Source organism: Leptonema illini DSM 21528 (genome assembly GCF_000243335.1).
In the GTDB taxonomy this organism is placed as follows: domain Bacteria; phylum Spirochaetota; class Leptospiria; order Leptospirales; family Leptonemataceae; genus Leptonema; species Leptonema illini.
On sequence record NZ_JH597773.1, the window covers coordinates 2,589,027 to 2,645,911 of the forward strand.

Consider the following 56,885-nt stretch of genomic DNA (forward strand, 5'->3'; position numbering starts at 1 on the left):
TTGCAAACTCATCTATGCCGATCATTCATATCAGAGACTGGCATGATGCAGACGACGAGCAGCAGCGAGAGCATCTTTCTCAGTTCGGTCCTCACTGTCTCAAGAATACCCCCGGAGCGTCCTTTCTCTATGCCGCCGATATGGCTGCCGATCAACGGCATCTCATCGTTGACGCCTCTGGCCTGAACGACTTTTACAAGACCGATCTGGAATCGATGCTTGCTCCATACCGCGGCTCTGCGCTTCACATCGGCTTGATCGGAGTCTGGACGGATGCAAAGATTCTCTTTCTCGCTTATGAGCTGACGACGCGATACCCCGAGTTTGAGATCGCCGTATGCGAGGCTTTGACGGCCAGCTCCTCACGCTCCATGCATTTTATCGCTCTCGAACAGATGCGAAGCACACTCGGCGTCTCGATCATCTCATCGATCGGCGACTTCTCTTCTTACCTCACCGGCGAAACCGTCGACCTTCCCATTCCACGAAGCGCCCTTGTGAACACAGAGAAACTCAAATTCGAAGACGATTATACGCCGGCCGATGAAGATCGCGATATGCTTCTTTTTCTATTTCGAGATACACCCGAGGTGCATCTGAAGAAGCTGGCCGGAGGTTTTTCGGGCAATATGGTTCTTCGGGCACGCGTGCGCGATATCTACGGGCATCGGCTACCGCCCTTTGTGGTTAAACTCGGTGAGCGATCGTTGATCGCAAAAGAGAAGGCCGCCTTCGAACGCATTCAGGAGGCCCTGGGTAACGCAGCGCCCTCTATCATCGATACGGTCGAATTAAAGGATCGAGGCGCAGTCAAATACCGCTACGCGGCCATGCAGGGCGAGCAGACGACGACGTTTAAGAAATTCTACGCATCGACGGATAACACCGACCGGATCGGCGAGGTGCTTGCAGCCGTATTCGACGATCGCCTCGGTCGATTTTATGAAGCGGCGGTCTCGGAGCCTCTCAATCTGCTTGATTATTATGATTTCCAACCGCGCTTCGCCGATGGCATACGAAAGCGCGTCAATGAGCTGCTGCCCGGCGCACCGGCCGATACGATTGAGGTCATTCCCGGAAAGACGCTGCGACATCCTGCCCTGTTCTACGAGAAGGATCTGACCGAACTGCGCGGACATGATACGCGCGAACACTTTACCGGATGGGTTCACGGAGATCTGAACGGAGCCAATATCGTTCTCGATTCGTCGCAGAACGTCTGGATCATCGACTTCTTTCACACGCATCGCGGGCACATTCTTCGCGATCTTATAAAGCTCGAAAACGACCTTCTCTATATCTTTACTGAATTGAAAGATGAAGGAGAACTGAGGCAGGCCATCGCCCTCACCGATCATCTCTTCTCGTATGAAGATGCGGCGGCCGTACCGGATGCGCTGCCCGGATTGCCTCCGGCCCTTGAAAAAGCCCAGCAGACGATCCGACATCTGCGATCCCGCTATGCCCGCCTCGTGCAGCATGATCGCGATCCATATCAGATGGATTGCGCCATGGCCCGGTATGCCATTCATACCCTTGCTTTTGATGAATCGTCCGTTTTTCAGAAGCGCTGGGCGTTGTACGCCGCCTCGCTCTTTTTGCAGCGCATACGCTATCGCCTGATTGAAACGCGAGGCCTGCGCGTCGATTTTCTCAAACGAGAGACGTCGGCCTCTCTGATCGGCATCACATTGCTTCCCGGCCGTCGTGATCGTCAGCGCGATCTCGAACAGGATCTGTCACAATTAAAAGAACAGCGCATCGGTTCTGTGCTCTGTCTGCTCTCTGATAACGAATTTGAGTTATACGGGGTGCCTGATCTTCTTACAAGATATGCTGATTGCAGCTTCACGATTATGCATGCGCCTGTTGTTGATCAGGCCATTCCCTCCTTTGAAGAGATGGATGCCATGCTTGCCTTTGTCGACTCATCGCTTGCCGAACAGCGACGCATTCTCGTGCACTGTGCCGGCGGTCTCGGTCGCTCGGGAACGGTCGCCGCATGCTATCTGACGACCCGTGACGGGCTGTCCGTCGATGAGGCCATCGACGTCGTGCGCGAATCTCGCTCTCCGCGCATGGTTGAGAACCGTCGCCAGGAGGACTTTGTGAGACAGTACACGGAACGATCAGCTCGCTGATTCTTCGCTGATTGCCTGCTTGACGACATCACCCGCACGCCTCAGGGCGACATCGATATTCTCCGCTATGTTCTCTTCGCCCACCTGAGCGAGCAGGCCGGCCTTTTCAAGGGCGAAAAGCGGCTGTTTGTGCACGCCCGAAAGCAGAACATGGATGCCGTCACGACCGGAATCGTGTATAAATTTCTCAAGCATGTGGATGCCCGTCGCATCGATGGCCGGCACGCGGCGCATTCGAATAATGCGCACAAGCGGCGGATCGGCGGCGATGCGAGCGGCGCTTGCGAAAAGGTTAGCTGTTCCGAAAAAGAAGGGCCCGTTGATCTCGTAGACCTCGGTGCGGGCCGGAACGGATTTATGCCTGATATCCATAGGATCGTCTGTGTTTTCGTGATCGTCATCTGACACAGAATCCTGCGATAAAACCCTGACCTGGCTAACCTGCGACATGCGACGAATAAAAAGAAGAACCGCAAGAACCAGGCCCACCTCGATGGCAAGCACAAGATCAAAGACGACAGTAAGAAAGAACGTAGCAAGCAGCACGATGACGTCGCTCCGCGGACTTTTCAGGATACCCAGAAAGGTTCGCCATTCGCTCATATTATAGGCGACGATGACAAGGATCGACGCGAGGACGGGCATCGGAATATGCTTTACATACGATCCGAAAAGCAGCATGATCGCCAGAAGCGTCGCCGCATGCACGATACCGGCGACCGGGCTCGTCGCTCCGTTCCTGATATTGGTCGCCGTTCGCGCGATCGCTCCGGTTGCGGGAATACCGCCGAAAAGCGGCGAGGCGATATTGGCAATGCCCTGAGAGATCAGCTCGGCATCAGGATTGTGGCGGCTGCCCGTCATACCGTCGGCGACGACGGCTGAAAGGAGCGACTCAATCGCGCCCAGCATGGCGATGGCAAATGCCGCCGGAAGCAGGCTGCGTACGGTACCAAGGTCGATCTCAAAGAAGGCCGGCGCCGGAATGTGTGAGGGAATCTCGCCGAATCGCGAACCGATCGTGTCGACAGGAAGATCAAATTGAACCGTTATCAGGGTCGCTGCAAGAATGACGACGATGGAGCCCGGAATGCGATGCGTGATGCGCGGCCAGACGGCCATCGTAATCGTGCACAGAAGAGCCATCACAAGCGAAACAGGGTCGATCGCGCCCGCCTGTTGCCAGTACACCTGCCACTGCCCGATGAAATCAGCCGGTAACGATACGACAGGAAGGCCCAGGAAATCGCGCATCTGCGACGAGAAGATGATCACGGCAATGCCGCTTGTGAATCCGACCGTGACGGGATGCGGAATATAGCGGATCACCGAGCCAAGACGGGCGAAACCCATCATTAATAGCATGAGCCCCGCCAGAAACGTCGCCACAAGCAGGCCGCTCAGCCCGAACTCCTGTACGATGCCATAGACGATGACGACAAAGGCTCCCGTCGGCCCCCCGATCTGAACGCGGCTGCCTCCAAAGGCAGAGATCAAGAAACCGGCGACGACGGCCGTAATCAGGCCGCGTTCCGGCGAAACCCCCGAAGCGATCGCGAAGGCGATGGCAAGTGGCAGGGCGACGATACCGACGATCAACCCGGCGCTTATATCGCTGGCGAATCGACGCATCGAATACGTGCGCAGCGATCGAAGAAGCTCCGGCGTGAACATAATAGTTATATTCTTTTATCTTCTATAAAACGCCAGAAGTTTTTTCAGAGACGCGAAATTTTTGCTGTCGCGCTAATCCGGTCCGAACGAGCATCGGACCAAGATAGGCATGCAGAGCAGGAAAGGCAGAACCGATTTTTGCAAGCCATCCGCGCAGCTTCGGAATATGCACTTCAACGGGACGACGCTTCAACACGTCTTGAACGATCAGCCGGGCCACGTCGTCTGCGCGAAGAAGAGCGGCCCCTGAAAAGATAAGAGCCGCCTCATCCAGATGTTTCGCGCCGTCGACCATCGGCGTATGGATACCGTCCGGACAGACGACGCTGACAGAAACGCCGTATTCGCGAAGCTCACGAGCGGCGGCAAGAGAGGCCGAACGCACGGCAAACTTCGAGGCGCTGTACACCGACATGCCCGGAACCGGGCTGATGCCCGCAAGCGAGGCGACGTTGACGATATGGCCGTGCCGTCGCTCTTTCATAGAACGAGCGGCCACGCTCATACCATAGAGAGTTCCTTTCGTGTTCACGTCGATCTGCCGATCAATGCTTTCGGGTATCAGGTCGACGGTGTAGGCCGGCTCCAGCACTCCGGCGTTATTGATCAGAATATCGATCGGACCAAAATACCGTTCGCTGCTCTTCCAGACTGTCGACCATGCCGCCGAAGAACGCACGTCAAGAGCCAGAGGGCGAAGACGATCCTTTACAGATTCGCCTAACGCATCGGCAAGTTCGTTCACCGTCTGCCGCACGCTCGATACTTTCACATCAGTGGCGATAACACAGTAGCCGGTTTCTATCAGATGACGCAGAATCGATCGGCCGAGCCCTCCGCTCGCTCCGGTCAGAAGGCAAACCCGTTTTTCGTTCATGATGTATATCAGAGGATGAGGGCCAGTAGGTGGCGAACAGAAATTGATCGACACGGGTAACATTTCTGGATGACGGGAAGCGCAGGCTCGCTATATTGCTGTCAATGAAAAACGCAATCCAGGTTTCCAGAATGCGAGCCGGCCTTCTGGCCCTGTTCGTCGCCCTTCTTCTGCCTGCCTGTCGCGGGCCGCTGAGTCCCGAAATCACTGAAAACGATCTGAAGTACCATCTGGGTATCCTTTCTTCAGATGCGCTCGAAGGACGCATGACGGGCACTCCGGCCATGCAGCGCACGATGGACTATATTGAAAAGGCCTACAGAAAGGCCGGCCTGCATCCTTTCTTTCCCGATTACCGCATGCCCTTCACCTTTCGCGACGGAATGGAGGCACGCGGCGTCAATCGAATAACGATCGACGGCCAATCGATTACGACCGTTCCGCTTCCTTTTGCCGCACCCGGTCGCATCGAAAGCCGGCTTGTCGATGGAGGCTTCTGTCTTCCTGCGCATAAAGGCGTCGATGAGCTTGCCGCCATCGAAAACGAGAAAGGCGCGGGCTTTCTTGAAGGCAAGATCCTGATATGTCGGCGTCACGGCCCCGACGGAGAGCGAGGTGAACGCACCTATCGCAACCTGATCTCATTCCAGTCGAAATATGAGAACGCGAAGCGCTTCAAACCGGCCGCCCTTCTCTTTCTCAAAGGGAAAGGCGACGAGCTGCGCACCGAGCAGCTGCGCGAAGAGGCCTCCTCTTCGGCGCCGCGAGCCGCCTTTACGTCAGAGGATGATATCGTTCTCGCCGCCGCGAAGCAAAACGCAGAGGCCGTCCTTGAAATCGACTTCGCCGCTCTGGAGCGCACGGGGTATAACCTCGGCGCTTCGCTGCGGCCCATCGCTCCGGGTCAGCGCATCATCTACCTTGGCGGTCACTATGATCATCTCGGCCACGGCCTGCCCGGATCGTCCATGGGGCCGATGGGCCCCATCTATAACGGAGCCGACGATAACGCCTCGGGCACGACACTTATACTCGAACTGGCCGCCGCGATGAAGGCGAAGCTCAATGCCGATGCGGCATATCTGCCCGCCGACGTGAACGTCGTCTTTTTGAACTTTGACGCCGAAGAACGCGGGCTTTTCGGTTCATCACGCTTTGTAGAAAGCGCCGCCTTTGATCCGACGAGCACCATAGCGATGATCAACGTCGATATGGTCGGCCGCCTGCGCCAGAGCCGCGGACTTTTTATTCAGGGCATGGATACGGCCGATCCTTCGCTGAAGCGCATCGTCGAGGAGGCCTATGCCGCCTCGGTTCATGGGCTTTATAGCGATGAAGAGCGTCCCGAGGCGCGCTGGATGAAGGGCGGGCTCGGTCCGAGCGATCACGCTTCCTTCTATCGAAAGAAGGTCCCCGTCGTCTTTCTGTTCACCGGATCGCACGGCGAATACCATCGCCCCGAAGACGATTATCCTCTTATAAACTTCAAGGGGCTGTATGCTCTGACGACTCTCAGCGAACAGATCATACGTCGCCTGGCCTTCGCGCCGCCGCCTGTATTCCAGCAGGTAAAAGAAGAGCCGAAACGCAACGACTTCGATTTTAAGGTGCGACTGGGCATCATTCCAGGGTCGTATGATACGGGAATGCCCGGCCTTCTTGTCGGAGGCGTCGTCGAAGGAGCGCCCATCGGCCGCACGGGCATCAAGGACGGCGACATCATCGTCGAGATCGGCACGCAGAAGATCCGCGATATTCACGATCTGATGCGCTTTCTCAACGATGCGCGCACCGGCATCAGCTACCCGGTGAAGTGGATTCGTAACGGCGTGACCATGGAGGCGCGCACGGAACTGATGTCGGTCGATGATTGACGCTCTAATTACCGACTACGGCGGGCCCGGGCTCGCCGCAGTCTCCTTTCTTGCGGCCACGCTGCTGCCTTTCAGCTCTGAGGCCGCTCTGCTTCTTGCGCTTCATGCAGGATTGCCCGTCGTACAGGCCGTAACTTATGCGTCGGTCGGCAACGGCCTGGCCTGTCTTTTCAATTACTGGCTGGGCTATAAAGGCGGAGCGTTAGCCGCCGAAAAGATTCGAGCGTCGAAATCGGGCAACGCCGCCTGGTCTCTGCTGCATCGCTTCGGAGGGCTGACGCTTCTACTTTCGTGGCTGCCCGTCATCGGCGATCCGATCACCGTGCTGGCCGGATTCGCGCGCATCTCGCTTCGTCTGTTCGTTCCCGTCGTTCTCGCTCTGCGTGTGGGGCGTTACGTTCTGCTTGCCTCGCTCTGAGCCTGGCGAAGCGTGCCTGCTCCGACGGCGAACGATACGAGCAGCAGGGCGCCGATGACGATATACGTCACCGTTATACCGACCGATCCGTAGACGTATGATCCAAAGATCGGACCGACACCTCGCGCAAGCGATCCCATCGACCGAAAGCTGCCCATGGCTAACCCCTGTCTGTCCGCCGAGATCGACCGGCTGGCAAGGCCGGCCATCGCCGGTTGCAGAAGCGATGAGCCGATGGCGACGGGAGCAAGCGCAAGTAGCGACAGCGGCACCGACGGAGCGGAAAGCGCAAGTAGCGGCAGAGCGAAGGCGATCAGGATAACGCCGGCAACGATCATCCTCTGCTCTGAGATTATGCCCGACAGTCGCCTGACAAGAACGCCCTGTCCCAGGGCGAGAAGCAGCCCCAGGTAAAAGAAGACAAGGCCGATCTGCGAAGGGATGAGCCCGAAGTCGATTTTATAGAAGAACGTTACCGTGAACTCAAACGAGGTGAACAGAAACATGAAGGCGAAGTTCAGCGCCAGCATGCGCCGGAAGGTCGGCTCTTTTAGCTCGGAAAGCACGCGAAACGGATACTCGATGCGAAGCGGTCCCTTACTGCGCAGATGTTCCGGCAGCGTTTCTTGAAGAAAGAAATAGTTCAAGACGGCGCTCAGAAGCGAAAGAGCGACCGATACAAAGGCGGCGGCCGAAAACGGATGATAGGCGAAGGGCAAACCGCTCAGATCAAGCTTTGACAGAGCTCCGCCAAGCGCCGGGCCGACGATAAAACCGACGCCAAACGCCGCTCCGACCAGGCCCATGCTTTTTGTGCGCCCCTCTTCTGTCGAAAGGTCGGCCATCGCGGCGGTGGCGACTCCGAGATTGCCCGCCATCACTCCCGCCACGACGCGCGAGATCAGAAACAGGGTAAAGGTCGTCGAAAATCCCCAGAGCAGATAGGCAAAAGCAAGCCCGGAACTTGTCAGAAGCAGCACAGGTCGACGCCCGATACGGTCCGACAGGCGCCCCCAGAACGGCGATAGAAAGAACTGAAGCAGCGCATACACAGAGGCGAGGATGCCGCCCAGCAGAATAATCTCGCGCTCTTCGCCTGTTCCAATACCGGGCGCGAATTGCAGCAGCGTTTGAATCAGTGAAGGCAGATACGAATCGATCGCATGCGGAGTCGAATGAACGTAAAAAGCGAGTAGATCTGGAACAAGCGGAAAGATGAGCGTAAAACCCATCAGATCAAGTATCAAGATGAAAAGCAGCACTCCCACGCTGCTGCGGCGTTGCATTGCCCCTTTTTTCGGGCAACGATAGCACGTCAAGATTCACTGAGATCCCATCTCAAAATACGACGGCTCAACGCAGAGAATCACAGGCTCCCACGATCATATTTTTTTCCGGGATCACAGACCAGGCTTTTTCATCGACACTACGTCCTATCATCAAGCGGAAGTTGTGTACGCTCAGTCTGAAAAAAAGTTGCGGAACGATCGCTCGACAATTGTATAGTCCGGAGAGCTTGAATGTTACGGTCATTTCAAAGTACCGATCTTGAAAAAGAGGACCAGGTTCTCGAAGTCGGGCGCGACTATATTCCCGACGGCGAGATGCTGCTGCGGAATACGATCTACGGCCTCTTTGACGCCGAAGGCGACGATCAGGATGCCTTTCTTTTAGCAGAAGGGGCCTTCTGGTCCATCGGCGAACTGATCAATAACGCCAATAAGGCGAATAACCGCTGGGCGCTGCTCGAAAGCGCTCTTGTGCAGCGTGTGACAGCTGAAGATCCGTCGGCCGATCGCGAGGTCGTCGTCGAAGACGTACAATCGGCCATCGAGCATAACCAGGCCGACGTTCTTAAAAGGTACGGTCTCGACAACATCGACCTGACAGCATCCATTCTCAAGCTGATCGAAAAGCATCGTACGAACTCGTTCGCATTATCCGAGCGCTTTCATAAAAAGATCACGCTTACGCTGCGCGTTCAGAAAAAAAGCGATCAGCGCATCCTCATCGTAAACGTGATCAACAATTCGCCGATTACCGTCATCGACCGCGAGCGCGTCGAGTATAACCTCGAACGAATTAAAGACGACCTCATTCGCGCCGGAGCGCATCCTTTTGAAGCGGCCGTCAACCTGTATGAGAAAAGCGCCGACCATGCAGGCGGCGGTTTTGGAGCGGGACTTCGAAGCATCATTCTTTTCTTGAAAGCAGGCTATGAACCCTTCGACGTTGATATCGTCTTCAGTCGCCTGATTCAGTACAGATCAGCCGTAAAAAGCACGATCTTCACGATTGAAATACCGATCCCCATACGCAAGAAGGCCAGATGAAAGTCCTGCGTCGGCCCTCTGACTTGCCGCATTTGTCTGCCTGACGCCTACTGTGCCAGAGGAGCAGGCCTGCTCTGCCACTCCCATGCCGATCGAATCGTTCTAATACCGAGGATGCGGCTCTGATCCGATACCATGACCGGACTGTACTGAAAACACTGCGGCAGATCCTGTGTTCCGCCATTCACATAAGGCAAATAGCTGTAAGACCGTTCCTGCGAGGCAGGTTTCGTCGCAGGCATCGACACAGGCCTTAAATCCGTAAAGATCGTCAGCGCTGCTCGACCGGCATCCTGTCCTGTTGACGCTGAGAGTAAGGCGATTTCAATTCCCAGTCGATTCGACTGGAGATCCTCCTGCGAGAAGGAAGACCCGGAAAGAAACATCGGCGGGAAGACATCGCCCTGCCTGAGTTCTACAAGATAGCCATGCGTCATCGCCAGATCACGCACAAGGTCGACGGCCGGCGGATCGGGCCGCTCTTCAAGATCGACTTTAATATCTGATACGGCAGTGAGTCCTGCTGCATGCGGACTGCGCAGACGCACGTAAAATGCCCGACCTCCGCTTGACTTCGCCTGCGAGAGCTTTAGGGTAACGACATGTTGAAGCTCGTCCGTCAAATTCAAAAATGCGCGAACATGAGCGAGATCGACCACGCCGATCTTTTCGGTGAGCAGATAGCGCGGAGCATCGGGCTCGCCGCGTAGCCCCGCGAGGATCACCCATTGAAAGGCCATGGGCAGCTCAGGTTCTTCTTTTTCAACAGGCGCAACCGGCGTCGAAATCTCGGACTGCTTGACGGCCGGAGTGGCACAGTTCAACGAGAGAAAAAGCGACAGTCCAATGACTGCCGTCTTTACCGCGTCTGAAACCATCAGCCTGCTTCTGTGAAAAGGTGCTATGCCTGCTCGCCTCAAACCGGCTTCCCTTGCTCCACCGTCGACGTGCGCTTTGAATCGGTCGTCATACGATTCAGCATCTTCTCGGTCGCCTTTATGGCGGCGATCATCTGATCGCTATCGACGCCTACCGTGCGAAAGATCGAATGATCGGGCGTTACCCATGTGATGATCGTCTCGACAAGGGCGTCGGTCTGCCCTCCCGGAGGAATACGCAGTTCGTAATCTTTCAGTTCGGCCACGGATAACCCTGCCTCGGTTACGATGCGGCTTAAAGCCTTCATGAAGGCGTCGTAACCGCCGTCGCCCGTCGCCTCGGCCTGGTATTCTTTATCGGCGATACGCACCCGGATCGAAGCCGACGGAGCAGCGCCGATTCGCGTATGGATATCGGCGGCGATGACCGATACGGTGTGAGCTTGTGTGTCGCCTAACAGCTCTTCAATAAGGAAGGGCAGATCGTCGGGGCTGACGATGGCCTTTTTTTCGCCGAGTTCTTTCACGCGCAGCCAGAGCCGCTCCACCTGATCGGGTGGTAGCTCGATACCCTGATTTTTGAGATTCATCTCAATCGAAGATTTGCCGGCAAGCTTGCCGAGAGCGTAGACGCGCTGTCGACCGAAGCGCTCGGGCAGGATGGGATTGGCATAGAGGTTATGCTTTTTATCGCCGTCGGCATGGATGCCCGCCGTTTGCGTGAAGACGTCGTGGCCGACGATGGGTCGGTTCGCCGATACTCTTTTGCGTGAGAAGGTTTCTACAAGCCTCGAGGCGTCGGTGATCGCCTGCTCGTTTACCGTCGTCTTTACTCCAAGCTTGTCGTGCACGGCGGTGACGACGGCCTCAAGCGGCGAGTTTCCCGCGCGTTCCCCGAGGCCGTTTACGGCGACATGAAGGCCGCGCACGCCGGCCTGAACGGCGGCAAGGCAGTTGGCCGTGGCAAGGCCATAGTCGTTATGCCCGTGAAAGTCGATATGCATGTCGGGAAAGAGATCAAGCGCCATGCGGATGCCTCGCTGCACCTCGTCGGGAGAGAGCAGACCGAGCGTATCGGGAAGCAGGAAGCGGGCAATGGGCATATCAACAAGGGCGAAAAGCATCTCTTTGACATAGTCCTCAGAGTAAAGAAAGCCGTTCGACCAATCCTCAAGATAAACATGCACGCGCACGCCCTGATCCTGAGCATAGCGAACCGTACTCTCGATATCCCGCAGATGTTCGGCAAGCGTCTTTCCAAGTTGAAGCTCGCAATGCTTGCGCGACCCTTTCGTAAGAAGATTGACGACGCGGCCACCGGCGCTCTTGATCCAGTCGATGCTGCGACCGCCGTCGACAAAGCCCAGGATCTCTATGCGATCGACATAATCCTTTGTCGCCGCCCATTCAAAGATCTGCTGAACCGTCTGCTGTTCACCGCTCGATACCCTGGCGCTGGCCACCTCGACCCTGTTCACGTTCAGCTGTTCGAGCAGGAATCGGGCGATCTGCAGCTTCTCGAACGAAGAGAATGACACCCCGTCCGTCTGCTCACCGTCACGCAGAGTCGTGTCCATGATTTCAATCTGCTGCTGCATCGCCGCTCCTCTCGGGTCGCCCCGCCATTCCACATCTCAAAGAAAGGCTTTAATTTCAAGAAGCATTCGATTTTTCTTTGCAGGAGGCCGATCTAATAACAGGCTGCCTGTGGCCGGTGAAAACGATGTCTGCACGACTCCTGTATAGCATACCTGCATTCCTTCTCGCCGTCGGATTGTACCTTTTCGTTCGCCAGCCGCAGGCCGGTGTAGCCGAAAAACGAGGCGAGTATCCGCGCATCCCCATTCTGCTCTTTCACGACGTCGACGGCAAAGGCCCCTACGCCATCAGCAGGCATGAATTCCGGCAGTATCTCGACATCCTCAAAGAAGAGAAGATACAGGTCATCTCCCTTGCAAGGTTGCATGAGATGATGCAGAAGAAATTGCCCGCCGAACGCCCTTCCGTCGTCATCACGATCGACGACGACTTCAAGAATATCGTACGCGTCGCCGCTCCGATGCTGCGGGAGTACGGTTATCCGGCCACGTTTTTCGTTTATACGAAGAACGTCACCGACCAGCCCCGACAGGGCATGGCATGGGAAGACCTGCGGCGCCTGCAGAAAGAAGGCTTCGACATTCAGAACCACTCGCACACGCATACGGCGTTTCATGTGCCGCGTGAAGGCGAAAGCGCAGATCAGCATGCGGCCCGTGTCGATATAGAAATCCTTCATTCACGAGAGGTACTGGAAGACCGCCTCGGTCATAAGATCTGGAGCTTCGCGTATCCGATGGGCTACCATTCGCCGTATCTTGAGAAGCGCCTGAAAGATGCCGGATACGAACTTCTGCTCACCACCGACGCCAATCCGCCTGATGTCACAAAGACGTATACGGGCGTGCTCGATCGCTTCACCATTCAAAAAGGCAAAGATCCGTTCGGACTGTTTTACAAACAGATTGCCTTTGCACGACGAACTCTGGACGACCATTCTCTCACATTGAAAGAAGACGAAACCGAGCCGCGGCCGTAACGCCCGCGGCCATCTGGACGGCATTTGACTTGACGGCCCCCCGTGCGGGTCGATCGTTGAACGATGATTCCAGAAACGGGTCCTCTCGATCAACAGATCACGACCGTCGTCGGCGGCGGACCGATGGGCCTGGCCGTTGCCTCGTTAATCGCACGCAACGTGCGCACCGTCTATCTCTGGGTACCCGACGCTCGCACTTACAAAAAATGGAAGAGCGAGCGTTATTTACAGGTAGGGGAGTATTCGTTCAACGTTCCGTTTAACGTCGAGATCATCACCGGCTACGATCACTTCAAAGAAGGTTCGCATTTCCTGTTTCTGACGATCCCCTCCCGACAGTACGAAGAGGTCGTCGAAAACATCCTCTATCATCTCGACAGATCGCTTCCACACTTTGCCGCGAACATCACCAAGGGATTCCTCTCATCGTTTTCAAGACGCAAGCATCGATGTTATCTCTTTCATCAACTGCTCTATTCTCTTCGCGAGCAGCATCATCTGAATCTTTCCGTCGCTCTTGTTACGGGTCCGTCGCTGCTTTACGATATCATTCACAACAACTATGTCTTTTTCGTCGTCGCCTCTGACGATCCTTCGATGACGCAGCCCATCGTCGATCGTTTGAACGGCGAACAGGTGTACTGGTCGGCCACCGACGATATCATCGGCGCCGAGGTCGGCGGCATCATGAAGAACCCTCTGGCCATTCTCGGCGGCATGGTCGAGGCGCTGCCGCATGTAACGAGTTCTCTGCTCGGCGAGCTGATGGCGGCCGGATTCACCGAGATGAAGAAGCTCAACGCCGCGCTCGGCGGACGCGAAGAGACGATTCTCGGACGTTCGGGCCTCGCCGATCTCGCGGCCACATACTTCAGCCCGCAGGGACGCAACCGATCGTATGGACGCAGCTTCACCGAGAAGCTGATCAGCGGCGAACTCAGTCCGAATCTGATCGATCAGATACAGCTCTTTCTCGTTCCTTCTCTCTTCATCGAAAGAGAGGTGCTTTCCAGCAAGAACCTCGCCGAGGGCGGACTGGCCATCACACCGATCATAGAGATCGCCACCGAGTTCAACATAGACGTTCCGCTCAACAGAGTGCTCTATGATATCTTTCTGCGCCGCAAATCGCCCGAAGACATCATCACGCTACTCACCGGCAAGACGGAGCGCCGCAATCGCATTCCCGTCGTGAAGAAGAAGGGTCGCGTCGAACTGATCGCCTCGGGTCGTATGATCTCGGATCACCTTCGCGAGCGCATTCTTCATCGCATCACGCTGACGCGCGGCATGCAGGCCCGCATTAAAAAGCAGAGCGGCCATATCATCTCCTCCCTTGAAAAAAGGCGGGCAAAGGCTTTGCATAAAAAACAGCGCAACGACGCGAAGAACTTCGGTCGTGAGCTGATGCTCTGGAAGGAGCTGGCCGAATGCCGCGAAGAGGAGGAGCTGCAATACATCGAACAGCTTGTTCGTTTCTATGCCGATTCCATCGCCGACTACTATGTTCCGGCGGCGCGCACGATGCTGATGCGCTTCGTCTCGCCCTTTCGCTGGATTCTCGGCGGTTTCCGTCGAGGCAGCGTCGGCCCCATCGTCAACGGTCGCATTCGCGAGATTCGCAAGCTGGTGGATAACTATCCCGTCTTCTATGTGCCGACGCACCGCACGCATATCGATTCGGTGGAGCTCGTTTACGGCCTTTTCTTCAAAGGCTTTCCGCTGCCGCGATTCGCCGCCGCCTCGATCCTCATGTCGAATCCGATCTGGGGAGCCTTTCTGAAGTCGATGGGAGCGTACGCCGTCGATCGCGAGAATACTCGAAACATCCTCTATCTTGAAGTGCTCACGCAATACACGACGATGATGCTTGAATCGGGCATCCCCGCTCTCGCCTACCCCGAGGGCACGCGCAGCCGCACGGGCGAGTTTCAGTCGATCAAAACGGGCCTGCTGTCGACGGCCATCGATGCCTTTCGCGAATCCGGACATGAGATCATCATTCTGCCGATATCGATCTCGCATCAGTGGATCCCCGAAGATGAGGTCTTTAACAATCAGGCGAACGATACCGGCTTCTGGACGTATGTCTTCAGACGACGGCGCACGTATATGGACCTCGGCGAGCCGATTCGCGTATCGGATTTTGCCGATAAAGAAGAGCCGACTCATGAAATCGCCTCGCTCATTCTGAAGAACTGGAAGCAGGCCTACAGGCTGCAGCCTCATTTCATCGTCGCTCGCATCCTCGACGATCATCCGGGTATGATCGATCGGGATGAGCTGCTTGCGAAGATCGAGGCCTTCCTTGCTTCTTACACTGGAACGGTGCAGGAGACGCGCCCCGAGAAGGTTCTGAAAATCGGCCTCAAGCTGCTCAAGAAGCGAGATCTCATCGCAGAAACGCGAAAAGGATTCGAGATTCTCAATCCCTCTCTTGTCGAGTACTACGGCAACTTCGTTCCCATCGGCAAAGATCCGAAGCCCGAAGACCCTGAAGAATGAACGCATCCGATATAGACAGGAGCCGGCCCAACACGCACTGCGCCCGATGCAACGCACCCTTTCGTTGCGGCTCCATTGCCGGCGACGCTCGCTGTCACTGTGATGACCTGACGCTCAACGCCGAAACGCTTGCATACCTGCGCGAGCGTTATACGGGGTGTCTCTGCCATCATTGCCTGCAGCAGTTCGCCGCCGCCGGGCCTGAGGCCGACGCACCAAAAAGAGCGCCCTGAGGCGTTGATTTCGCTTACTTGTGTGTATGGCAGAAGAGATTGTTTTCGGCGGCGGATGCTTCTGGTGCATCGAGGCCGTCTTCCAGCGTATTCCCGGCATCGTACATGTGGAATCGGGGTATGCAGGCGGCCAGAAGCCGAACCCCACTTATAGAGAGGTCTGCTCGGGAACGACGGGCCATGCCGAAGTCGTCCGGGTGACATACGAAGCGGATCAGATCAAACTGGCAGACGTGCTTGACCGGTTCTTCATGGCGCATGATCCAACGACGCTTAACAGGCAGGGCGCCGATACGGGGACGCAGTACCGCTCTATTATCCTTTTCGCCGACGCATCACAGAAGGCCGAGGCCGAGGCAGCAATCGGGCGCGCTCAGGCACGATTGAAAGATCCGATCGTCACCGAGGTTGTTCCGCTGACGAGCTACTTCGCGGCCGAAAAATACCATCAGAACTACTACAATGATAACGGTGAGGCGGGATACTGTCAGTACGTCATCGCTCCGAAACTGAAGAAGCTCGGTTTGTGATAGACGCCGGCCAGAAAACCACCGAGCTTCAGTCATTAGAATGCAGATAGCGCTGGAAGAATTCCAGCACCCACTGTTCATATTGCTCACCGGCGTAACGATGAAGATCGACATGACCGGCTCCGGCAACCTCGTGGAACGTAACCGTGGCGAAGACCGAAAATCTGCGAGCCTGTTCGATCGTGGTGCGATCGTCTGAAGAACCCGAAAGAAAAAGAACGGGATACTGAATGGCCTGCATCTGCTTGAGCGGCTGCAGGCGATCCAGATCAATCCTCGAAAACGGTTGCATCAGCCAGAGTACGGGCCCCGCAAGATGATCTGCCTGTGGCCCCAGTACGATCTGCAGACGATTCGAAAACGCCTCCTCGATGCTCGGATAAACAGCTTCAAGCACCGCAGCCTCAATTTTAAGAGCGGGCTCTGCATTGAGGGCAGCGGCACCGCCAAGCGATGAGCCGATCACACCGACAGGGGCGCTACTTCGCTCTCTAACAAATCGCACCGCCGCTTTGGCGTCTTCGGTTTCCAGATATCCGAATGTGATACGATCTCCGGCGCTTTCTCCATGTGCCTGAAAATCAAACAGCAGAACGTTATACCCGGCCTTCGTCAGAAAGCGCGCACGATCGACCATACTTATCCGGTTTGATCGTACTCCGTGCATCAAGATGACGGTCGGCGCACGCTGATCCGACGATACGATCCACCATCCCCGGATTCTATGGTCGGCCCCAAACCGCACCGGCTGCGCTCGTTTAGACAGATCAGCGGGTAAATGCACTGTGGCTCTTGCCGGACGCTCGAGCCAGAATATAAGGCAGGCTGAACCGCTAACAGAGAGCAGCAACACGGCGATAACGATGAGCGCAATCTTCGTCCGGTTCATCTGATAACGTCTCTGTGCTTATTTCGGCGCCATCTCTTTCAGGATGCGTCTGACTTCGAGAAAGGCCTCGATATGCTCCTCGACGGAATGATCCGAATCGATCAGCTTTTCTGAGACGGCGCCGTCAATGTGAGCGCTCTTATATGTGACGACGCTATCGGTTAACCAATCCAGATCGGTGAGGCGCCGATTGCCGATAATGGAATGAAAGGGAACGGACTGGCCTTTTTCAGGAGGCATCACACGAAACAACAGGCTGCTCGGCGAAAGGTTCGATACTCCGTCACCCTCAGTCTTTAATCTATCAAGTACGTTCTTTTTATCCTGAAAGGCTTTATAAAGCGTCGATGAGGCCTCGACGATCTGACCCGGTACGCTCATGACGCAGCGCCCCGAATAACCTGAAAAGCCCGTCGCCAGAGTGGATCCGCGGTGAGGCGTGGCGATATAGATCGTTCTACTTACAAATGGCAGCGGCTCAAAATCAAGCAGAGCGCGCATCCCTGTTTGTATACGCGGCTCGACGGCATCAAACTCCTCCTGCTTGATATCGGCGGCGTGCAACCATTCCGTCGTTCGAGAGTTCTGCACGGCCAGACGGGCGAGAAGACCGCCCATGCTGTGACCCACAAGAATGGTCGATTTAAAGCCGAAGCGGCGATGCACATCTTTCATCGTCGTGCGAAAATGAAGATTCGAGAACAGTATGGGGCTCGACGAAGGATACCAGTAAACCCAGAACTGATACCGGCTGCGGATCACCGGATCAGAAAGCAGCTCGTTGATCATGGGAAACCAGACCATCGGCGACGAAGCCAATCCGTGTATCATGATGACGGGCGTCTTCGACGGGTCATACGGGCCGATCATGTACAACCCTCTTTCCTGATCGATCACGTCGCCATCAAGCCGACTGAAAAAGCCGGCCTTTTCTTCAAGCTGAGCGACCACTCCGGTTAACGGCAAAGTAAGATCGATCTCCAGCGGCAACTTGCGCTTTCCCGACTCGACCGTATCTCGTTTCAGAGGATCGACGACGGCCAGATCGGCGCAGAAGGTCTGCGAAGAATCTTTCGAGCAGGGCTGCAGATTCACGAGCACGGCCGTCGCCGCGTACGTTTGATCGAGGCCGGCGATAAAACGATACGGATTCATGCGACGATCGACATCATTGCCTTTGAGAAAGAGGATAAGCGGAGCGCCGATTCCGTACTGTCGCTGATGATTCTGAAACCCGGAAGCCGAATAATCGCTGGCGACGCCGACGCCGAGAAAGGAATCGGGCATGTACGCAAGATCGCCCGGATCAAGCAATACCTGCATCTCGCCGCGAAGAAGCGGATACACGATCGTCTGCTTCTTAAAAGGACGCCGCACGCTTTTTTCGTGCCGCATCAAAGAGCCAAGCGAGGCGTTGTACACGTCGACAGCCGTCCGGAACGCAGGGTCAAAGGGCTCGGCCGCAGGCTTCAGTTTTTCGTTAAAGAGAAAGGCGCTCGCATAAAAGATGGCCGAGGCATGATAGCGCGCGAAGGCTTCGGAGCCCGGCTTCTCCCGGCGACCGGCGTCGTAGCTCAACTCGGCCAGGTAAAGAGCGATCATGCGCTTCTCTGTCACATGCAGACGCGTATCGAGATCGAGCAGGCACGTTAACCTGGACGTTTCGCAGGCGCCGATAAAGTTCTCGCCGCGCAGATACTGCATCGTCTGCGTGCTGAGCAGTTCGGAGTTTACGGCATTCCATCCTCCTGCCTCGCCTGGAGGGACCGGTTGGAAGGCATAGGTCGAACAGCCCATAAGCAAGATGCCGGCAAGAGCTCGCACCAGCCTCCAATCAGATAAAGACATTTCTTTACTCACAGAGCTCAAACTGGCAGTTGTTGGCCGGATCGCGTCCCACCCAGCGACCGTCCGGACAGCGGATCTTCTCCTGCGGGCATTGCTCTTTGCGCTCGATCTGATTTCCCGTATCATACGGGTTACGTCGGAAATCCTCGGAATCGGCGACAGGCGAAGAGCTACAGCCGATGACGACCAGACAGAAAAACAGCATTCGCATAGACCATGCTCGCAGTCTATGACAGACACTCAAGCCCGATTCACGCGATCACCCGATAAGGATCCGCAACGAAAATCTATTGACATTGTGAAACGCTTCCTTTCAGATCCACCGATGACAGGGAATCTGACGTCGTATTTATTACAGTTTGCCGTTTTGCTTCTGGGCATCGCCCTTTTAATCGTCAATCGCTACTGGAATAAAGGCCCGGCCGTCGACGCCTCGGGAATCTTCTTTATCAATATATTCTGGATTACGATGGTCCTCGGCCACGACCTTCCCATCTGGTCGGCTCTGCGCAACACCGTAGCGGGCGGGCTGATCCTGCTTTCAATACTGGCGATCAACCTCATCGCTGTCGCCGTGCTGGCCTTTTTCTACTGAGAGATCAGAAGATATTATGAGCGCCGCGCACAATCAAGAAGCATAGCCCGCTGATGCCCGCCGAGATCGGAATCGTGAGAATCCACGCCCAGACGACGCTTCGCGCTACGCCCCAGCGTACGGCGGATAACCTTCGCGTCGCTCCCACTCCAATGATGGAGCCGTTGATCGTATGCGTCGTACTGACGGGAATACCGGCAAAGGTGGCCATAAACATCGTGAAGGCGCCGGCCGTCTCGGCGGCAAAGCCACCGACCGGGCGCAGCTTTGTAAGGCGGGAGCCCATCGTATAGACGATACGCCATCCGCCTGAAAGCGTGCCGAGCCCGATGGCGGCATGGCAGGTGATGACGACCCAGAACGGAATATCCTGCGTCGCCGTCGGATTGTAGTTCGTCGCCACAAGAGCGGCGGCAATGATACCCATCGTCTTCTGCGCGTCGTTACCGCCATGGCCGAGCGAGAATAAGGCGGCCGAAACAAGCTGTGCCCGACGAAAATGACGGTCGACTCTATCGGGATTCGAACGCTTGAAGAGCCAGAAGATGACGACCATGAACAAAAAGCCAAGAGCAAATCCCGCAAGCGGAGAGATAACGATAAAGCTTACCGTCTTGATCCACCCTTTCGCGATTAATAGACCATCCGTATAACCACCGGCCGCCGTCAGCGCCGCACCTGCATAGCCGCCGATCAGAGCGTGCGATGAACTCGACGGCAGGCCGTAATACCAGGTAATCAGATTCCAGACGATGGCGCCGATGACGCCCGACATAAGCACCCACAGTCGCGTATGCTCAAACTGCTCTGGAATGAGATTGATGTCGACGAGGTTGGCTCCGATCGTCTTCGCCACGTAGGTTCCGAAGAAGGCGAAGGCGATGAAATTGAAAAAGGCCGCCCATGCGACGGCCATACCTGGAGAAAGAACGCGCGTTGAGACGACGGTAGCGATAGAGTTAGCCGCATCATGAAATCCGTTGATGTAGTCGAAGATCAGAGCGACGATAATGAACGCTATAAGGAAAAGCAGCTCACCGCTCATTTGTTCTTCACCACGACCGACGTCAGCGTGCCTCCAAGATCCTTGCAACGATCGACGGAGTCTTCAAGGGCTTCAAAGATGGCGTTCCAGCGAACGACCTCGATCGGATCTTTCTCTTTTTTGAAAAGCTGACGTACGGCGTCCTGATAGATCTGATCGGCCTCCTTTTCGAGACGATCGACGGTGCGCGCATGACCTGCGATGTCCTGCTTCTTTTCGAGAAGCGCAAATGCACCGGCAAGCTCGGCCGTGCACCGCGCAAGGATAGCCGACAGACGAGCCGCCTCGGGCCTTATCTTCTTCACGCCGTAGATTTCCATCTTTCGCGCAAGGCCGTTGATGAAGTCGATGACGTCGTCGAGTTCGGTGACGAGCATGTGGATGTCTTCACGGTCGATCGGAGTGATGAATGTCGTATTCAGATTTTCAAGGATACGATCGGCGATGCGATCGCATTCGACCTCGATCTCTTTGATGCGTTCGGAGTAGCTCTCTCTGTTTTTGAAATCGACGAACATCTCCTGAAAGAGTTCGCCCCCCATCTGTACCTTGCCCGCCATCTCGGCGAGGTGGGCGAAGTAGGGTTCGGATCGAGGCAGGAAAAAGGATAGCATAGATGCAAACCAGTAACCGAAGGCCGTTTTCAGGGGCAATCTTTTATGACAGAGAGATAACGAAATTATGACAGTCTTTAAAAGGCGTCGATCAACATCCAGCAGGCATGTCGTTGTTCTTGCTTGTAGAAAACCTATCTGTCACAGTGAAGTCCTGAAATTGAAGCAAAGGGGACGTATGCATCGGCTATGAGAATCGCTCTCATCACCGAGACCTTCCTGCCCAAGACGGACGGCATCGTCAACACGCTCCGCTATCTGCTTGAACATCTGGCCCGACACCGGCACGATTCCATACTTCTCTGCCCCGACGGTGCTCCCGCATATTATGCCGACACTCCGATCGCTCCATTCGCCGCTCTGCCCTTTCCGCTTTATCCGCAGCTGCGCCTTGCTCCGCCCTCGCTTGATGCCATGAAAGCACTGCGACGATTCAAGCCCGATCTGATACACGTCCTCAATCCGATCAGCCTCGGCCTATCGGGCGTCGCCTTTGCTCGCCTGCATCGGATTCCTCTTGTGGCCTCGTATCACACTGACCTGCCGGGTTTTGCACAGCGCTGGGGATGGGGGATTTTCAGCGGCACGATCGCTCGCTATGAACGCATGATTCACGACCAGGCTGCATTGAACCTCTGCCCGTCGTGGTCGGTGCTTATGGAGCTGCGCTCGCGGGGATTTGAACGGCTGAAGATCTGGAGCCGCGGAGTCAACCGCAATCGCTTCTCGCCCGATTACAGAAGCGAAGCAATGCGGATGCGTCTTACCGGCGGCTTGCCGGGTCCGCTGCTTCTCTCTGTCGGGCGTCTCTCACGCGAGAAAAGGCTGCACTGGCTGCGCCCGATTCTCGACAGGCATCCTGATTGCGCCCTTGCCATCGTCGGCGATGGTCCGGCCCGCGGCGAGCTCGAGCGCCACTTTCGTGGAACGCGGACTGTCTTCACCGGCATGCTACACGGCGACGAGCTGGCTTCGGCCTATGCATCGGCCGATCTCTTTCTTCTGCCCGCAGCGAACGAAACGTTCGGCAACGTCGGTCTTGAGGCGATGAGCTCGGGGCTGCCCGTCGTCGCCGCCGCCTCGGGAGGGCCGCTCGATTTCGTGCATCATGGCCGCAACGGATTGCTCTTTGCTCCCGAAAACGAGACGGAATTTGCGAGTCGCGTGCAGGCCATTCTATATAATCCGGCATTGCAAGGCCAACTGAGAGATGGCGCGCTGCGCACAGCGCAGGGTCGCAGCTGGCAGTCGGTGCTTGATCGACTGCTTGCCGACTATGAAGGAACAATCCTGCGTCATACTCATACAGTTCACCGGCACACGGCTTGAACGGGCCGCTCTGACGAAAAAAATGGCCCGATGACGGTCAATCTGCATGTTCACCGTCCGCTGCATGACAATGAGACCGGCCTCTATAGTATGAGCGTCGCTGATGATGCCGTGCTACCCTCCTTTAAAGAGCCCCTACAGGCGCAACGAAGCGAGCCCGCACGTTCCAACGCCCGCCTGAGCGTCGGCCTTCATCCATGGCACGTGGCATCTGCCGATCTTGACGTCGCCCTGCGCAGGATCGAAGAAGCGATGCCGGTCGCCGATGCCGTCGGAGAATGCGGCCTTGATCTTTTCGTATTGAAAGGGTTAGCCGATAGAGAGAAACTGCTTGAGAAACAGCTGGCCGCCTTTCGAGCTCAGCTCCGTATCGCTCGAGCTTTTTCAAAACCCGTCATACTGCACGTCGTGCGCGCCGCCGATCTGGTTCTTGCCATACGGGAAGAATTCCCCGAACAGACCTGGATCGTGCACGGCTTTCGCGGAGCGGCTGATATTGCCTCACGGCTTTTTGAGGCCGGTCTTTATCTATCGTTCGGCCCTGCGCTGCTCGGCGGCAAAGACACGGCGACAGAAGAGGCCTTTCGAGCGGCTCCCGCCGATCGCATCTTCCTTGAAACCGACGACTGCGAGATCGACATCGACGATCTCTATGAAAGAGCGGCGGCCCTCCGTCATATTTCAAAAGAAGCGATGAAGCAAATCACAGAAGCAAACTTTCACCGTATCTTTGTATCGTAAGAGGACTCACATTGAACCCCACTCCGAATCACGGCACGACCATGACAGAACAGACCACCATCGACGACACAGCTCGCGGCAATTCCGCCTGGCTTGAACGCACGACTCTCATGCTCAAGACGCCAGATCGCTTGAGTCGTCTTCGCGACGCCGCCGTACTTGTGGCCGGCGTCGGCGGTGTCGGAGGCGTCGTTGCCGAGCTGCTTGCTCGTGCCGGTATCGGACGCATCCGTCTGATCGATGCCGATACGGTGCAGCCGTCGAACCGTAACCGACAGATCGTCGCTCTCAGTTCAACGGAGGGCATGAAGAAGGTAGACATCATTACCCGACGCCTGCTCGATATCAACCCCGAACTCATACTCGACATAAAGGATGACTTCATCGAGCCCGAAACGGTTGATGACGTACTCACGCCGATAGAGGGAAAGACTCTGGACTTCATCGTCGATGCTATCGACACGCTGGCCTGCAAAACGGCGTTAATCCATAAAGCGCATGAGAACGGCATTCGCGTCGTCAGCTCGATGGGAGCGGGAGCGAAGCTTGACCCGACGATGGTGCGCATCGCCGACCTCTCAGATTCGCGCTTCTGTCCGCTTGCAAAGGCGGTGCGACGCATTCTGCGGCGTGAGGGATTAACGTCGGGCGTCACCGTCGTCTATTCCGACGAGCGTCCGGATCGCGAGGCGATGCGTGAAGAAAGATCGCGCAACAAGGCCTCCATCGTCGGCACGATATCGTATATGCCCTGGGTCTTCGGCTCTTTCTGCGCGGCGGCCGTGGTGCAGGCGTTAGTCAGGGATCATGGCGGAACGATCAGCGCGTTAGACGGAAGCGACGTCGTCGACGGCTGACCGAAGGCGGCCTGATATACGGCGCGAATGGAAACATACTGACCGGGCGTAAGATTGATAGGGAAGCTGCACAGCAGGTTATCGGCCGTCAGCTTCGGAGCGGTCGATGCCTCCATGGTATAAACGATTCCGAGCACCGGGTAGGTAAACAGGGTTCCACAGTCCGTGCCGGCATCGGCAGAAAGAGCCATCACGGCCGCCTCAGACGACGCCTGAAAGATGCGGTATCCCTGAAAGAGCAGCTCGGAGTTCTGCGCCGAGACGCGAAGCAGGTGCCCGCCACCTGAGATGCGTTCGATGGCGGCGATACCAGTATAACTCGTCTGCCCATCAGGCGGACCGAGTAAAACAACGGGATTCATCGGCAGAGTCTCCGTCGAATACTGATTGCAGGCAACTGGAAGACCCAGCAGCCCGATCAAAGCGAAACGATACAGCGCATTTCTCATGCCGGCGTTCATGATTTCCCGTTTCTCTGTACAGTCAACACGCTCATACCGCTATGATCAGCCGACGAGTTTATTAAAAAGCTGAAGCTGCCCGAGATGAATGCCTTCATGCACGACGTTATAGCGCAGGGATTCCTTCACGCTACTGAGCACAAAGCCCGAGCTCGTTTTATAAGGCTCTGCAAAGGCAGAGGCATCGGCCGTTTCGAGAAAAGCAAGGACCTTTTTCTGACACTGTTCTTCGGCGGCGAGCAGACGATCTTTAAGGCCATCCGAGCTTTTCCAATCCGCCGGCGAGCTGCCTTTCGCAAAATAAGGATCAAGATCGGCCGGGAAGTTCATCGCATGCCCCGAGAGCTTGAGGATCAGGAAATCGGTCGTGCGCACGAGGTGGCCGAAAATCCAGAGCATGTTATTGGCAAGTCCTGGAACTGCTTTTAGAAGGGCCTTTTCATCTCTGCCCGTAACGAGTGTGCGACTCTGGTCGCGAATGATTGTAAAAAGTTGTATCTGTTCCTGCTCCATGAGAAGCAGAATCGGAAAGACGGCGCCCCTGTAAAGCCCAGAAAAAATGATCCACAGCACGGGGGCTCTGTCTAAAAAGTCATCATTTATCAGACATGAAGCGAAAGTACAGATACCTACCATTATTCGCCCTGGCCATCGTCCTCAGCTGCCAGACGCCCGAGCTGCAGCCCGAACCCGAGCCCGATCTCTCGCGTCCGGTGCAGATTACGTCCGCTGACCCGATGCTTGTCGAGCTGATCTGCAAGAGAGTGCTCTGTGGCCCCGGACCTGTGCTCGACATCCATCTCGAAATCAAAGAGACATCGCATGATCTCTTTCGTAACAACGGGCTTTCGCTGTTAACCCTCACGACAGGCCTTTTCGTTTCTCATTCGGCGACGGTGGACTATGCTCTGACGCTGGATTTGAATCCGACGCGAATCAACGAAGGCACGCTGCACGTGCGCGATGGCTACTGGTTCGTGCTTCCGTTTTATGCCGGATTCGCCGGCACGAATATGGGGACCATCCTGAACGGATATAGAGATCCGAAACATCTACAGAGATACTGTCTCGACGAGCGACCGGGGAAGCTGCGCGAGTTTTTCGACGGCGATCGAGATCAGATCTGCGACGAGTACCGACGATTCCTGCAAGTCACACTCGACTCGCTCTGGCCCGAGCTTGAACCGATGCTTGCCTATCTTCCCTCTGATCCACTTCTGAAACGCGTGCGTACGGGGGGATTATGAAAGGGGGGGGTATGAAGAGCGGAGGATCTACCAAAAGGGGGCCCCTGAAAGGGCTTATGCAGAATTCCCGCATCACAAGGCCGCTGCTTATTGTCGTCGCCGCCCTATCGATCCTCTCTTCAGTAGAAGCGCGCGATAGACGTGATACCGCCAGGCGAAGACCCACAGGCGACATCGTCTTCTATCACGGCAAATACACGGAAACCGATCTGCTTCCTATTCTTTTCAGTCAGCGAACCGATTACCGAGACGCCTACATCACCGTTATCGGCTACAGCCATCCGCTCAACACGAACATACGCTGGATCGACTTTGAAGCCGAGGCGCAGCTTGGCATTCACAGCGGAGGCATGAAACATATTGAGGCAAACGGATTCCTCATCGCGCGCACCGCTCCGCTCTTCGGGCTTCCGTTCACACTCGCCATCGGCGAAGGCCTCTCGGCAGCCAGTCGCAACCCCGACTATGAGAATAAGCCAAAGGGCTTCCGTTTTGGTGAAACGACGTTCTCTTTTGCAGAGGCCTACCTGATTCAAAGAAATAACCCCGACTTCCCTCTTCTTCTCGCCTCGCTGCAACTTGACACGATTGAATCGCGACGCCTGCTGAACTATATGATGGTCGAGGCGCAATACCGGATTACCGATGCGCCTCACAGCCCGGCAGTATTCATGCGCATCCATCATCGCTCCGGAGTATTCGGTCTTTACTGCCCGCCTGATCCGGCCTGTGGATCGAACTACATCAGCTACGGTATGAAGTGGGCGCTGGAGTGATAGAGGGCTCGAGAGCGACCCGGGAGGGGAACAGGTCACGCTGGCGTGTACAACTTCGACAGGAATTCCTTCCAAGAAGCGGCAACAAAAAAGATGCTCTTTTCTATATCTTCGGTTCGACCGTAGGTTTCGTGGTCCCAGTAGACAACTTGAGGTTCACCTGAGTTCATCCATCTGAAACAAAAAAGATTGCCGAACGGATCGGTACCGAACGGTACGGTGTTTTCTGGCAAAGCATCACCCATGCTCTTCGCCACGGTGATGAGATCGTCTGGCTCGCCAACATTCAGCAAACCGGCAAATACTTTCTCTTTGAATTGACCGAAGTCAATTACTTCGTCTTCCGAGGACCCCAGCGGATACTGGCGAAGGATGTCCGAAAAATCCTTCGGGAACACAACTCCAAGGGTCTCTTCGATCTCGATAATCTGTAGCTTGTCCACAGCACTAAACTGCGAAGTCCATCTCATCGGATACCCCATCACGCCACTTTCTTAATCTCAAATTCCGCCGGCAAGCGATAGCCCGGATAACTGTGGCCTCTCTTCCGGTTAAAATAGGCTTCATTCGAATCGAACATCTCGCACTTCGCTTCGCTCTCTTTCCATATCTTAAGTGAGCTTTTCAAGTGCTTCCGGATATCGGGGCAGTTCTCTTGCATTTTCCACACGCAAGTGTGCAGGGAAACAACACCCTACAAAGAAGTGACAATAACATCAGGCCTTGCCTTATGAAACGGAATATAGCCATCATCCGTCACACGAGTTTTTGTGACTGTAATACTTTTAAGCCGGGTGGCTGGAATGAGCTTCAAGAGATCGTCGTTGCCGATCTTAGTATACCCTACATACAGATCCTTCACACAGTTGCAGCGGGCGATCGCTTCCATTGTTTTTCCTGTAATCTTCAGATGCCCAAGGTGAAGCATATCCAGCTCCATCGGTGGTTGAAGCAGTTCGATTAGATCATCATCATCCACTGATGTATCAGCCAACCACAATCTTCTCAAATTTTTAGCCTGCCTGAGCCTTACCAACCCTTTTCCACGGATTTTCGTTCGACTAAAAACTGCCTCATCCAGATTTGCAATCTGCGCCACATAGCCCACCGATTCATCTGTAACGGCTGTTCCACCAAGTATCAGTTTTCGCAAACGCTGGTGCTGAATCAGCTGTTCCACTCCTCTGTCTGTTATCCCTGTCATATTGAGTTGAAGAATCTCAAGGCTTTTCATCTGCATGATGCTCGTCATGCAGGCATCCGTTACGGCAGTATCGATCAGGGATAGATCCTTCAACCGGGAAAGCCCCACCAGATCTGCCACACCTGCATCCGTAATCTTTGTCTCCGCAAGATCCAGTTTTTCCAGTGTCTTGATCTGACCAATGCTCTTCAGGCCGGCGTCGGTGATCGGTCCGGTAGAAAGATTCAGCTCTTTCAAATGCTTGAATCCAGCCAAATGAACAAGAGCCGCATCTGTGTAATTCTGCCCACCCAATGATAACTTTTCCAGCCGCTGCATCGAAAGGAGTCTCGGCATTTCCGCATCAGTAGCCCCAAGCGCATACCAATCTTTCACGGCACGGATCTCTGCCATCGTTACACCCTTGAGCTGGCCGGTGTACACATACTGCTCTATCGCTCGCACCTTAGCCCAGTCTGCCGGAGTTGCGTTCATAAGCTCTATTATAATTACACCTGCTACCACTACTATCAAGACCAGGATTCGTTTCATTTCTCTTTACCTCACGGTCTGGTTGTAATCATAGCGCAACTGGTAACCCATTGCGCTCCACAGGCCTCTGTTCTGAGCATTACCTACGTGATTTATATCTGTATCAATGGGAAAAAACAAAATGAGCGCCTTTAAATCAGCAATCTTCCATATCAATTCTTCTGCGCAAAACCCCGAACGCTCAGCTCAGCTGCCTTTTCGCAAGCCGGTCAACCTATTACGGTACGCAGGACTCATACCTCGCAACTCTAATTTTCCCCGCTCTCGCTCTACCGACGCCCCGACCCGGCTTGAAAAAGGATTGCGCCCATGCGACATAATGCAAGGCTTTCCCCATGATACGCTCGTTGGCCCCCCGTTCTTTCAGCCCTGCCCGGATTCTGACCATCTTTCTAACAGGAATGATTTTTGCCGGCCTGCTCAGTTCCTGCGCCGCCCTTGATAATCAGAACGCCTACACGCCGCCTGCCGGCTACATCTATCAGTCCAATACGATGAACGTGATGATGGCTCCGGGCTCCGAGATCGGCAGTCGCACGGGCGAGGCCTGCGCCGAAAGCTATCTGGGCCTCGTTTCAACGGGTGAGGCCGGCGTGAAGCAGGCAGCGGCCGCGGGGGCCATCCTGAACGTGAAGGCCATCGACTTCCGTATCGTCCGCTTTTTCGGCATCGGATACGTGAAGATCTGCACGATTGCCTACGGCGATTGAGCAGGCACCGAACTACGGGACAGGGGTTCCGGGCCTCAGCCGATCTTCACGACGATCTCATCCTGGCCCACACGATCCCCCTCAGAGAAGAAGATGCGTTCCACCGTACCGGCAAACGGAGCGGTTAACGTATGCTCCATCTTCATCGCCTCAAGAACGGCCAGTCGATCGCCTTTCTTAACCTCGTCGCCTTCAGCTACGAAGATCTTACGAATAAAACCGGGCATCGGCGAGTAGAGGTCGTGTCGCTCCTCTTCGGTAACGGAGCGGCCGCTGAGCTTGCGGCCATGAAGCGTGAGCGCAGCTCGACGCAACTGAAACTGATCGCGATCTCTACTGATGCTGACCGTCTCGGTGTGCTCGATGCCGTCCTTTTCGAAAAAGATCCGCAGGCGCACGCCGTTTTTCGAACGGCTAACGATCTCATAGCGATACTCGATACTCGCCCCTTCATCGGAATAGCGAGCCGATCCTTCGTTCAGTTGCAGAGCGCCGGCAGCAAGCTGATTCTGAATGTCAAAGCCCTGTTTCAAGGACATCGAAAACCTCCGCTCCAGACGCTGCGCTGATCGACGCCGATCGTACGAGACGTCGTGCGTGCACCGCCAAGCAGCGCCGCTCCCAGATGAAAGAGCGACTGCGACAATAGATCGACCGACTCCGATGTCGGATTGATTCGTTCACAGAGGGACGTATCATAGTTACCCGAAATAAAGCCGTCGCTCTCGGCGATGCGATACAGATAATCGAGATTCGTGCGGGGCCCGAGCAGACAGTAATCCGAAAGCGCCCGCTTCAGACGCTCGATACAGTTATTACGGTTCGTATCATAGACGATCAGCTTTGCAAGCATCGGATCATAGTGCACAGAGACCTCATCGCCTTCGCGCACACCGCTATCCACTCTGATGCCCGGACCGACCGGATCTACGTACTGGTCGATTCTACCGATGGACGGCAAGAATCCCGCCGCCGGGTCCTCGGCATAGAGTCGCGCCTCGATGGCATGCCCTCGTATAGCGGGAACGCCGTCCGGTAACAGCTCTGTTAACGATCTGCCGTCGGCGATCTGCAACTGAAGCTTCACAAGGTCAAGGCCGGTGATCATTTCGGTAATCGGATGTTCCACCTGAAGCCTTGTATTCATTTCAAGAAAATAGAAGTTACGATTCGCATCGACCAGGAACTCCATCGTTCCGGCATTCACATAATTCACGGCCTTCGCTATTCTAACGGCAGCATCGGCCATGCGATTTCTGAGGTCGTCATCCAGTAAAACCGAAGGCGCCTCTTCGATAATCTTCTGATGCCGGCGCTGCACCGAGCATTCGCGTTCATGCAGGGCGACGACGTTACCATGACGATCGGCAAGGATCTGAAACTCAATATGTCTTGGCTGAAGCAGATACTTTTCGAGATACACCGTTTCGTCGGCAAAGGCCTTACGCGCTTCATTACGTACCGAGTCAAAGGCCTCTTCAAGAGAAGAGGCATCATGAACGACACGCATGCCTTTACCACCGCCGCCGGCGCTTGCTTTAATCAATACCGGATAACCAATACGCTCGGCCTCCGCCTCAAGCAGCCTGAGCGCATCATCAATCTCAGCCGGCAGCACATAGCCCGGCGTCACCGGCACGCCAAGCGAGGTGGCCAGCTCCCGCGATTCGATCTTGCCTCCCATCTGCTCGATACTTTCAGGATCGGGCCCGACAAAGACAATGCCCTCGTCGTTGCAGCGCCTCGAAAAGTGGGCCTTCTCTGATAAAAAGCCATACCCGGGATGAATGGCGTCGGCGCCTGTCTTCTTTGCCGCCTCAAAGATACGATCGGCGATCAGATAACTTTCCAGCGCAGTCTCGCCGCCGATACAGACGACCTCGTCACAGTGCTCCGTATGCAGGGCGTTGCGGTCCGTCTCGCTGCAAACGGCGACGGTGCGGATGCCCATCTCGCGGGCAGAACGAGCGATGCGGATGGCAATCTCGCCGCGATTGGCAATCAGCAGCTTGCGCATCATGCTCTCTCTTTCTCCCGTCTCACTTTCGCGAAAGAGGCCTGACGTTTATCAAGAAACGCCGACAGCCCTTCCAGTCCCTCCGCCGAGACGCGCAGTTCGGCAATGAGCGCCGTAGCCGCCGCGCGCCTTTCGTCGAAGGATTTCTCGAATTGAATACGCAGAAGCTCCTTCGTGCGAGCCAGGGCAACCGGGCCGGTAAGAAAGATGGAATCCAGAATCTGCTGCAGACGCTCTTCAAGCGCTTCGAGAGTATTCTCGACGCGCGTCACAAGACCGGCATCGAGGGCGTCGGCGGCGCTGAAAAGCTCTGCGGTTAACGCAAAATGTCGCAGCTGCGCCGGATTGATCTTCTGCATGAGATAGGTCGATATGACGGCCGGCGAGATTCCGATCTTCGCCTCTGTGAAGCCGAACTTCGCCTCGACGAAGGCAAGCACGATATCGCAGGATCCAAGAAGCCCGGTTCCGCCGCCGACGGTGGCGCCATGCACGACGGCAATGACGGGACGATCGCACATGTACACGGCATGAAACATGCGATCGAGCTGCTTTGCATCGGCAAGATTCTCTTCACGACTGGCATCCTTCATGCGTCGCATCCAGTTCATGTCGCCGCCGGCGCAGAAGGCCTGACCGGCGCCGCGTATAACGACGGCTCTTCCCTGTTCGCCGGCGATGCGTCGCTCGAAGGCATCGGTGATCTCGGCGATCATCTCGTCGTTGAACGCATTGCGAAGCGACGGTCGGTTAAGGGTGAGAGTGTGAATCCCCTCGTCGTTTTTCAGTATGATATGTTTGTAATCCATTCCGTTCTCCTGTCGCAAGATCCGCCTGTAAGCGTCATCACATACGAAAGATGCCGTAGCTCAAGCCTTCTTCCTGAAGCGGCAGAGGTCCGTTCAGCGAAGCGGCGATGGACAGAGCAAGCGCCTCACGACTGTGCGCCGGATCAAGGATTCCGTCATCCCACAGGCGAGCCGTTGAATAATACGGAGAGCCTTCTCGATCATACGTGGCAAGAACAGGCTCTTTAAAGCGCCTGCCCTGCTCTTCAAGCTCGGCCGGCTCGGGCATCGCTTCTTTAGGATTTTTACCCGCCTGCACTGCCTCTCGCGCCATCTGCTCCTGTCGGATCGTCCAGAGCACTCCCGCCGCCTGCTCGCCGCCCATAACAGAGATGCGCGAATTCGGCCACATATAGAGCATGCGCGGAGAATAGGCGCGCCCGCACATGCCGTAATTGCCGGCGCCGAACGACCCGCCGGTAACGAGCGTGAACTTCGGTACTTTTGCGTTTGCGACGGCCATCACCATCTTCGCACCGTCACGGGCGATACCGCGATTCTCATACTCCCGCCCCACGATAAAGCCGGTGATGTTCTGTAAAAAGAGCAGCGGGATGCGTCGTTGATCGGTCATCTGAATAAAGTGCGCCGCCTTCAAAGCGGACTCTGAGAAGAGCACGCCGTTGTTTGCGACGATACCTACCGGATAACCATGAATCCGGCCGTAGCCGCAGACGATCGTCGTCGCATAGCGCGATTTGAATTCATGGAACTCCGATCCGTCAAGCATGCGTGCGAGAATCTCGCGCACGTCAAACGGGGTGCGCAGGTCCTTCGGCAACACGCCGTAGATCTCCTCGGGATCATAGAGCGGAGCGACAGGCTCGACGATATCGAGCCAGGTATGCCGGCGCCGGTTCAGGTTGCGCACGATGCTGCGCGCAAGCTCAAGCGCATGGGCGTCGTCCTCGGCGAGATGATCGGCGACGCCCGACACGCGGGTGTGAACGTCTCCTCCGCCTAACTCTTCTGCCGTCACCTCTTCTCCTGTAGCGGCCTTCACAAGCGGCGGCCCGGCCAGAAAGATCGTCCCGTTGCCTTTGACGATGATCGTTTCATCGGCCATCGCCGGAATATAGGCTCCGCCGGCCGTGCAGGAGCCCATAACGACGGCGATCTGTGGAATACCCTTCGCGCTCATCTGCGCCTGGTTAAAGAAGATGCGGCCGAAATGATCGCGATCGGGAAAGACCTCGGCCTGCGACGGAAGATGCGCTCCGCCTGAATCGACGAGATAGATGCAGGGCAGGCGATTCTGTTCTGCGATCTCCTGCGCACGCAGATGCTTCTTCACCGTCATGGGAAAATACGTTCCGCCCTTAACGGTTGCATCGTTAGCCACGATGACACATTCCACGCCTTCGACCATTCCGATGCCCGTTACGATACCGGCCGACGGCACCTCGCCGCCGTACATATCAAAGGCGGCCAGAGTCGAGAACTCAAGAAAGGCCGAGCCGGGATCGATCAGCGCATCGACGCGCTCGCGCACCGTCAGCTTACCGCGGCTGCGATGCAGGGCGACGGCCTTCTCGGAGCCGCCGGCTCGTGCCGCAGCCGATCGCTCTTTCAGCTCGGCCAGTAATCCTTTATGAAATGCCGTATTCTCGCGAAACTGCTCTGATCCCGTGTGGATCTTGCTCTCCAGTACAGACATGCTTCCCCCGAAATAATGCGCAAAGGCGCCCGATCAACGTACATTCAGACCGAGCGAGCGCGCAATCACAAGACGCTGTATCTCGGACGTACCCTCGCCGACCTCAAGCAACCTCTGGTCGCGATAAAAACGTTCGATGGCATACTCTTTCATAAGGCCGTATCCGCCGTGCAGCTGCTGTGCATGCAGAACGCACATGCGCATCACCTCGGAGCAGTAGAGCTTCGCCATGGCGCCCGCCTGTCCGTACGGACGTCCCTCATCGGCATAGAAGCAGGCGCGATAGAGCATGTTACGGGCGGCCTCTACTTGAAGGGCCATATCGGCGATCTTGAAGGCGTTCACCTGAAACTCGCCGATCGGCCGTCCGAACTGCTCACGCTCTTTCGCGTACTTTAATCCAAGCTCGAAGGCTCCCTGGGCGCCGCCAAGTCCCATCGCTCCGATGGATAAACGTCCGCCATCGAGGGTACGCATCATCTGCTTGAAGCCCTCGCCTCGCTGCCCGAGCATGTTCGACTCGGGTACGCGGCAGTCGTTAAAGAATAACTGCGCCGTATTCGACGCTCGCCAGACCATCTTGCCATGAAGCGTGCGCGCCTCGAAGCCCTTTGTATCGGCCGGCAGAAGAAAGCACGATAACTCAGGCCTGCCATCGGGACGGCGATCGGTGACCGCCTGCACGATAATCACGCCGGTGATGTCGGTCGCCGCATTCGTGATAAACATCTTCGATCCGTTGATCACCCACTCGTTACCGTCCTTCACCGCCGTCGTGCGCGACGCTGAGGCATCGGAACCGGCATCGGGTTCAGTCAGGCCGAAGGCGGCCAGCATCTTGCCCGAGCAGAGCGGCGGAAGCCAGTAGCGCTTCTGTTCGTCGTTCCCGAAGTAATAGATCGGATTGATGCCGAGAGAGTTATCCGCCGCAATCGTCGCCGCCTGAGAGGCATCGACGCGGGCCAGTTCTTCGACTGCTATGATATAAGAGAGATAGTCCAGTCCCTGCCCGCCGTATTCTTCGGGAATGATCATACCAAAGAGGCCGATATCGGCCATGCGAGCCGTCAGATCATACGAGAACTCTTCTTTCTCGTCAAGCTCCCCGGCTCGAGGGGCGATCTCTGCCTCGGCAAAGCTGCGAACGTTCTGGCGAAGGGCGTCCTGTTCCGGACTCAGGTCGAAATTCATGAGCCACCTTACGTTAACGTAAAGATAGGGTCAAGAGAGAAATGCTGTCAGAGGGGTATGCCAGAGAGGATTGACATCTATGACTGAACCACCCATACTGAAGCATGAAAACCACGGATGATGAGCTTGTGGCAAAGGCTATGGAGCTGTCCGGGATTCGTGAGCAAACTGCACTTTTGAACGAAGGACTGAAAGCCCTGATAGAGAAGGCGGCCCGGCAAAGGCTGTCAAATCCTGGTGGCACACTTCCGGAGCTTCACGAAGTTCGACGCAGAAGATCCTGATGGGCTGTCTGGTCCCTACTCCGCCCCGGCCTTTTCTGCCGGTTTGCCGAGCTTGCGGATGCGCAGCTGAATCTGCCGCCTGAAGTCATCGATCTCTTTCTCGGCCTGTTCGAGGTCCTTCTTCTGCTGTTCGATGCGAAGCAGGTGATCCTGTAAGATGCAGTCCACTTCCTGAAGCATGATCGTCGTCGACTGATTGATCGTGAAGACCTGATTGATGTGGTGCATCTCTTCGAGGCTGAGCCCGACCTTTTTCAGGCGGCTGATGAAGCGCAGGCGCTGCAGGGCATCTTCGGTGAAAAGGCGACGGCCGCCGGGCAGGCGAGACGTCGGCCTCACAAGACCCAGCTCCTCGTAATAGCGGATGGTGCGCTGACTGACGCCGGCACGACGGGCCAGTTCGCCGGTTGTATATATGGGTTCTTCAGGCATTCAAGTGTAAATTCTTACACCGTGGAAGGAAGTCAATAACCTCTATGGCGACTCGCCAATTTCAGGCCTATTCGAGCTCGTAAAGCTTGCTTTCTTTCAGGGAAGCGACTCCGGTGCTTTTCAGGGCCTCAAGAGCCTTCTTTGCGTCCTCTTTTGTCGCATAACAACCGGCAAAGAGGCGATGGCTATCAGAGCCCTCGACGGGTACGGCAAAGACATGGGCACGGTCGGGATTGAGATCCTCGACGCCCTTGCAGGCCTGAAAGCGGATGCCATCGAGCTCTTCCATCTGATTGAGCGATCGGGCCAGCTCTCCGGCACGCTTTGCCGAGAAGGCGCCGATGCGAATGATCAGCGTCGCCCGCGCCGGCTCTCGAACCGCAGCGGGACGTTCCTCTTCTTGAACAGCTGCGGCGGGTTCGCTTGCAGCGTTAGCAAACGACGTGGGTTTGCCATCGGGATATTTAACCAGGTTTTTCTCGATGCTTCGCAGCTCGGCGATCTTCAGTCCGGCCAGAATGCCGGCCGTAAAGACGAGGATAGCTCCGGCGAGGCCCCATCCGAGAATTCGCGATAACTCAATGGGATTCTTCTGCTGGGCGGCAGGGCGGGCTGAACCGGCCGGAACGCCCGACAGCTTCTGCGAAAAATCGATGTTCTGAATGCCCGCCATCCTCCTGAATATCGGCCGACTTGCGCGATGGGCTTCAGGATTTTCCTGCTTCAGGCAGCGAGATTCAGGACTTCAGTTCGAGAAAGGCCTCTTCAAGCAGATCAAGGCCGCGAGCCGCCGTATCGAGATCGAGGTTTAGCGGCGGAAGCAGGCGGATGACCGTGTCGGCGGTGGCGTTTACGATCAGGCCTTTTTCAAGGCATCGAGCGGCGACCGGTCGCGAGGGCCGGTCCAGCTCAATACCGATCATCAGGCCGATGCCGCGCACATCTTGAATGGCGGGGATCTTCTCCTGCATCATCTTCAGACGCTGGAAGAAGTACTCCGACATGGCGTTGACGTTATCGACGATCTCTCGCCCGACCAGGATGCGCAGGATCTCAAAACCGACGCGACAGGCCAGATGATTGCCGCCGAACGTGCTGCCATGCATGCCCGCTTCAAGCGTCGCCGCATGCTCCTCTGAAATGATCAGGGCGCCAAGCGGAAGCCCGCCGCCAAGAGATTTGGCAAGGCTCATCGCATCGGGAAGGATATCATAATGCTCGAAGGCGAAAAGCTTGCCTGTACGTCCGAGCCCCGTCTGAATCTCGTCGACGACAAGAACGGCGTTATACTGAGTGCATAACTCTCGCGCCCGACGCACAAAATCGACGGGAAGCGGATTGATGCCGCCTTCACCCTGAACGATCTCGAAGATCATACCGCAGATCTCGCCGCCGTACTGCTCGAACGTGCGTTCGAGCGTCGTCAGGTCGGCCGGAATATGCGAGATCTCTGGAAGCAGGTTACCGAAGCCCGTGCGAATCTTTGTATTGCCCGTCATCGCCATGGCAGCCGCCGTACGTCCATGAAAGCTGTGCTCGGTGGCAATGATGCGCTGCGCTCCCGATTTATTGAGCTGGCCGTGACGCCGCATGAGCTTGAAGGCGGCCTCGTTCGCCTCGGCACCGGAGTTCGAGAAGAAGACCTTACCAGGAAACGTATGCAGGATCAGCGCCTCGGCAAACTGCGCCTGTTCGGCGTTATAATAAAGATTGGAGCTGTGAATGATTCGCTCGGCCTGCTCACGAATAGCCTCAACGATATCGGCCTCGCCATGACCGAGATTTGTGACCGAGATGCCGCTTAAGAAGTCGATATACTCTTTCTGTTCTAAATCATAGAGCATCGCTCCCTGACCGAAATAGAATGCGACGGGATAACGGGTATAGGTTCCCAGCACGTACTGGCGCGTCTTCTCTTCGACCTCTTCATAGGATGGGGGCTGCCAGATGTCGGGCGATGCCGCCGTTTCGCCGTGATGGTCGTGATTATGATCGTGCATAGGATTCTCCCGGTTACAGTTTTCCGCATCCGCTGCGGAGGCAAAGTCTTTCTTGTGTGAAATCCCATAGAGCAGACAATGACGTCATGCAGGGCTTCCATACTCGCTTTTCGGATCATGCCGTCGTTCGAGCCGTCTGGTGCAGATCCGAACGCCTTGCCCTGAATAAAAGAAGTCAGATTGAGCCCGATGCAAACTGCGATTTTATCTTCTGTTTTTCAGAGGAAGGCGATATCGTAAGTTCCATATTTGCGGGCTTTGATACGGTTGCCCAACCCTTCGAGGCCACGCCAGGCAACTTCACCTATGTCGGCATCCAGCTTCAGCCGCAGGCGGCAGCCTCAATGATCGGTGCCGATATGAAGGATTGTGTGAATCGCCGTCTCGCCCTGTCAGAGCTTCTCGGATCCCGGCAATCCCGAATACGGGACGCTCTCGAGCGCTTCAGCCGCTCTGCCCTGGCCGGGCCCGAACAGTTATCGCTTGCTCATCTTCAGCCGCTTTTCGGCCAGGTCCGCCATGATTCACTGCTTGTTACGTTGCAAGAGGCCTTGAAAGGTCGTCCCTTTCTCGATACGATAGCTGAGGTCGCCGACGATCAGGGTTTTTCTATACGGACGCTCGAACGTCGCTCTTTGCAATCAACTGGACTCACGCCACGCGAGCTGATCCGTATCTATCGCTTTGTGAGAGCGCGAAAGCTGTACAGGCCGGGTATATCCTTTGCCGAACTGGCGCTCGCCGGCGGTTTCGCCGATCAGGCCCATATGAGCCGGGAGTTCAGGCGTATCGTCGGCAGGCCGCCCTCCCGTTATTTTCAGCGACGCTGTCGCCCGGATTCAAGACAGAGGCTCTTTGATTTGATACAGTAGCCTCATGAAAGCAAAACTATCCCTGACCGCAATACTGGTCGACGACATGAAGGCCAGTCGAGCCTTCTATGAATCCGGATTGCAGCAGATCGTCACAGTCGACAGCGAATCGCATGTTTCTTATGAAGGTGGATTCTCGCTCTGGCTGCGCCCGATGGCCGTTGAATTAATCGCCGGGGTGAAGGCGCCGCCACGCGAGAAATCCGGCTTACAGAACATAGAATATGAACTGAGCTTTGAATGCGACGACATAGAGGCGATGCGCCGGCATCTTCTCGGCCTCGGACATTCGCTGATCCATGAGATCAGAGAAGAACCCTGGGGGCAGCGGCTCTTTCGCCTCTGCGATCCTGACGGTCACGTCGTCGAGATCGGCGAACCGATGATCGCCGCTCTGAAGCGCATCCACGCAGAGACGGGCGACATCGAACAGACATCGTTAAGAACTCATACGCCCGTCGACGTATTACGGTGGCTTCTCGACTAACGACAGGCACAAACAGGACCGGGTTTCCAGCGGCAGCCCCTGCTCAGAGGCCTGTCCTGAATGTGGCCCGAACAGGCGTCGACCCAGAACGAACGGTTAACCCGTCAGGCCCGTTTTTGCAAGAAACAATCCCGACACGGTTGAGAGTTCGTTCTCAAGCTCTTTGCGCAGCGATCGCAGCTCTTCGATGCTCTGCGGTTGCAGGCGGTGCTTCAGGCTCGCATAGAGCTTCACTTTCGGCTCTGTGCCCGACGGGCGTATCGTTAACACACCCTCGGCGTCGAGGATAAACTGTAAGACGTTCGATTTCGGCAGATTGGCGAATCGATTTGCATCGGCTTTGCCGTCGACGGTTTGCAGTTTATAGTCGAGAACGGAGACGATGGTGCGTTCGCCCAGCTTCATGCCTTTCATGTCTGTGGCGCGAAGGCCGTCGATCGTTCGATTCATGCGTTCGAGTCCATCAAGGCCTTTCATCGTCACCGACTTCAGATCTTCAAGATAGAGACCGTACTTGAGATACACCTCATCCAGATAATCGAGAAGGTTTCCCTTCTGATCGGCGACCATACACAGAAGAAGCGTCGATGCAAGCGAGTCTTTGTCGCGAACAAATTCTACGGGCAGGTAGCCATAGGATTCTTCCCCACCGAACAGGTAATAGTCTTTCGAAGAGTCGAATCCGGCCTGATCGTTTTCGAGCCAGCGCATCTGTTCGGCGATATACTTGAAGCCTGTTAATACGTCGCGCACGGCCACTCCATGCGCCTCGGCGATACGCTTCTGAAGCTCGGTCGTAACGATCGTCTTGAAGACCTGCGCTCCGGGTTTTGCATAGTTCTCGCAGAGGAAGGCGCAGAGAATCGAACCGGTCTGGTTGCCGTTGATCAGCGTATAATCGCCGTCGGCGTTCCGGATGCCCGCTCCCATGCGGTCGGCATCGGGATCGGTGGCCACGAAAAGATCGGCATTATGCTTCAGCGCGGTCTGCCGGCATAAATCAAGCGCCTCGGGCTCCTCGGGATTGGGGAAGGCGACGGTGGGGAATTCGCCGTCGGGTTCGATCTGCTCGGCGACGGGAATCACCTTTGCTCCATATTTTTCGAGCAGGCCTGGCATATACGGACCGCCCGTGCCATGCAGAGGCGAATAGGCGATGGTCAGAGGCTTAGAAAGCTTCTTCACCCATGAAACGCCGTCAAACTCGTCGTAATAGGCCTTCTTGATCTGATCGCCGACGACCATGACGTTCTTCTGATACATCGGCTCGTCGGGCTCGACAAAGGGGATGTTCCAGTCCTTGATCGATTCGATCTCTTTTTCCAGGGCAACCTGGTCATCGCCCGTAAACTGAGAACCGTCTGAGAGATAAACCTTATAGCCGTTATACTCCGGAGGGTTATGCGAAGCCGTGATGACGACGCCTCCGGAGGCCTTCAGGCGACGTGTTGCATACGACAGGATGGGCGTCGGCGTGACGCCGTCGAACAGATGCACCTTGACGCCCTGTCCGGCAAAGACGCCGGCCGTGATGCGAGCGAACTCGACGCTCATACGCCGCGAATCATGGGCGATGACGACAGACGGGGAATTGAAATTCTTGTTGAGATAATGCGCGAAGCCGAGAGTCGACTTTCCGACCGTCCACGCGTTCATGCGATTCGGTCCGTGGCCGAGCACGCCGCGCAGGCCGCCAGTGCCGAATTTGATCTCTTCCATAAAAGCGAAGACGTCTTCGCTGCGGTCCCCTGAAAGAAAGCGCTGATAGATCTTCGCCGCTTCGTCTCTGATTTCGAGCGGAAAGGAAGGAGCGCACCAGTCGAGGATGCGGGCCTGGATGGTCGGATTGGACATGCTGCAAAACTGCCGTTCCCATCCTTGCGGGCAAGCAGAATTGAGGCAGCCAGAAATGCCGGCGGCGGCAAAAGGTCGGAGCCCCTGCAAAAAGGGCCCCAACCCGCACCATCAAACGACAGGATCAGAAAATAAACGTCACCGCAAGGTTGAAGCGGTCGATCTTGTTGTTGCTCGTATTGAAGCGATCCTCGTCTTTATACAGATTCGACTTAGAATCCCACCATTCGTAGTCGGCCTTGATGGCGACGTTCGGATGCGGATAATAAGCAAAGCCGACGGTGTGGATGCGGCGATCGTTGACCTTGTTCGCCGTGCCCGGTTCTTCGTACTCGGCGAAATCCGACACGTCGGTGACGACACCGTATTTCTTTGCCTCGGCGACGGTCAGCGCTCCGGGAAGCAGAGTGCTCTCTCCGGACGTTTTCAGAAGTCCGCCCGACTGCTTTGCAATCTCGTTCTCGATGTACTGCTGCGGACCGGCCTTCACCGTATTCTTTGCCGTATTCACATATTCGTTGCGACCGAAGATGACGAATTTATGGGCCCATCCCAGTACGGGGGCGATGTTGTAACCGACCGTGATGTAGCCGCCTTCGACCTCGGTGGCGATGTTCTTGCCGGTTTTCATGTTCAGAGCGCGAGCGCCGTCTTCGTCGATCCAGCCGCGAGCAAAAAGGCCCGTAAAACTGAACGGCCCTTTTTCAAACTGAACATGCCCTTCGGCGATACGCACCAGGGGGCGAATCTTGCGAGATTGATCCCACTCTTTCTGCGTGTAATCCGTGAGGCGACTTTTCAGATTGGCATCGGTAACATCGGCAAAGACCTGAGTCATATCGAGACGCGAAGCGAGATCGGCCCTCGCGATTTCGTTCTGACCGGCCCAGCCATGATAGTACGAACCGCCCGCCGTCAGGCCTTCAATCGGGTGAACGTCCAGCGAAGCTACGTAGGCGATATCGGTAAAGTCCGCCTTCGAGCCTTTATAACGACCTTCTCGAATCCAGCCGGAATCATTGAAGTTCGCCCCTTTCATGCCGTTGAAAACGCCGGTCTTATACGAAATAAGCCCACCGGCAAGGTTACCGTGGATCATAACGCCGAGATCTCTCCAGGTGGAGGGGATGATCTGCGATTCCGTATAGGGACGCTCAACCGAATAGAAGGTCGTCGGTTCGTGATTCTCGTTTGTGATACCGACGGGCATCAGTTGCAGGCCGGCCGCTACCTGAAAGGCATCATGGAACTTGAAATCCAGATACATGAACTCGGCATAGACCTCGCCTTTCTGGATGGTCTCTTTTTTACACGTCGCCGAGGCAAGCACCGTCGCGTTATCCGAGCCACCGCCCTGGTCCACCGTCGTCGAGCTTGTTGTAATGTCTGTACAGACGCTTTTCGCCTCGAATCCGGCATGCTCGTATTCGATCTCGGTGTTCAGAACGATCCAGTCGTTAAAGCGATATCCGGCGTAGAGGATAAAGCGCTGCAGATCGCCCGTATCCTTCTTGTAGGCGGATTGGTTATTCTGGTATTTCACCTCGCCGTAACCGCCCCAGGAGAGGCCTTCTTCAACGTAGTAAACGCTGGAAGCGGCGGGCCCGAGGCCGCCATAGCTGCGGTATTCTTTCGTCGCTCGTTTGAGCTTGGCGTTCTCGACCTCTTCTTCAAGAAGCTCGATACGCTCCCGATCCGTCATGCCTGTTTTTGTCTCGCGTTTGCGATCCTCTTTGTTTGCAGGCTCCTGTGCCATGATAGCGGCCGGAGCAATAAGCAGAAAAAGACCAAGAAGCCCTTTTTTGCAATTGATTTTCAGTCTCACTTCAGTTCCTCCGAAGGCCAGTGCTCACACTCCAGACGAACCGTCAATGAAAATGCGACTTATTCTCAAAATCAGCTTGAAATAAGATTACATTGTGCAGGCAATTTTATAATCGGACAAACCGAGCATCAACCGACAGGTGTCGAATCTAAATCCGCTATAGCGTCGAAAAAACAGTCAGCTGTGTCATGTAATCTTTGGGGAATCCGTTCTCGCAACCGTTACTCACAATCAGGTTGAGGTATTCTTTCGTAGGATGTTGATGCCCGGACTTTTCCTTGTTGAGTACGACCTTATAGGTGATGGCCTCCACAGGGGAATCGTTAAAAATCACCTTGCATTCCATCTCAAGATAATGTTTTGGATGCCCTTCTTTAGGGCGAAGAATCTGGTCTCTGGTTTTCTCATCCACTTCGAACAGCAGGCCGTACACCCTGTTGCCTTTCGACGGCATAATGTTAGCTGCACCGGCCTTTCTGAGCGTGGAATAGTAATTAAAAGCCAATTTAAAATCTTCCAGATAGGCTATGCCCAGCTTGTGAAGACAGAAGGAAGAAAGATCATGTCCTTTATCCTTGCACCATCGGCTGAGATCGGCCATATCCATATTAGAGCCGTAGGCAAAATAATACATCGCAACCAATACTATACCCCGCAACAAAACCCATGTCAACAAAAAAGGCCGGATTTTATTCCGGCCTTTCTCACTTCTCAGTCAATGACTCCCGATCAACCGGCGGCGCTATCGCCGACGTCAGAGGTATCCTTTGCCATCGTGCAAATAAAGTCGCGGTTCATACGAGAGATAAAGCTGACGCTGATGCCTTTCGGGCAGGAGGCCTCGCATTCATACTGGTTCGTACAGTTGCCGAAGCCGACCTCGTCCATGCGGGCGACCATCTTCTGAACGCGTCGAGCACGCTCGGGCTGTCCTTGCGGAAGCAGGCCCAGATGCGAGACCTTCGCCGAGACGAAAAGCATCGCCGAGGCGTTCTTGCACGAGGCCACACAGGCGCCGCAGCCGATACATTCGGCGGCGTTCATGGCCTCATCGGCGTCGCCCTTCGGCACGGGAACGGTGTTGCCGTCCTGAGCCGATCCGGTGTTGACCGATACGTAGCCGCCTGCCTGGATAACCTTATCGAAGGACGAACGGTTTACCATCAGGTCTTTGATAACCGGGAATGCCTTCGCCTTCCACGGCTCAAGCGTGAGCTCGTCGCCATCCTTGAACTTATGCATGTGCAACTGGCATACGGTCGTCCTTCCTTCCGGAGAGAACTTGCGACCGTGCGCCGTTCCGTTGATCATAAATCCGCACATGCCGCAGATGCCTTCGCGGCAGTCGTGGTCGAAGGCTACCGGCTCTTCGCCTTTATGGATCAGGCGGTTGTTCAATACGTCGAGTGTTTCCAGAAAGGACCAGTGTTCGCTGACGCCGTCCACTTCATATTTGACCAGACGGCCTTTATCTTCGGAGCCGTTCTGTCTCCAGATATTCAGAGTAATCTTCATAATTTCCTCATGCTCTCCTGAGATCTCTCATTTGTAGCTGCGAGCCGAAGGCTTCACAATTTCGAAGTTCAGCTCTTCTTTATGGAGCTGGGGTTCTTTCTCAACGCCTTTGAATTCCCAGGCGCCGACAAACGAGAATTTGTCATCATGACGAAGGGCCTCTCCTTCAGGAGTTTGATGCTCTTCGCGGAAGTGACCTCCACAAGACTCCTCACGCATGAGGGCGTCACGGCACATCAGCTCGCCGAATTCGAGGAAGTCGGCGACACGGCCCGCTTTTTCAAGCGTCTGGTTCATCGACTCGCCGCTACCGGTCACGCGCAGATTGCTCCAGAACTCGGCGCGGATTTCGGGAATACGCTTCAGCGCTTCTTTCAGTCCGGCTTCGTTACGGGCCATACCGCATTTCTCAAGCATGAGCTTGCCAAGTTCCATATGATAGTCGTCGGGCGACTTGTTGCCGTTCATCGACAGGAACTTCGCCGTCTGATCTTTCACAGACGATACGGCCTGCTTGAAGCCGTCGGTATCGCTGGAGACCTTATCCCAGCCGAGCTGCGCCAGATAACCGCCGATCGTATAGGGAAGGACGAAATAACCGTCGGCCAGGCCCTGCATCAGAGCCGATGCTCCGAGACGGTTGGCGCCGTGATCCGAGAAGTTCGCTTCGCCGATGACGAAGAGTCCCGGAACGTTGCTCATCAGGTTATAGTCGACCCACAGGCCGCCCATCGTATAGTGCGGAGCGGGATACATTCGCATCGGAGTGGAATACGGATCTTCGTTCGTGATCTTCGCATACATCTCGAAAAGGTTGCCGTAGCGTTCGGCGATCTTCGCTTTGCCGAGTCGGCCGATGGCGTCTGCGAAGTCGAGATAGACGGCGTAAGGCTTCTCGCCGGGACCGATGCCGCGACCTTCGTCGCAGACCATCTTCGCGTTACGGGATGCGATATCGCGAGGAACAAGGTTACCAAAAGACGGATAACGACGCTCCAGATAATAATCGCGCTCGCTTTCGGGAATCTCAGAAGCGGGACGTTTGTCGCCGGCCTTCTTCGGTACCCATACACGACCGTCGTTACGAAGCGACTCAGACATAAGCGTCAGCGTGGACTGGTAATCGCCCGAGGCCGGAATACATGTGGGGTGGATCTGCGTGTAGCAGGGGTTCGCCATAAGGGCGCCTTTCTTGTACGCACGCCAGCCGGCCGTCACGTTACAGCCTTTTGCGTTCGTCGACCAGAAGAAGACATTTGAATAACCGCCCGTTGCGAGAACGACCGCGTGAGCGCTATGAGCCGAGATCTCGCCGGTGACGAGGTCACGCACGACGATGCCTGTCGCACGGCCGTTTTCGACTACGACGTCAAGCAGCTCGGTACGCGGATACATCTTCACGCTGCCCGCTTCGATCTGACGGGCCAGGGCCTGATAGGCGCCGAGCAGAAGCTGCTGTCCCGTCTGACCGCGAGCGTAGAAGGTACGCGAAACCTGCGCTCCACCGAACGAACGGTTCGCAAGGTATCCGCCGTATTCACGGGCAAACGGAACGCCCTGAGCGACGCACTGATCGATGATGTTCACCGATACCTGAGCCAGTCGGTGCACGTTCGCCTCGCGAGCGCGGAAGTCGCCGCCTTTTACCGTATCATAGAAAAGACGATGGATGCTGTCGCCGTCGTTCTGATAGTTCTTGGCGGCGTTGATACCGCCCTGAGCGGCGATGGAGTGAGCGCGACGGGGGCTATCCTGAAAGCAGAAGGCCTTTACGTTGTAACCGAGTTCGCCCATGGTGGCGGCAGCCGACGCTCCGGCAAGACCCGTTCCGACGACGATGACGTCGAATTTTCTTTTATTGGCGGGGTTAACCAGTTTCAGATTGAACTTGTGGTTATCCCACTTCTGGTCCATGGACCCGGATGGTATATTTGAATTCAGACTCATAACAGATTAGCCTCCAGCCGGAAGGGAGATGATATTAAGAACGATGAGAAGCGGAACGATGCTGAAGCCGACGAACAGCAGCGTCGCCAGACCGATGGAGATCTTCCGGACGGTTTCCATATTCTGACGGTTTGCGATACCGAACGTCTGCAGAACGCTCTGAATGCCGTGGCTCAGGTGAAAGGCCAGAATAAGCATGGCAACGATGTAGAACGCAGAGAAATACGGATTCATGAATCCGTAGATAACCATGCGATAGGCGTCATGACGTCCCTTCGCATCCTGAATATGAAAGGTTTCAGGGTCGATCACGCCCGCCGTGAAATGCAGGATGTGGAAGACGATGAAGAAGAGAAGGACGAGTCCGCTCAGCACCATGGTGCGCGAAGCGAGCGTGGCCTTTACCGTATCGGTGAACGCATACTTTTGCGGACGCGCCATGCGGTTCTCGATGTTGAGGGAAATGGCAAGCGCCATGTGTACGATCAGCAGCAAAAGCAGCCCGATCCGAGCGGTCCAGACGATGCCCGGCATGCTCTGCAGGGTATGTGCATAGTGGTTCATGGCCTCTTCACCGATGAGCGTATTCCAGTTGCCAAGCATATGGGCGATCAGGAACAGCACCAGCAGGGACCCGGTTACGGCGACGACCGTTTTACGACCGATCGACGATTGAAAGAGTCGCTTCGCAATCATTGTTGAGAAATCTCCTGTTAACGGCAGAACTTTGTATTCTTCGCTATTTTTACCCGCGCTTCTTCGCCGACGGTGCCGGCAGAGAGAAGAATGGTTTATAAATTTTAATATATTTTACAATGAGTTTCGCCGGAGGCTTTTTCCCGTCAAAGAAAAAAAACCTCAACGGGCGCACGGATCGGACAGGAAAAGCGCATCAAATCAGCGTTTATCGAAAAAATCCCCGACGGCCCGGGCAAGACGCGAGGCCTCGGCTCGGGCCGCCTCTTTCAGCGTGGAGCGATCGGCAGAGGCGGCGCTGATGCCCCGACTTGAGTTCAGAAGCAGGCGGCGCCCGCATATATTCAGAACGGTTTCGAGATCACCGCCCTGCTTGCCGATGCCCGGAACAAGAAAAGGAAGCCCGGGCGCCACATCACGAATGCGACGCATATCGTCCGGATTGCGCGTCGCACCAACAACAAGCATCACGTTGTTACGACTCCAATCCGCACACCGCCTGGCCACCTCAAGAAAAAGCGGCGGATTACCGTGATGCTGAAAATCCTCGGAGCCTCTGTTTGACGTAAGACAGAGAACGATGCTGCCTCGATCGGTTCTTTCCAGAAACGGCTCCAGGCTATCGTAGCCCATATAGGGCTGAAGCGTGACGGCGTCAAAATCGAACGTATCAAAAAAAGTGCGGGCATAGAAACGGGCCGTATTCTGCAAATCGCCGCGTTTTGCATCGGCGATGATCAGCGCCGGACTGTTCTTGCGGATGGCGGTCACAAGCCGCTCTATCGCATTCCAGCCAGCCGCCCCGAATGCCTCAAAAAAGGCCGTATTTATCTTGTAGGCAGCGGCAACATCGGATGTCGCATCGACAACATCAAGCATATGCTCTTCCAATCCCTGTATATTGGAAGAATAACCCGATGGCAATAACTCCATATCGGGATCAAGCCCGACGCACAGAGGACCGCGCTTTTCGAGAATGCTATCGAGATGTGAATGAAATTCAGATTTAACGGTTGACATCGAAAGAAAATTGCCAGTTTATGAGATGCTACAAACAGGAGGTCGATGGTGACTGTCAATATGAAAGCGAAAAACCTGGCTGAAATGTACCGCGAAGCTGCCGAGAAATTCGGCGATCGTCCGGCGTTTGCCACCCGCGATAAGAATAAAGTATATCATCCGGTTTCATTCGGTGAGGTCTATGAAAGGGGGATCAACCTTGCCACCGCGCTGATCGATCTTGGAGTTCAGGCGCGTGATCACATCGGGCTTCTTGCAGATAACCGCCTCGAGTGGATCATTGCCGACTACGGCGTTCTGCTTACCGGCGCGGCCGACGTTCCCCGCGGAACGGACGTTACCGACGCCGACATTACCTACATCCTGCCGCACTCCGACGCAAAGGTTTGCTTCGTTGAGAACAAGGCAGTTCTCGAGAAGATTAAAAAAAACCAGAGCCAGCTTCCGAATCTGAAAACCATCATCATGATGGATCGGGAAACGCCCGTTTCGGGCGGCGTGCTTTCGATGTACGATCTGATAGAGAAAGGGAAAAAGTTGCGCGAACAGGGAGATCGACGTGCGGAGGAGCGAATCGCTCAGGTCAAAGAAGACGATCTTTTCACGCTCATCTATACGTCGGGCACGACCGGCGCTCCGAAAGGCGTAATGCTAACGCATGCCAATATGGTCTCGCAGGTGCTCAATATGCCCTCCGATATCAACCTGACTCCGAGCGATCGTATCGTTTCGATCCTGCCCGTATGGCACGTCTTCGAGCGAGTTTTCGAGATGCTGGCCATCTCCCGCGGTGTTTGTACATATTACACGAACATCCGCAATATTCGGGAAGACCTCGCTATCGTGCGTCCGACGTTTATGGCTTCGGCCCCCCGCCTCTGGGAGAACATCTATCAGGGCATCCTGGCCAAAGTCGAGGGCGGTCCGGCCGTTCGCAGGGCGCTTTTCAACGCCGCCTACTATTGCTCTCGCAATTTCAAAGGCGCCGTTCGCTTCCTGAGTTCACGTCAGCTTGATACGCACGGTAGAAATCCGGGCCTCTCGCTGCTGCTTGGACTCTGGAACATCCTGAGACTCTTCTCGTTCCTGATCCCGAACCTGCTGCTCGACCTGATCGTTCTCAAGAAGATCCGCGCCGCGACCGGTGGTGTGCTGCGTGGCTCGGTTTCGGGCGGTGGAGCTCTGCCCATCCACGTGGATGAGTTCTTCAATAACATCGGCATCCCCGTTCTCGAAGGCTACGGTATGACGGAGACGTCGCCCGTTCTCGCTGTGCGCACCTACAAGCGCCTTGTGCCGGGCACCGTCGGTCCGATCTGGCCGAATACGGAGCTGCGTCTGATCGATATCGCAAACGGTCAGGTGCTCTATTCTACCGAAGCCGGTAGCCCGCAGCGTCGCGGCGTGAAGGGCGAGATCCACGTTAGAGGACCGCAGGTGATGAAGGGTTATTACAAGAACCCCGAGGCCACAAACAAGGTTCTCAAAGACGGCTGGATGAATACGGGCGACCTCGGTATGATCACGTTCAACAACTGCCTGAAAATCGTCGGCCGCTCGAAAGAGACCGTCGTTCTTCTGGGCGGCGAAAACGTCGAGCCCGTACCGATCGAGAACCGTCTGCTTGAATCGCCGTTCATCGCTCAATGCATGGTCGTCGGTCAGGATAAGAAGTATCTTTCGGCAATCGTCGTTCCGTCGGTCGATCATCTGAAAGACTACGGAGCATCGACCGAAGATCTTGCAAAAAACGCCGAAGTGCAGCGTCTGATCCGCGACGAAGTGAAAAAACTCATCTCAAACGAGGCGGGTTTCAAATCCTTCGAGAAGATCGTCGATGTGCGCATTCTGCCCAAGCCCTTCGAGGTCGGCGACGAACTGACGAACCTTTTCAAGATCAAGCGTCACGTCGTTACCGAGAAGTATCGCGACCTGATCGAATCGATGTATCGCGAATAAGCGTTCGATCGATCAAACACAAGAAAAGCCCCGGTAACACGGGGCTTTTTTATTGCTTCTGTTTAGCGGGGTATTGAGCCCTCTCTGCCAGCAAAGTTGACGCCTGAAAATGAGGTTCAACATGGCAAGGTATAACGAAGAATTTAAGAGCACAACGGTGCGCAAAGCCCTTCTCCCGAACGGACCGGGTGCTTTTTTGGGGTGCATTAGTCGTGAAACGAAAGGCCTCTGCCCGACAAAACAAAAGACAGAATTCATTTCTGTATCAGCTCTGTAGGCGGAAAGGTTCCACTCCGTTGAAAATACAAACCATCAGGGATAACCAAATAATCGTTGAAACCACTTTGATTCATTCTTTCCAACTCTTCTCTATCTGGAATTGTAGCGAATGATGAATTGACGATCTGCAGTGTATCATACGAGCTATGGACCGATAGCCTGATCAGTTGTCTTCCTCCAGAATAAACCAGACAATCGCCGGTATGGCATTCTATCACGGCATCTCTATAGATCCACGTTGATACTTCCGTAAACTGGAACTCATAATGCTGGTTCGGAGTTTTCTTAACAATCAATGTGATAGTTGGTTCTTCTATTGAACGCCAGCTATCGATCAAAGCATCCGGCAGCTGCAATTGGACTGAAGTCGGCTTGTCTTCTTGTTCAACATGAACATACGGATCTCGATTCATATCACTGAGCTTTTCCGTCTTTTCGGGCTTACTGCAAGCAGCTACGGCAAGTGCAATCCCCAGAATATATATTTGTGTCCTGGCCATTTTGAATCGAACCGGATTTTTCCGCCCCTTATCAGACAACGTTCTCTGCCTCATAATCCCCAGGCGCTGATCATTCATCGGACGGCCCGTGGCCCGGCCGGGCTTTTTCTTCCCTCGTTTCTGCTCGCGCAACTCGGATTTCCTGGATACCTCCAGCACCGGACGCAGGGCGCAGCGGCGGGGCTTACGAGACATCCTTTGCAAGGAGCCGACGGACTGCCGGAAGAAACTTCTTCGGAATCTCCATCGTCGTTTCTTCGCTGTCAAAAGCCGCATCATCTTCTTTTACGGCTTCCTCTTCTGTCTGGTTCTCATAATGAGCCAGAATGCCTTTGATCTTCTTCTCGTCCCAACCGGGAGGGAATCTGTTTTCAACGTCTGCCATGTTTCTTTCTCAACCTCCGGCGCAGAGCTTGCAAGGCTTTTCCGCCCAGATCATAAGCCGTAATCACAAATAAAGAATCCGGCTCCGGGTCGGGAACGTAAATTATCCGCAAAAAACGCCCGCCACTGGTTTTCCCGAGAGCAACACGTGAGCCATCATGACCGGCTCTATCCTCTATTGCACTGGAAAGGACATCACGAACCTCGTCTTCATTGACATTGTGCCCGTATATATGCGGAAGCCCCGTTTCTGGATCTCTATAAAGCCGGATATTCATAGTCTCCTTTCCCTCATTCTCAAATAGCCGCTGAGTGTCTGCAGGCCCGAATAGCTCCGGCTGTGCAATCATTTCCAGCGTCGTTTCAAGAATGTATTCCGGTATTTGCCACCTGATCCACCGATAATCGCCTTTCCGAGAGTCCGAGGGCTCCATCACAGATCCTTTCCGCTGGAGAAGGCCGCATGAGATGAATTAATGGATACCACAACTTCGGGAAATTGATCGTTATTGCGCCACGGGGCTTTGCTTATATCAAATAAAATTTACTGATATGCCGCCGGATCATTTGGTCTGGCTTGATCCTTTGTGCCATACACATTCCCGGCAATGGATCGTTTCCGACTTTCTTGAAGCAAGCTTGATATCCTGTTTTTAGATATCTTTTAATACAGAGTTTATCTTTGCTTGCAAGCTGCAGGACGAATACGATTAATTTTTCTCCATTGCTTGGTGAAATATATTCAAGATTTATTTCATCGCCATTAACACGTGGAGTTATATTCGGGAAAAAAAATATCCTCCCAGATAAGCAATAACAGATTCATAAACAATCTTTCCGTTCTTTTGTTTACTTATACGAATTGCGCCAGAATCAAAGAAACTTTCGGCCATTTTCTTGCCATTCTCAGAGTCGATTATACGATCATCCTGAATGTTCTTTAATGTATCCTCATTGTACCAAACACCAGAAATGGCATCTACATCTGCAAAAGAGGCTTCCTCGGTCTGCTTAGCTTCGCAACCAAACAAGACAAAGAAAACAATTGTTGGTACAATTACTTTCTCAATGGTTCTTTTTATATTCATCAACGTGCCCTGCTCCTTAGCTTTGAAAACGTTCATTATCAAAGACCATGCCTCCATGATCGTTAGGCTTTGAGCCGGCACCCCAAAACAGCGTTACGGCTTCAGGATCTCAATCTCGATATGAGCGGCGGGCTGATGAATGGTGAGAGCGGATTCGTTCAGCTCAAAGCTTCCACCCTTCACACGGATGCGCGAAACATCAAGCGGACGTCCCTTCTCGCTTGATTTTTCTTTTTCATAAGGGAGATGTATAACCAGTGCATCTTCTCCATCGAGTGAAACCGCTTCGAGATCGACGGAAAGGCGACCTCCTTTCTTAGTGAGCTCCCCCTGGATAACGATTTGGCCGCCTCGAATGGGAAAGGGACCGAATAGCAGCGGCGCATCGAAAAGCTCACGGCCTCTCATGCCTCTGAAAAGCTCGATCACCGATCCGGTGCGCGTCTTTCTTTCGCCGACGACGAATTCACGTAAAAGCAGAAGCATCTCGGCCGAGGCCCAGCCATGAAAGCCGTCGCCCATCACGCCGCCTCCCGTGCGCGGATGAATGGCCTCGGGATACGTCCACAGATCGGTGCGCATCTGAAGCACCCGTCTGAAGATACGGCGCGCCGTCTTCAGCTGTCCGAGACGCAGGAAGGATTGCGCCACCTGAAGGCTGAGATAGATATTGAAACCAGAGTGTATGATCGGATGAAAAAAAAGATCGTTCTGAAAATACCGTCGGTACAGCGTTCGCACCGTATTGCGCACCTCATCGGGCGGCAGAAGATCGAGCTCAAGAGGATACAGATGCACGATGCTTCCGATTATGCCGGGGTCGATACCGCGATTGGGGGCGGCCGTCAAAAGCCCGTAACGCTGGCGCTCGCCGGCCGTCAGCAGAAGGAAGTCTTCGCTGTAACGACGCTCTTCCACCTCCATCGGGCGGATAAACTTCTCCTTTGCGCCACCGAGAACGCGGGCGGCAAAGGCAGTCTCGCGAAGACCGGCGATACTCCAGAGGTTATCCCAGTGATAGTGATCGGCGGGCCCGAGATGCTCGGCGCTGAAACCGGGCGGCATCAGTTTGCGTGCATAACCCTTCTTACGATGACGCACGATCCAGCCGGCGCCGTGAACCAGCGAAGAAAAGACGTCTTCAAGCAGCTCTCTATCGCCGCTCTTGCGATAATAATCGGTGATCGTCCAGATCGCCTGTCCGTTAGAATCCCACTCGCCTTCGTGCGATTTAAAAAATCCGTCCTTGAACTGCCGCGCCGGATACGTTTCAAGCACGGTGCGCGCTTCTTTCAGAAGATTCCAGCCCGATAATGCCGAGAGCATGTAGGCGGCATCGCGAAACCAGAATTGACGGTAGGTAAAAACGCCCGGAGTAACCTTCTTTTCAGTTTGAAGGCTGAGCACAAAGCCCGTATGGATCTTCGCCGCTCTATTCCAGGTTTCACGGGCGGACTGAAAGTGCGAGGCGTTATCCACCTTCTCCTGCCAGAGCTGCTTTGATCGATCGAAGTCGCCGGCAACGTCGTCGACGACACGATAGCGATCGGTGATAGGCAGCTCCTTTCTCAGAACGAAGCTTGCACGGATCTTGCGGCGGGGCTTTCCGAAATCGCGCACCTCGGTCTTTCGTGTGCCTTCGACTGACGTCATGTCGTCGAAGGGATCAACCTGCGCCGGAACGATCTGCTCATAGGTGCGAGCATGAAAGGCCAGACGCCGATGTCCGGCCTGCAACCGGTAGCGCAGAAGAGCGGTAGCAAGACCATAAGGACAGCTTGCCTCGGTGCGACTTGTTCTTACAAAATAAGCGTCGCCCGTTTCCAGATTCGAGACATGTACATCGTCGGGTCGCTCAAGAAAACGTATCTCTTCGCGATCGTTCACAAAAAGGCTGTCGAATTCCGGGGTGGAGCGGTGTTCGATATGATCCAGCAGAGCCGCGCCTTCAGGATTAAAAGGGCGAACGCTGATCACAAGAGACCAACCCTCTTCGGCGACCTGAACATCGATCAGCGACAGTACCGAACCGCTATCGGTCGGATCGCCCGTAACCTTCCATTCGATGCGAGCATCAGCCCTTTCATAGCAGGTAACGGGCAACGGTAGATCATCGACAAGGAATTGGGAGGTGCGTAGCTCGCGTCGCGTCGGCAGATACAGCTGACCGTTTCTCTCAAGGCCTATTTCAATTGAATAGAAGCCGATGACGGGAGAAAGAGAGCCGGCAGGGTCAACCATGCCAAAGGAAGAAGAGTTCGGGCCTCGAAATCCGCACCAGGTACGATGCGTGAGATTCAGACTCATCATCGAGCCCGCTCGCGGAATGAAGGAATCGTCGCGCGGATTGTATTGCCGTTCTACCCAGTAAGGCCCCGCAAAATTGCGGTAAAACTGGAAAAAGCAATAATTCCACATGCCCGAGGCGATCACCCTTGATGCCAGGGGAAGATTCTCGGACGGGAAGTTGGCGTTCGAAGGGTTTGTCAGCCGGAACCCGCCGCCGATCAGCCGGATCACATCGGGATGAATCCCGAGGAAGCGCTGGACGAGCCCCGCCAGGTGCCTGCGAATGGCCGACTTCATGAATCAGGATTTGAGTGCAGCTTCTTCGGAATCGTAGATCTCAAACATATCCATGAGTTCTACGACCTCAAAAACCTTCTTCACAGCGACGGAAAGATTGGTCAGCTTCAGAGCTCTGTTGTTCTCTCGCAGCATGCGCATCAGCGAAACGAAAACGCGCAGGCCCGAAGATGACATATACTCGACATCTTTCAGGTTCAGGATGACGTTATGCCCGGGATTCTCCCGGATGATTTTCTGAAGCGACGCCTCAATTTCGGACGCCATATGTACGTCGATGCGGCCCTTCAGGTAGGCCACCATATTCTCGTTCGCTTCTCTTGTTTCCAGACTCATGCTCATACTCCAGTATGACGTAAACAGGAAAGGAATTCAGATTCCCTCCCAGATATCAACCGATTTTTTTCTCTAAGTATAAATAGTTCATTCCGTCCCGATGTGCGTAATCACAACGGTCCATGAGAGTGCGAATCAGGAAAATGCCAAAACCGCCTTTTCTCGTGCCGCTCAAATTCTCTTCAAGGTCAGGTTTGCGCATGCTGTCAAAGTCATACTGGCTTCCTCCGTCGATGAAAAGCATGGAAACGCCGGTCGTATGGGCACGCAGCACACAGTGAAAACGGGGATCGTCAACGGGCAGATCGGCGAACGAATACGAGACGATGTTCGTCGAAACCTCATCGGCGACAAGCAGCATATCATCAAGATCCTGCCCGGAAATACCGCTCTTTTTAAGATGAGTGGCGACCTCTTCAACAAAAAGCGGAATGCTCTCGAGTCTGGCCGGGAACATCAGCCGCGTCTCGTCGGCCGGACTTCTGTAGCGCGTTGCAAGAAGAGTGAAATCGTCGTACTGCGGTACTCCCCCTGCAAAATTTTGAATTTCCTGATACACTCTGCCTGTGATCTCCGAAAGTGGACGCTCTCTCAATTCACGCAGAATCTCGATGAATCTGTCAAGACCAAATTCTTCATTTCTCGAATTTACGGCCTCTACAACGCCGTCGGTGTAAAGGACGAGCAGATCATCCTCTTCTAACGACAGCTCTTTGCTTTCATAAGAGCTATCGGTGGACGGAATCACGCCGAGCGGAGCGCCGCGACTGCGCAGAATCTCGTAGGTTCCATCGCGATGCATGAGGATCATCTCATTATGCCCCGCCGAGGCGAAGCGCAACAGGCGTCGCTCCGGATCAAACTGGCTCAGGAAAACCGTCACAAACATTCCTGATTCGGACTCTTCATACAATAGATCATTAGAGCGGCGCAGCATGACGGCCGGATCACTTTCGGTGCGAATCATCGTTCGCAGAATAGAACTTGAAACGGCCATAAACAGAGCGGCCGGCAGGGATTTTCCCGAAACGTCGGCGACGAGAGCGGTCAGACGCCCTCCCGGATGCTCCATAAAGAAATCGTAAAAATCGCCGCCCATCGTTCGCGCCATAATCGAACTGGCCGCCACCTCAAGAGAGTCGTGTCGGGGCATCGTCGACGGCAGAATATCGCGCTGCAGTCGCGACGTAATCTCAAGCTCCTTCTCCATCGCCCGCTTATCGATGATCTCTTCGGATAACTTGAAACTGACGTAGCCTTTGACGATTTGCGAAACGGCGGTAACGATGATGCGAAAGTCGTCGGGGTGAAAGCTGCCCTGCGCCGGATCAGAAACGGAAAGCAGGCCGACCGGAGCGTCGTCCTGCCCTTCAATCATGGGGATCAAAATACAGGCGCCGGAGTTATAGCGACTGTTGTCGGAATAAGGCGCAAGATCGGGATGTTCCGAGATATCGCTCACATAAAAAGGTACACGCTTTTCAAGCACATGCCGGGCGACGCGGGGAGCGACATCATCGTCTTCGAATATGGGTAATCCGACGCTTGAGCGGATGCTAAGCTGATCGCTTTTTGCGTCGTATAGCATGATCGAGGCGCGACGAACGCCAAGCTCGTCGGTCAATACGGAAAGCACGCCGTTAAACAGCTCTTCGACAGTACGCGCCTCCACCATCGTCGCCGTCACACGATGCAGACACTTATTCTCACGCAGTCGCCGCTCCAGTTCGCGATTGGTGCTTTCGATGTTATCAATCAGGCGGCGACGCTGTAGAGCAATGGCGACGGAGTCCGAAAAGCTCGAGAATATCTCGAGATCGCCGGGCGAAAAATCAGGTCGGCCCAGCGTATTCACGACTTCGATGACGCCGATGCATTCATCCTCGATTAAAAGAGGACAGGCAAGCAGATTGCGCGTCGTCATTCGCGAAACTTCGTCCACGGAACGATAGACCCTGCCGTCGTTTACGGCATCATTGACGATGATGGGCTTCTTTTCGCGAGCGCATAATCCGACGATGCCCTCCCCTTGAGGAATACGAATTCCTTTCAAGGTCTGATTGCCGGTGATGACGTCGAAGACCATCTCGCCCGTCGTCTCATCAATTAAAAAGAGCGAGGCGCTTTCGGCCCGGATCACATGTACGGCGCTGTAAAGCACCGCTTCGATCATTTCGTCAAGCTGACGCGATGAGTTGATGACGTTTGAGACCTCGAGAA

55 protein-coding genes (2 of these 55 cut by a window edge) are annotated in these 56,885 nt (G+C 55.1%); 19 read left to right on the forward strand and 36 right to left on the reverse strand.

Going from position 1 to position 56,885, the window contains the following annotated elements; all coding sequences use genetic code 11:
• A protein-coding gene (locus LEPIL_RS11915; RefSeq protein WP_245826828.1) for an isochorismatase family protein crosses the window boundary here: on the forward strand, window positions 1-2,141 show its 3' portion. The gene continues 166 nt to the left of window position 1, outside the view; the window shows 2,141 of its 2,307 coding nt (coding positions 167-2,307); the start codon falls outside the window, past its left edge; the stop codon is at window positions 2,139-2,141.
• Here the strand turns inward: LEPIL_RS11915 and LEPIL_RS11925 are convergent.
• Both LEPIL_RS11925 and LEPIL_RS11930 read right to left on the reverse strand, forming a co-directional pair.
• Window positions 2,130-3,815, reverse strand: coding sequence for a SulP family inorganic anion transporter (locus tag LEPIL_RS11925; protein WP_002772763.1), 1,686 nt, complete (start codon window positions 3,813-3,815; stop codon window positions 2,130-2,132). The two genes, LEPIL_RS11915 and LEPIL_RS11925, sit on opposite strands and share 12 nt — an antisense overlap.
• 22 nt (window positions 3,816-3,837) lie before the next feature.
• Window positions 3,838-4,692, reverse strand: a complete 855-nt coding sequence (locus LEPIL_RS11930) for an SDR family oxidoreductase (RefSeq protein ID WP_002772764.1) — start codon at window positions 4,690-4,692, stop codon at window positions 3,838-3,840.
• Between the two features lie 104 nt (window positions 4,693-4,796).
• On the opposite strand from LEPIL_RS11930, the gene LEPIL_RS11935 reads away from it, so the two are divergent.
• Window positions 4,797-6,566: a M28 family peptidase gene (locus tag LEPIL_RS11935; protein ID WP_078123331.1), complete on the forward strand. Its 1,770-nt coding sequence runs from the start codon at window positions 4,797-4,799 to the stop codon at window positions 6,564-6,566.
• Window positions 6,559-6,984: a YqaA family protein gene (locus tag LEPIL_RS11940; RefSeq protein ID WP_002772766.1), complete on the forward strand. Its 426-nt coding sequence runs from the start codon at window positions 6,559-6,561 to the stop codon at window positions 6,982-6,984. The genes LEPIL_RS11935 and LEPIL_RS11940 overlap by 8 nt, the downstream gene beginning before the upstream one ends.
• Here the strand turns inward: LEPIL_RS11940 and LEPIL_RS11945 are convergent.
• Window positions 6,960-8,270, reverse strand: a complete 1,311-nt coding sequence (locus LEPIL_RS11945; RefSeq protein ID WP_002772767.1) for an MFS transporter — start codon at window positions 8,268-8,270, stop codon at window positions 6,960-6,962. The two genes, LEPIL_RS11940 and LEPIL_RS11945, sit on opposite strands and share 25 nt — an antisense overlap.
• A 234-nt stretch (window positions 8,271-8,504) precedes the next feature.
• Between LEPIL_RS11945 and LEPIL_RS11950 the strand changes: the two genes are divergently transcribed.
• A complete protein-coding gene (locus LEPIL_RS11950) occupies window positions 8,505-9,317 on the forward strand; it encodes a hypothetical protein (RefSeq protein ID WP_002772768.1) in 813 nt (270 codons plus the stop codon).
• 47 nt (window positions 9,318-9,364) lie between these two features.
• On the opposite strand, the gene LEPIL_RS11955 is transcribed toward LEPIL_RS11950, so the two are convergent.
• Together LEPIL_RS11955 and LEPIL_RS11960 are read right to left on the reverse strand one after the other, a co-directional pair.
• The gene (locus tag LEPIL_RS11955) at window positions 9,365-10,195 is read right to left on the reverse strand and encodes a hypothetical protein (RefSeq protein ID WP_002772769.1); all 831 of its coding nucleotides are present in this window, start codon (window positions 10,193-10,195) and stop codon (window positions 9,365-9,367) included.
• A 38-nt stretch (window positions 10,196-10,233) separates the two neighbouring features.
• Complete coding sequence (locus LEPIL_RS11960) at window positions 10,234-11,793, reverse strand: alpha-isopropylmalate synthase regulatory domain-containing protein (RefSeq protein WP_002772770.1); 1,560 nt, start codon at window positions 11,791-11,793, stop codon at window positions 10,234-10,236.
• 125 nt (window positions 11,794-11,918) lie between these two features.
• On the opposite strand from LEPIL_RS11960, the gene LEPIL_RS11965 reads away from it, so the two are divergent.
• The 4 genes from LEPIL_RS11965 (at window position 11,919) to msrA (ending at window position 16,041) form a co-directional block, all read left to right on the forward strand.
• Complete coding sequence (locus LEPIL_RS11965; protein WP_040918726.1) at window positions 11,919-12,773, forward strand: polysaccharide deacetylase family protein; 855 nt, start codon at window positions 11,919-11,921, stop codon at window positions 12,771-12,773.
• A 63-nt stretch (window positions 12,774-12,836) separates the two neighbouring features.
• Window positions 12,837-15,278, forward strand: coding sequence for a 1-acyl-sn-glycerol-3-phosphate acyltransferase (locus tag LEPIL_RS11970; RefSeq protein WP_002772772.1), 2,442 nt, complete (start codon window positions 12,837-12,839; stop codon window positions 15,276-15,278).
• Window positions 15,275-15,511 carry a cysteine-rich CWC family protein gene (locus tag LEPIL_RS22995; RefSeq protein ID WP_002772773.1) on the forward strand — a complete coding sequence of 79 codons (237 nt, stop codon included), beginning with the start codon at window positions 15,275-15,277 and terminating at the stop codon, window positions 15,509-15,511. Before LEPIL_RS11970 ends, LEPIL_RS22995 begins: the two co-directional genes overlap by 4 nt.
• A gap of 26 nt (window positions 15,512-15,537) precedes the next feature.
• Window positions 15,538-16,041 carry a peptide-methionine (S)-S-oxide reductase MsrA gene (gene msrA / locus LEPIL_RS11975; RefSeq protein ID WP_002772774.1) on the forward strand — a complete coding sequence of 168 codons (504 nt, stop codon included), beginning with the start codon at window positions 15,538-15,540 and terminating at the stop codon, window positions 16,039-16,041.
• Between the two features lie 28 nt (window positions 16,042-16,069).
• On the opposite strand, the gene LEPIL_RS11980 is transcribed toward msrA, so the two are convergent.
• The 3 genes from LEPIL_RS11980 to LEPIL_RS11990 are packed head-to-tail and all read right to left on the reverse strand — an operon-like array spanning window position 16,070 to window position 18,989.
• A complete protein-coding gene (locus LEPIL_RS11980) occupies window positions 16,070-16,930 on the reverse strand; it encodes an alpha/beta hydrolase (protein WP_002772775.1) in 861 nt (286 codons plus the stop codon).
• An 18-nt stretch (window positions 16,931-16,948) separates the two neighbouring features.
• Window positions 16,949-18,778 carry an esterase/lipase family protein gene (locus LEPIL_RS11985; protein WP_002772776.1) on the reverse strand — a complete coding sequence of 610 codons (1,830 nt, stop codon included), beginning with the start codon at window positions 18,776-18,778 and terminating at the stop codon, window positions 16,949-16,951.
• 4 nt (window positions 18,779-18,782) lie between these two features.
• Window positions 18,783-18,989, reverse strand: coding sequence for a hypothetical protein (locus LEPIL_RS11990; protein WP_002772777.1), 207 nt, complete (start codon window positions 18,987-18,989; stop codon window positions 18,783-18,785).
• 114 nt (window positions 18,990-19,103) lie between these two features.
• Between LEPIL_RS11990 and LEPIL_RS11995 the strand changes: the two genes are divergently transcribed.
• A complete protein-coding gene (locus LEPIL_RS11995) occupies window positions 19,104-19,373 on the forward strand; it encodes a hypothetical protein (RefSeq protein ID WP_002772778.1) in 270 nt (89 codons plus the stop codon).
• Window positions 19,374-19,377: 4 nt separating this feature from the next.
• Here the strand turns inward: LEPIL_RS11995 and LEPIL_RS12000 are convergent, their stop codons facing one another.
• A complete protein-coding gene (locus LEPIL_RS12000) occupies window positions 19,378-20,418 on the reverse strand; it encodes an inorganic phosphate transporter (RefSeq protein WP_002772779.1) in 1,041 nt (346 codons plus the stop codon).
• Window positions 20,415-21,032 carry a DUF47 domain-containing protein gene (locus tag LEPIL_RS12005; RefSeq protein ID WP_002772780.1) on the reverse strand — a complete coding sequence of 206 codons (618 nt, stop codon included), beginning with the start codon at window positions 21,030-21,032 and terminating at the stop codon, window positions 20,415-20,417. The genes LEPIL_RS12000 and LEPIL_RS12005 overlap by 4 nt, the downstream gene beginning before the upstream one ends.
• 189 nt (window positions 21,033-21,221) lie before the next feature.
• Between LEPIL_RS12005 and LEPIL_RS12010 the strand changes: the two genes are divergently transcribed.
• Genes LEPIL_RS12010 through LEPIL_RS12020 form a run of 3 tightly spaced genes read left to right on the forward strand, consistent with a single transcriptional unit; the run spans window position 21,222 to window position 23,959 of the window.
• On the forward strand, window positions 21,222-22,361 hold the full coding sequence (locus tag LEPIL_RS12010) for a glycosyltransferase family 4 protein (protein ID WP_002772781.1): 1,140 nt from the start codon (window positions 21,222-21,224) through the stop codon (window positions 22,359-22,361).
• Between the two features lie 30 nt (window positions 22,362-22,391).
• A complete protein-coding gene (locus LEPIL_RS12015; RefSeq protein WP_002772782.1) occupies window positions 22,392-23,102 on the forward strand; it encodes a TatD family hydrolase in 711 nt (236 codons plus the stop codon).
• Between the two features lie 41 nt (window positions 23,103-23,143).
• Window positions 23,144-23,959, forward strand: coding sequence for a tRNA threonylcarbamoyladenosine dehydratase (locus LEPIL_RS12020; RefSeq protein WP_052608311.1), 816 nt, complete (start codon window positions 23,144-23,146; stop codon window positions 23,957-23,959).
• Here LEPIL_RS12020 and LEPIL_RS12025 read toward each other — a convergent pair.
• The gene (locus LEPIL_RS12025) at window positions 23,908-24,408 is read right to left on the reverse strand and encodes a hypothetical protein (protein WP_143464675.1); all 501 of its coding nucleotides are present in this window, start codon (window positions 24,406-24,408) and stop codon (window positions 23,908-23,910) included. The genes LEPIL_RS12020 and LEPIL_RS12025 overlap by 52 nt on opposite strands.
• Window positions 24,409-24,465: 57 nt before the next feature.
• Entirely contained in the window at window positions 24,466-24,993 is a 528-nt protein-coding gene (locus tag LEPIL_RS12030) for a DinB family protein (protein ID WP_002772785.1), read from the reverse strand.
• 35 nt (window positions 24,994-25,028) lie between these two features.
• Here LEPIL_RS12030 and LEPIL_RS12035 point away from each other — a divergent pair, with 35 nt between their 5' ends.
• Window positions 25,029-25,667 (forward strand): hypothetical protein, encoded by a 639-nt coding sequence (locus LEPIL_RS12035; RefSeq protein ID WP_002772786.1) that lies wholly within the window; start codon window positions 25,029-25,031, stop codon window positions 25,665-25,667.
• A 56-nt stretch (window positions 25,668-25,723) separates the two neighbouring features.
• Complete coding sequence (locus LEPIL_RS12040) at window positions 25,724-26,443, forward strand: hypothetical protein (protein ID WP_040918730.1); 720 nt, start codon at window positions 25,724-25,726, stop codon at window positions 26,441-26,443.
• 35 nt (window positions 26,444-26,478) lie between these two features.
• Here LEPIL_RS12040 and LEPIL_RS22115 read toward each other — a convergent pair whose 3' ends face one another.
• Window positions 26,479-26,913, reverse strand: coding sequence for an SMI1/KNR4 family protein (locus LEPIL_RS22115; RefSeq protein WP_157135069.1), 435 nt, complete (start codon window positions 26,911-26,913; stop codon window positions 26,479-26,481).
• A 224-nt stretch (window positions 26,914-27,137) separates the two neighbouring features.
• Window positions 27,138-28,178, reverse strand: a complete 1,041-nt coding sequence (locus LEPIL_RS12050; protein ID WP_002772789.1) for a leucine-rich repeat domain-containing protein — start codon at window positions 28,176-28,178, stop codon at window positions 27,138-27,140.
• A gap of 335 nt (window positions 28,179-28,513) precedes the next feature.
• On the opposite strand from LEPIL_RS12050, the gene LEPIL_RS22120 reads away from it, so the two are divergent.
• Complete coding sequence (locus tag LEPIL_RS22120; RefSeq protein ID WP_002772790.1) at window positions 28,514-28,888, forward strand: TRL domain-containing protein; 375 nt, start codon at window positions 28,514-28,516, stop codon at window positions 28,886-28,888.
• A gap of 35 nt (window positions 28,889-28,923) precedes the next feature.
• On the opposite strand, the gene LEPIL_RS22125 is transcribed toward LEPIL_RS22120, so the two are convergent.
• From LEPIL_RS22125 to LEPIL_RS12080, 5 genes are read right to left on the reverse strand one after another with little or no spacing between them, the layout of a single operon-like run.
• Window positions 28,924-29,427 carry an acyl-CoA carboxylase biotin carboxyl carrier protein subunit gene (locus LEPIL_RS22125; RefSeq protein ID WP_002772791.1) on the reverse strand — a complete coding sequence of 168 codons (504 nt, stop codon included), beginning with the start codon at window positions 29,425-29,427 and terminating at the stop codon, window positions 28,924-28,926.
• Window positions 29,418-30,908, reverse strand: coding sequence for an acetyl-CoA carboxylase biotin carboxylase subunit (locus LEPIL_RS12065; RefSeq protein WP_002772792.1), 1,491 nt, complete (start codon window positions 30,906-30,908; stop codon window positions 29,418-29,420). Before LEPIL_RS12065 ends, LEPIL_RS22125 begins: the two co-directional genes overlap by 10 nt.
• A complete protein-coding gene (locus tag LEPIL_RS12070) occupies window positions 30,905-31,714 on the reverse strand; it encodes an enoyl-CoA hydratase-related protein (protein ID WP_002772793.1) in 810 nt (269 codons plus the stop codon). The genes LEPIL_RS12065 and LEPIL_RS12070 overlap by 4 nt, the downstream gene beginning before the upstream one ends.
• A 37-nt stretch (window positions 31,715-31,751) precedes the next feature.
• Complete coding sequence (locus LEPIL_RS12075) at window positions 31,752-33,410, reverse strand: carboxyl transferase domain-containing protein (protein WP_002772794.1); 1,659 nt, start codon at window positions 33,408-33,410, stop codon at window positions 31,752-31,754.
• Window positions 33,411-33,443: 33 nt separating this feature from the next.
• Window positions 33,444-34,601, reverse strand: a complete 1,158-nt coding sequence (locus LEPIL_RS12080) for an acyl-CoA dehydrogenase family protein (protein ID WP_002772795.1) — start codon at window positions 34,599-34,601, stop codon at window positions 33,444-33,446.
• A 104-nt stretch (window positions 34,602-34,705) separates the two neighbouring features.
• Here LEPIL_RS12080 and LEPIL_RS12085 point away from each other — a divergent pair, with 104 nt between their 5' ends.
• Window positions 34,706-34,885, forward strand: coding sequence for a type II toxin-antitoxin system VapB family antitoxin (locus LEPIL_RS12085; protein WP_002772796.1), 180 nt, complete (start codon window positions 34,706-34,708; stop codon window positions 34,883-34,885).
• A gap of 15 nt (window positions 34,886-34,900) precedes the next feature.
• Here the strand turns inward: LEPIL_RS12085 and LEPIL_RS12090 are convergent, their stop codons facing one another.
• From LEPIL_RS12090 to LEPIL_RS12100, 3 genes are all read right to left on the reverse strand, one after another.
• Complete coding sequence (locus tag LEPIL_RS12090; RefSeq protein WP_002772797.1) at window positions 34,901-35,317, reverse strand: MerR family transcriptional regulator; 417 nt, start codon at window positions 35,315-35,317, stop codon at window positions 34,901-34,903.
• Window positions 35,318-35,384: 67 nt separating this feature from the next.
• Window positions 35,385-35,990, reverse strand: a complete 606-nt coding sequence (locus LEPIL_RS12095; RefSeq protein WP_002772798.1) for an SPOR domain-containing protein — start codon at window positions 35,988-35,990, stop codon at window positions 35,385-35,387.
• A gap of 64 nt (window positions 35,991-36,054) precedes the next feature.
• Window positions 36,055-37,317 (reverse strand): acetylornithine/succinylornithine family transaminase, encoded by a 1,263-nt coding sequence (locus LEPIL_RS12100; protein WP_002772799.1) that lies wholly within the window; start codon window positions 37,315-37,317, stop codon window positions 36,055-36,057.
• Between the two features lie 56 nt (window positions 37,318-37,373).
• Between LEPIL_RS12100 and LEPIL_RS22130 the strand changes: the two genes are divergently transcribed.
• Window positions 37,374-38,189 (forward strand): AraC family transcriptional regulator, encoded by an 816-nt coding sequence (locus LEPIL_RS22130; protein ID WP_143464676.1) that lies wholly within the window; start codon window positions 37,374-37,376, stop codon window positions 38,187-38,189.
• 4 nt (window positions 38,190-38,193) lie between these two features.
• Window positions 38,194-38,676: a VOC family protein gene (locus LEPIL_RS12110; RefSeq protein ID WP_002772801.1), complete on the forward strand. Its 483-nt coding sequence runs from the start codon at window positions 38,194-38,196 to the stop codon at window positions 38,674-38,676.
• 96 nt (window positions 38,677-38,772) lie between these two features.
• Here LEPIL_RS12110 and LEPIL_RS12115 read toward each other — a convergent pair whose 3' ends face one another.
• The 7 genes from LEPIL_RS12115 to pyrF all read right to left on the reverse strand — a co-directional run bounded on the left by LEPIL_RS12115 (window position 38,773) and on the right by pyrF (window position 47,533).
• The gene (locus tag LEPIL_RS12115) at window positions 38,773-40,530 is read right to left on the reverse strand and encodes a phospho-sugar mutase (RefSeq protein WP_002772802.1); all 1,758 of its coding nucleotides are present in this window, start codon (window positions 40,528-40,530) and stop codon (window positions 38,773-38,775) included.
• 124 nt (window positions 40,531-40,654) lie between these two features.
• A complete protein-coding gene (locus LEPIL_RS22135) occupies window positions 40,655-42,355 on the reverse strand; it encodes a hypothetical protein (RefSeq protein WP_002772803.1) in 1,701 nt (566 codons plus the stop codon).
• Between the two features lie 157 nt (window positions 42,356-42,512).
• Window positions 42,513-42,989, reverse strand: coding sequence for a gamma-glutamylcyclotransferase family protein (locus LEPIL_RS12125; RefSeq protein ID WP_002772804.1), 477 nt, complete (start codon window positions 42,987-42,989; stop codon window positions 42,513-42,515).
• Between the two features lie 95 nt (window positions 42,990-43,084).
• On the reverse strand, window positions 43,085-43,870 hold the full coding sequence (locus LEPIL_RS12130; protein ID WP_002772805.1) for a succinate dehydrogenase/fumarate reductase iron-sulfur subunit: 786 nt from the start codon (window positions 43,868-43,870) through the stop codon (window positions 43,085-43,087).
• Between the two features lie 27 nt (window positions 43,871-43,897).
• The gene (locus LEPIL_RS12135; protein ID WP_002772806.1) at window positions 43,898-45,817 is read right to left on the reverse strand and encodes a fumarate reductase/succinate dehydrogenase flavoprotein subunit; all 1,920 of its coding nucleotides are present in this window, start codon (window positions 45,815-45,817) and stop codon (window positions 43,898-43,900) included.
• Window positions 45,818-45,823: 6 nt separating this feature from the next.
• Window positions 45,824-46,513 (reverse strand): succinate dehydrogenase cytochrome b subunit, encoded by a 690-nt coding sequence (locus LEPIL_RS12140; protein ID WP_002772807.1) that lies wholly within the window; start codon window positions 46,511-46,513, stop codon window positions 45,824-45,826.
• A 201-nt stretch (window positions 46,514-46,714) separates the two neighbouring features.
• Window positions 46,715-47,533 carry an orotidine-5'-phosphate decarboxylase gene (gene pyrF, locus LEPIL_RS12145; protein ID WP_002772808.1) on the reverse strand — a complete coding sequence of 273 codons (819 nt, stop codon included), beginning with the start codon at window positions 47,531-47,533 and terminating at the stop codon, window positions 46,715-46,717.
• A gap of 60 nt (window positions 47,534-47,593) precedes the next feature.
• Here pyrF and LEPIL_RS12150 point away from each other — a divergent pair, with 60 nt between their 5' ends.
• Entirely contained in the window at window positions 47,594-49,492 is a 1,899-nt protein-coding gene (locus LEPIL_RS12150) for an AMP-dependent synthetase/ligase (protein WP_040918735.1), read from the forward strand.
• Between the two features lie 254 nt (window positions 49,493-49,746).
• Here LEPIL_RS12150 and LEPIL_RS12155 read toward each other — a convergent pair whose 3' ends face one another.
• The 7 genes from LEPIL_RS12155 to LEPIL_RS12185 form a co-directional block, all read right to left on the reverse strand.
• Window positions 49,747-50,466, reverse strand: coding sequence for a hypothetical protein (locus tag LEPIL_RS12155; RefSeq protein ID WP_002772810.1), 720 nt, complete (start codon window positions 50,464-50,466; stop codon window positions 49,747-49,749).
• Entirely contained in the window at window positions 50,456-50,656 is a 201-nt protein-coding gene (locus tag LEPIL_RS12160) for a hypothetical protein (protein ID WP_002772811.1), read from the reverse strand. The genes LEPIL_RS12155 and LEPIL_RS12160 overlap by 11 nt, the downstream gene beginning before the upstream one ends.
• Window positions 50,643-51,005 carry a DUF4258 domain-containing protein gene (locus LEPIL_RS12165; RefSeq protein WP_211208644.1) on the reverse strand — a complete coding sequence of 121 codons (363 nt, stop codon included), beginning with the start codon at window positions 51,003-51,005 and terminating at the stop codon, window positions 50,643-50,645. Before LEPIL_RS12165 ends, LEPIL_RS12160 begins: the two co-directional genes overlap by 14 nt.
• Window positions 51,006-51,431: 426 nt before the next feature.
• Window positions 51,432-51,779 carry a hypothetical protein gene (locus LEPIL_RS12170; protein ID WP_002772814.1) on the reverse strand — a complete coding sequence of 116 codons (348 nt, stop codon included), beginning with the start codon at window positions 51,777-51,779 and terminating at the stop codon, window positions 51,432-51,434.
• A 57-nt stretch (window positions 51,780-51,836) separates the two neighbouring features.
• A complete protein-coding gene (locus LEPIL_RS12175; protein ID WP_002772816.1) occupies window positions 51,837-54,329 on the reverse strand; it encodes a glucosidase family protein in 2,493 nt (830 codons plus the stop codon).
• Window positions 54,330-54,332: 3 nt separating this feature from the next.
• The gene (locus tag LEPIL_RS12180; protein ID WP_002772817.1) at window positions 54,333-54,665 is read right to left on the reverse strand and encodes an STAS domain-containing protein; all 333 of its coding nucleotides are present in this window, start codon (window positions 54,663-54,665) and stop codon (window positions 54,333-54,335) included.
• 55 nt (window positions 54,666-54,720) lie between these two features.
• On the reverse strand, window positions 54,721-56,885 hold the 3' portion of the coding sequence (locus LEPIL_RS12185) for a SpoIIE family protein phosphatase (RefSeq protein ID WP_002772818.1). 574 nt of this gene lie beyond the right edge of the window; only the last 2,165 of its 2,739 coding nucleotides appear in the window; its start codon lies beyond the right edge, outside the window — the gene reads right to left on this strand; its stop codon occupies window positions 54,721-54,723.

Coding starts and splice junctions, on each gene's coding strand:
- LEPIL_RS11925 (WP_002772763.1), bottom strand. CDS start 3,815: ATGTTCACGCCGGAGCTTCTTCGATCGCTGCGCACGTATTCGATGCGT.
- LEPIL_RS11930 (WP_002772764.1), bottom strand. CDS start 4,692: ATGAACGAAAAACGGGTTTGCCTTCTGACCGGAGCGAGCGGAGGGCTC.
- LEPIL_RS11935 (WP_078123331.1), top strand. CDS start 4,797: ATGAAAAACGCAATCCAGGTTTCCAGAATGCGAGCCGGCCTTCTGGCC.
- LEPIL_RS11940 (WP_002772766.1), top strand. CDS start 6,559: ATGATTGACGCTCTAATTACCGACTACGGCGGGCCCGGGCTCGCCGCA.
- LEPIL_RS11945 (WP_002772767.1), bottom strand. CDS start 8,270: ATGCAACGCCGCAGCAGCGTGGGAGTGCTGCTTTTCATCTTGATACTT.
- LEPIL_RS11950 (WP_002772768.1), top strand. CDS start 8,505: ATGTTACGGTCATTTCAAAGTACCGATCTTGAAAAAGAGGACCAGGTT.
- LEPIL_RS11955 (WP_002772769.1), bottom strand. CDS start 10,195: ATGGTTTCAGACGCGGTAAAGACGGCAGTCATTGGACTGTCGCTTTTT.
- LEPIL_RS11960 (WP_002772770.1), bottom strand. CDS start 11,793: ATGCAGCAGCAGATTGAAATCATGGACACGACTCTGCGTGACGGTGAG.
- LEPIL_RS11965 (WP_040918726.1), top strand. CDS start 11,919: ATGTCTGCACGACTCCTGTATAGCATACCTGCATTCCTTCTCGCCGTC.
- LEPIL_RS11970 (WP_002772772.1), top strand. CDS start 12,837: ATGATTCCAGAAACGGGTCCTCTCGATCAACAGATCACGACCGTCGTC.
- LEPIL_RS22995 (WP_002772773.1), top strand. CDS start 15,275: ATGAACGCATCCGATATAGACAGGAGCCGGCCCAACACGCACTGCGCC.
- msrA (WP_002772774.1), top strand. CDS start 15,538: ATGGCAGAAGAGATTGTTTTCGGCGGCGGATGCTTCTGGTGCATCGAG.
- LEPIL_RS11980 (WP_002772775.1), bottom strand. CDS start 16,930: ATGAACCGGACGAAGATTGCGCTCATCGTTATCGCCGTGTTGCTGCTC.
- LEPIL_RS11985 (WP_002772776.1), bottom strand. CDS start 18,778: ATGTCTTTATCTGATTGGAGGCTGGTGCGAGCTCTTGCCGGCATCTTG.
- LEPIL_RS11990 (WP_002772777.1), bottom strand. CDS start 18,989: ATGCGAATGCTGTTTTTCTGTCTGGTCGTCATCGGCTGTAGCTCTTCG.
- LEPIL_RS11995 (WP_002772778.1), top strand. CDS start 19,104: ATGACAGGGAATCTGACGTCGTATTTATTACAGTTTGCCGTTTTGCTT.
- LEPIL_RS12000 (WP_002772779.1), bottom strand. CDS start 20,418: ATGAGCGGTGAGCTGCTTTTCCTTATAGCGTTCATTATCGTCGCTCTG.
- LEPIL_RS12005 (WP_002772780.1), bottom strand. CDS start 21,032: ATGCTATCCTTTTTCCTGCCTCGATCCGAACCCTACTTCGCCCACCTC.
- LEPIL_RS12010 (WP_002772781.1), top strand. CDS start 21,222: ATGAGAATCGCTCTCATCACCGAGACCTTCCTGCCCAAGACGGACGGC.
- LEPIL_RS12015 (WP_002772782.1), top strand. CDS start 22,392: ATGACGGTCAATCTGCATGTTCACCGTCCGCTGCATGACAATGAGACC.
- LEPIL_RS12020 (WP_052608311.1), top strand. CDS start 23,144: ATGACAGAACAGACCACCATCGACGACACAGCTCGCGGCAATTCCGCC.
- LEPIL_RS12025 (WP_143464675.1), bottom strand. CDS start 24,408: ATGAGAAATGCGCTGTATCGTTTCGCTTTGATCGGGCTGCTGGGTCTT.
- LEPIL_RS12035 (WP_002772786.1), top strand. CDS start 25,029: ATGAAGCGAAAGTACAGATACCTACCATTATTCGCCCTGGCCATCGTC.
- LEPIL_RS12040 (WP_040918730.1), top strand. CDS start 25,724: ATGCAGAATTCCCGCATCACAAGGCCGCTGCTTATTGTCGTCGCCGCC.
- LEPIL_RS22115 (WP_157135069.1), bottom strand. CDS start 26,913: ATGAGATGGACTTCGCAGTTTAGTGCTGTGGACAAGCTACAGATTATC.
- LEPIL_RS12050 (WP_002772789.1), bottom strand. CDS start 28,178: ATGAAACGAATCCTGGTCTTGATAGTAGTGGTAGCAGGTGTAATTATA.
- LEPIL_RS22120 (WP_002772790.1), top strand. CDS start 28,514: ATGATACGCTCGTTGGCCCCCCGTTCTTTCAGCCCTGCCCGGATTCTG.
- LEPIL_RS22125 (WP_002772791.1), bottom strand. CDS start 29,427: ATGTCCTTGAAACAGGGCTTTGACATTCAGAATCAGCTTGCTGCCGGC.
- LEPIL_RS12065 (WP_002772792.1), bottom strand. CDS start 30,908: ATGATGCGCAAGCTGCTGATTGCCAATCGCGGCGAGATTGCCATCCGC.
- LEPIL_RS12070 (WP_002772793.1), bottom strand. CDS start 31,714: ATGGATTACAAACATATCATACTGAAAAACGACGAGGGGATTCACACT.
- LEPIL_RS12075 (WP_002772794.1), bottom strand. CDS start 33,410: ATGTCTGTACTGGAGAGCAAGATCCACACGGGATCAGAGCAGTTTCGC.
- LEPIL_RS12080 (WP_002772795.1), bottom strand. CDS start 34,601: ATGAATTTCGACCTGAGTCCGGAACAGGACGCCCTTCGCCAGAACGTT.
- LEPIL_RS12085 (WP_002772796.1), top strand. CDS start 34,706: ATGAAAACCACGGATGATGAGCTTGTGGCAAAGGCTATGGAGCTGTCC.
- LEPIL_RS12090 (WP_002772797.1), bottom strand. CDS start 35,317: ATGCCTGAAGAACCCATATATACAACCGGCGAACTGGCCCGTCGTGCC.
- LEPIL_RS12095 (WP_002772798.1), bottom strand. CDS start 35,990: ATGGCGGGCATTCAGAACATCGATTTTTCGCAGAAGCTGTCGGGCGTT.
- LEPIL_RS12100 (WP_002772799.1), bottom strand. CDS start 37,317: ATGCACGATCATAATCACGACCATCACGGCGAAACGGCGGCATCGCCC.
- LEPIL_RS12110 (WP_002772801.1), top strand. CDS start 38,194: ATGAAAGCAAAACTATCCCTGACCGCAATACTGGTCGACGACATGAAG.
- LEPIL_RS12115 (WP_002772802.1), bottom strand. CDS start 40,530: ATGTCCAATCCGACCATCCAGGCCCGCATCCTCGACTGGTGCGCTCCT.
- LEPIL_RS12125 (WP_002772804.1), bottom strand. CDS start 42,989: ATGTATTATTTTGCCTACGGCTCTAATATGGATATGGCCGATCTCAGC.
- LEPIL_RS12130 (WP_002772805.1), bottom strand. CDS start 43,870: ATGAAGATTACTCTGAATATCTGGAGACAGAACGGCTCCGAAGATAAA.
- LEPIL_RS12135 (WP_002772806.1), bottom strand. CDS start 45,817: ATGAGTCTGAATTCAAATATACCATCCGGGTCCATGGACCAGAAGTGG.
- LEPIL_RS12140 (WP_002772807.1), bottom strand. CDS start 46,513: ATGATTGCGAAGCGACTCTTTCAATCGTCGATCGGTCGTAAAACGGTC.
- pyrF (WP_002772808.1), bottom strand. CDS start 47,533: ATGTCAACCGTTAAATCTGAATTTCATTCACATCTCGATAGCATTCTC.
- LEPIL_RS12150 (WP_040918735.1), top strand. CDS start 47,594: ATGAAAGCGAAAAACCTGGCTGAAATGTACCGCGAAGCTGCCGAGAAA.
- LEPIL_RS12155 (WP_002772810.1), bottom strand. CDS start 50,466: ATGTCTCGTAAGCCCCGCCGCTGCGCCCTGCGTCCGGTGCTGGAGGTA.
- LEPIL_RS12160 (WP_002772811.1), bottom strand. CDS start 50,656: ATGGCAGACGTTGAAAACAGATTCCCTCCCGGTTGGGACGAGAAGAAG.
- LEPIL_RS12165 (WP_211208644.1), bottom strand. CDS start 51,005: ATGATTGCACAGCCGGAGCTATTCGGGCCTGCAGACACTCAGCGGCTA.
- LEPIL_RS12170 (WP_002772814.1), bottom strand. CDS start 51,779: ATGAACGTTTTCAAAGCTAAGGAGCAGGGCACGTTGATGAATATAAAA.
- LEPIL_RS12175 (WP_002772816.1), bottom strand. CDS start 54,329: ATGAAGTCGGCCATTCGCAGGCACCTGGCGGGGCTCGTCCAGCGCTTC.
- LEPIL_RS12180 (WP_002772817.1), bottom strand. CDS start 54,665: ATGAGTCTGGAAACAAGAGAAGCGAACGAGAATATGGTGGCCTACCTG.